Annotated in this window: 51 protein-coding genes, 1 tRNA gene and 2 other annotated features (1 of these 54 only partly in view); of the genes, 37 read left to right on the top strand and 15 right to left on the bottom strand. The window is 56.0% G+C overall.

Going from position 1 to position 57,144, the window contains the following annotated elements:
* Window positions 1-169: 169 nt before the first annotated feature.
* From ilvN (ACTUHY_RS07170) to ACTUHY_RS07190, 5 genes are all read right to left on the bottom strand, one after another.
* A complete protein-coding gene (gene ilvN / locus ACTUHY_RS07170) occupies window positions 170-673 on the bottom strand; it encodes an acetolactate synthase small subunit (protein ID WP_278675715.1) in 504 nt (167 codons plus the stop codon).
* Window positions 670-2,367, bottom strand: coding sequence for a biosynthetic-type acetolactate synthase large subunit (gene ilvB / locus ACTUHY_RS07175; protein ID WP_442827169.1), 1,698 nt, complete (start codon window positions 2,365-2,367; stop codon window positions 670-672). The genes ilvN (ACTUHY_RS07170) and ilvB (ACTUHY_RS07175) overlap by 4 nt, the downstream gene beginning before the upstream one ends.
* A gap of 38 nt (window positions 2,368-2,405) precedes the next feature.
* Window positions 2,406-3,416, bottom strand: coding sequence for a ketol-acid reductoisomerase (gene ilvC, locus ACTUHY_RS07180; RefSeq protein ID WP_297861912.1), 1,011 nt, complete (start codon window positions 3,414-3,416; stop codon window positions 2,406-2,408).
* A gap of 87 nt (window positions 3,417-3,503) precedes the next feature.
* Window positions 3,504-3,743: a binding site (T-box leader), on the bottom strand.
* A gap of 133 nt (window positions 3,744-3,876) precedes the next feature.
* Window positions 3,877-4,560 (bottom strand): response regulator transcription factor, encoded by a 684-nt coding sequence (locus tag ACTUHY_RS07185; protein WP_442827170.1) that lies wholly within the window; start codon window positions 4,558-4,560, stop codon window positions 3,877-3,879.
* Window positions 4,560-6,041, bottom strand: coding sequence for a HAMP domain-containing sensor histidine kinase (locus ACTUHY_RS07190; protein ID WP_442827171.1), 1,482 nt, complete (start codon window positions 6,039-6,041; stop codon window positions 4,560-4,562). Before ACTUHY_RS07190 ends, ACTUHY_RS07185 begins: the two co-directional genes overlap by 1 nt.
* Before the next feature lie 234 nt (window positions 6,042-6,275).
* Window positions 6,276-6,515, top strand: a binding site (T-box leader).
* 147 nt (window positions 6,516-6,662) lie between these two features.
* On the opposite strand from ACTUHY_RS07190, the gene ilvB (ACTUHY_RS07195) reads away from it, so the two are divergent.
* The 4 genes from ilvB (ACTUHY_RS07195) to ACTUHY_RS07210 all read left to right on the top strand — a co-directional run bounded on the left by ilvB (ACTUHY_RS07195) (window position 6,663) and on the right by ACTUHY_RS07210 (window position 10,879).
* Window positions 6,663-8,357: a biosynthetic-type acetolactate synthase large subunit gene (gene ilvB / locus ACTUHY_RS07195; protein ID WP_442827172.1), complete on the top strand. Its 1,695-nt coding sequence runs from the start codon at window positions 6,663-6,665 to the stop codon at window positions 8,355-8,357.
* Between the two features lie 45 nt (window positions 8,358-8,402).
* On the top strand, window positions 8,403-8,942 hold the full coding sequence (ilvN, locus tag ACTUHY_RS07200; RefSeq protein WP_442827173.1) for an acetolactate synthase small subunit: 540 nt from the start codon (window positions 8,403-8,405) through the stop codon (window positions 8,940-8,942).
* Entirely contained in the window at window positions 8,939-10,201 is a 1,263-nt protein-coding gene (locus tag ACTUHY_RS07205) for an ATP-binding protein (RefSeq protein ID WP_442827174.1), read from the top strand. The genes ilvN (ACTUHY_RS07200) and ACTUHY_RS07205 overlap by 4 nt, the downstream gene beginning before the upstream one ends.
* A gap of 120 nt (window positions 10,202-10,321) precedes the next feature.
* Window positions 10,322-10,879 carry a methylated-DNA--[protein]-cysteine S-methyltransferase gene (locus ACTUHY_RS07210; protein WP_442827175.1) on the top strand — a complete coding sequence of 186 codons (558 nt, stop codon included), beginning with the start codon at window positions 10,322-10,324 and terminating at the stop codon, window positions 10,877-10,879.
* 26 nt (window positions 10,880-10,905) lie between these two features.
* Here ACTUHY_RS07210 and ACTUHY_RS07215 read toward each other — a convergent pair whose 3' ends face one another.
* On the bottom strand, window positions 10,906-12,411 hold the full coding sequence (locus tag ACTUHY_RS07215) for an ArnT family glycosyltransferase (protein ID WP_442827176.1): 1,506 nt from the start codon (window positions 12,409-12,411) through the stop codon (window positions 10,906-10,908).
* 188 nt (window positions 12,412-12,599) lie between these two features.
* Between ACTUHY_RS07215 and ACTUHY_RS07220 the strand changes: the two genes are divergently transcribed.
* Together ACTUHY_RS07220 and ACTUHY_RS07225 are read left to right on the top strand one after the other, a co-directional pair.
* Complete coding sequence (locus tag ACTUHY_RS07220; protein WP_442827177.1) at window positions 12,600-13,511, top strand: NAD(P)-dependent oxidoreductase; 912 nt, start codon at window positions 12,600-12,602, stop codon at window positions 13,509-13,511.
* 227 nt (window positions 13,512-13,738) lie between these two features.
* Window positions 13,739-16,270, top strand: coding sequence for a YadA-like family protein (locus tag ACTUHY_RS07225; RefSeq protein ID WP_442827178.1), 2,532 nt, complete (start codon window positions 13,739-13,741; stop codon window positions 16,268-16,270).
* Window positions 16,271-16,319: 49 nt separating this feature from the next.
* On the opposite strand, the gene ACTUHY_RS07230 is transcribed toward ACTUHY_RS07225, so the two are convergent.
* Both ACTUHY_RS07230 and ACTUHY_RS07235 read right to left on the bottom strand, forming a co-directional pair.
* Entirely contained in the window at window positions 16,320-17,438 is a 1,119-nt protein-coding gene (locus ACTUHY_RS07230) for a 5-methyltetrahydropteroyltriglutamate--homocysteine S-methyltransferase (RefSeq protein WP_442827179.1), read from the bottom strand.
* A 147-nt stretch (window positions 17,439-17,585) separates the two neighbouring features.
* A complete protein-coding gene (locus ACTUHY_RS07235; protein ID WP_442827180.1) occupies window positions 17,586-21,872 on the bottom strand; it encodes an acyl-CoA dehydratase activase-related protein in 4,287 nt (1,428 codons plus the stop codon).
* A 137-nt stretch (window positions 21,873-22,009) separates the two neighbouring features.
* On the opposite strand from ACTUHY_RS07235, the gene ACTUHY_RS07240 reads away from it, so the two are divergent.
* Window positions 22,010-22,858: a C45 family autoproteolytic acyltransferase/hydrolase gene (locus ACTUHY_RS07240; RefSeq protein ID WP_442827181.1), complete on the top strand. Its 849-nt coding sequence runs from the start codon at window positions 22,010-22,012 to the stop codon at window positions 22,856-22,858.
* Window positions 22,859-22,985: 127 nt separating this feature from the next.
* Window positions 22,986-24,599, top strand: coding sequence for a putative polysaccharide biosynthesis protein (locus ACTUHY_RS07245; protein WP_442827182.1), 1,614 nt, complete (start codon window positions 22,986-22,988; stop codon window positions 24,597-24,599).
* A gap of 43 nt (window positions 24,600-24,642) precedes the next feature.
* On the opposite strand, the gene ACTUHY_RS07250 is transcribed toward ACTUHY_RS07245, so the two are convergent.
* Both ACTUHY_RS07250 and ACTUHY_RS07255 read right to left on the bottom strand, forming a co-directional pair.
* Window positions 24,643-25,590, bottom strand: a complete 948-nt coding sequence (locus tag ACTUHY_RS07250; protein WP_442827183.1) for a M23 family metallopeptidase — start codon at window positions 25,588-25,590, stop codon at window positions 24,643-24,645.
* 141 nt (window positions 25,591-25,731) lie between these two features.
* Window positions 25,732-26,271 (bottom strand): PadR family transcriptional regulator, encoded by a 540-nt coding sequence (locus tag ACTUHY_RS07255; RefSeq protein WP_442827184.1) that lies wholly within the window; start codon window positions 26,269-26,271, stop codon window positions 25,732-25,734.
* Between the two features lie 174 nt (window positions 26,272-26,445).
* Here ACTUHY_RS07255 and ACTUHY_RS07260 point away from each other — a divergent pair, with 174 nt between their 5' ends.
* The 3 genes from ACTUHY_RS07260 to ACTUHY_RS07270 all read left to right on the top strand — a co-directional run bounded on the left by ACTUHY_RS07260 (window position 26,446) and on the right by ACTUHY_RS07270 (window position 29,798).
* Complete coding sequence (locus ACTUHY_RS07260) at window positions 26,446-27,429, top strand: alpha/beta hydrolase fold domain-containing protein (protein WP_442827185.1); 984 nt, start codon at window positions 26,446-26,448, stop codon at window positions 27,427-27,429.
* Between the two features lie 13 nt (window positions 27,430-27,442).
* Window positions 27,443-28,234, top strand: a complete 792-nt coding sequence (gene ygiD / locus ACTUHY_RS07265) for a 4,5-DOPA-extradiol-dioxygenase (RefSeq protein WP_442827186.1) — start codon at window positions 27,443-27,445, stop codon at window positions 28,232-28,234.
* Between the two features lie 169 nt (window positions 28,235-28,403).
* Window positions 28,404-29,798, top strand: coding sequence for an NAD-dependent succinate-semialdehyde dehydrogenase (locus tag ACTUHY_RS07270; RefSeq protein WP_442827187.1), 1,395 nt, complete (start codon window positions 28,404-28,406; stop codon window positions 29,796-29,798).
* Between the two features lie 43 nt (window positions 29,799-29,841).
* On the opposite strand, the gene ACTUHY_RS07275 is transcribed toward ACTUHY_RS07270, so the two are convergent.
* Complete coding sequence (locus tag ACTUHY_RS07275) at window positions 29,842-31,083, bottom strand: aminopeptidase (protein ID WP_442827188.1); 1,242 nt, start codon at window positions 31,081-31,083, stop codon at window positions 29,842-29,844.
* A gap of 315 nt (window positions 31,084-31,398) precedes the next feature.
* Here ACTUHY_RS07275 and ACTUHY_RS07280 point away from each other — a divergent pair, with 315 nt between their 5' ends.
* The 20 genes from ACTUHY_RS07280 (at window position 31,399) to ACTUHY_RS07375 (ending at window position 48,654) form a co-directional block, all read left to right on the top strand.
* Entirely contained in the window at window positions 31,399-31,710 is a 312-nt protein-coding gene (locus tag ACTUHY_RS07280; protein WP_012937579.1) for a hypothetical protein, read from the top strand.
* A 5-nt stretch (window positions 31,711-31,715) separates the two neighbouring features.
* The gene (locus ACTUHY_RS07285) at window positions 31,716-33,560 is read left to right on the top strand and encodes a V-type ATP synthase subunit I (protein WP_442827189.1); all 1,845 of its coding nucleotides are present in this window, start codon (window positions 31,716-31,718) and stop codon (window positions 33,558-33,560) included.
* A 14-nt stretch (window positions 33,561-33,574) separates the two neighbouring features.
* Window positions 33,575-34,051 carry a V-type ATP synthase subunit K gene (locus ACTUHY_RS07290; RefSeq protein ID WP_012937581.1) on the top strand — a complete coding sequence of 159 codons (477 nt, stop codon included), beginning with the start codon at window positions 33,575-33,577 and terminating at the stop codon, window positions 34,049-34,051.
* A gap of 16 nt (window positions 34,052-34,067) precedes the next feature.
* Window positions 34,068-34,676, top strand: coding sequence for a V-type ATP synthase subunit E family protein (locus ACTUHY_RS07295; RefSeq protein WP_442827190.1), 609 nt, complete (start codon window positions 34,068-34,070; stop codon window positions 34,674-34,676).
* Window position 34,677: 1 nt separating this feature from the next.
* Complete coding sequence (locus ACTUHY_RS07300; RefSeq protein WP_442827191.1) at window positions 34,678-35,673, top strand: V-type ATPase subunit; 996 nt, start codon at window positions 34,678-34,680, stop codon at window positions 35,671-35,673.
* 26 nt (window positions 35,674-35,699) lie between these two features.
* The gene (locus ACTUHY_RS07305) at window positions 35,700-36,026 is read left to right on the top strand and encodes a V-type ATP synthase subunit F (RefSeq protein ID WP_278675236.1); all 327 of its coding nucleotides are present in this window, start codon (window positions 35,700-35,702) and stop codon (window positions 36,024-36,026) included.
* A gap of 6 nt (window positions 36,027-36,032) precedes the next feature.
* Window positions 36,033-37,808, top strand: a complete 1,776-nt coding sequence (locus tag ACTUHY_RS07310; protein WP_442827226.1) for a V-type ATP synthase subunit A — start codon at window positions 36,033-36,035, stop codon at window positions 37,806-37,808.
* Window positions 37,801-39,192: a V-type ATP synthase subunit B gene (locus ACTUHY_RS07315; protein ID WP_442827192.1), complete on the top strand. Its 1,392-nt coding sequence runs from the start codon at window positions 37,801-37,803 to the stop codon at window positions 39,190-39,192. The genes ACTUHY_RS07310 and ACTUHY_RS07315 overlap by 8 nt, the downstream gene beginning before the upstream one ends.
* 3 nt (window positions 39,193-39,195) lie before the next feature.
* Entirely contained in the window at window positions 39,196-39,831 is a 636-nt protein-coding gene (locus tag ACTUHY_RS07320; protein WP_442827193.1) for a V-type ATP synthase subunit D, read from the top strand.
* Between the two features lie 318 nt (window positions 39,832-40,149).
* On the top strand, window positions 40,150-41,535 hold the full coding sequence (pdxR, locus tag ACTUHY_RS07325) for a MocR-like pyridoxine biosynthesis transcription factor PdxR (protein WP_442827194.1): 1,386 nt from the start codon (window positions 40,150-40,152) through the stop codon (window positions 41,533-41,535).
* A gap of 59 nt (window positions 41,536-41,594) precedes the next feature.
* On the top strand, window positions 41,595-42,152 hold the full coding sequence (locus ACTUHY_RS07330; RefSeq protein WP_278674222.1) for a hypothetical protein: 558 nt from the start codon (window positions 41,595-41,597) through the stop codon (window positions 42,150-42,152).
* Window positions 42,153-42,172: 20 nt separating this feature from the next.
* Complete coding sequence (locus ACTUHY_RS07335) at window positions 42,173-42,751, top strand: nitroreductase family protein (RefSeq protein WP_442827195.1); 579 nt, start codon at window positions 42,173-42,175, stop codon at window positions 42,749-42,751.
* Window positions 42,752-42,777: 26 nt separating this feature from the next.
* Window positions 42,778-43,635 carry an NAD(P)/FAD-dependent oxidoreductase gene (locus ACTUHY_RS07340; RefSeq protein ID WP_442827196.1) on the top strand — a complete coding sequence of 286 codons (858 nt, stop codon included), beginning with the start codon at window positions 42,778-42,780 and terminating at the stop codon, window positions 43,633-43,635.
* Entirely contained in the window at window positions 43,632-44,633 is a 1,002-nt protein-coding gene (locus tag ACTUHY_RS07345) for a polysaccharide deacetylase family protein (protein WP_442827197.1), read from the top strand. The genes ACTUHY_RS07340 and ACTUHY_RS07345 overlap by 4 nt, the downstream gene beginning before the upstream one ends.
* A 31-nt stretch (window positions 44,634-44,664) precedes the next feature.
* Window positions 44,665-45,132 carry a peptidylprolyl isomerase gene (locus ACTUHY_RS07350; protein WP_442827198.1) on the top strand — a complete coding sequence of 156 codons (468 nt, stop codon included), beginning with the start codon at window positions 44,665-44,667 and terminating at the stop codon, window positions 45,130-45,132.
* Window positions 45,129-45,398, top strand: coding sequence for a GIY-YIG nuclease family protein (locus tag ACTUHY_RS07355; RefSeq protein WP_278674228.1), 270 nt, complete (start codon window positions 45,129-45,131; stop codon window positions 45,396-45,398). The genes ACTUHY_RS07350 and ACTUHY_RS07355 overlap by 4 nt, the downstream gene beginning before the upstream one ends.
* A gap of 156 nt (window positions 45,399-45,554) precedes the next feature.
* On the top strand, window positions 45,555-45,752 hold the full coding sequence (locus ACTUHY_RS07360; RefSeq protein WP_009015310.1) for a cold shock domain-containing protein: 198 nt from the start codon (window positions 45,555-45,557) through the stop codon (window positions 45,750-45,752).
* 121 nt (window positions 45,753-45,873) lie between these two features.
* The gene (locus ACTUHY_RS07365) at window positions 45,874-46,614 is read left to right on the top strand and encodes an SDR family NAD(P)-dependent oxidoreductase (protein WP_442827199.1); all 741 of its coding nucleotides are present in this window, start codon (window positions 45,874-45,876) and stop codon (window positions 46,612-46,614) included.
* A 10-nt stretch (window positions 46,615-46,624) separates the two neighbouring features.
* Complete coding sequence (gene brnQ / locus ACTUHY_RS07370) at window positions 46,625-47,968, top strand: branched-chain amino acid transport system II carrier protein (RefSeq protein ID WP_442827200.1); 1,344 nt, start codon at window positions 46,625-46,627, stop codon at window positions 47,966-47,968.
* A gap of 77 nt (window positions 47,969-48,045) precedes the next feature.
* Complete coding sequence (locus tag ACTUHY_RS07375; RefSeq protein ID WP_442827201.1) at window positions 48,046-48,654, top strand: porin family protein; 609 nt, start codon at window positions 48,046-48,048, stop codon at window positions 48,652-48,654.
* Here ACTUHY_RS07375 and ACTUHY_RS07380 read toward each other — a convergent pair.
* Window positions 48,651-48,788 (bottom strand): helix-turn-helix domain-containing protein, encoded by a 138-nt coding sequence (locus ACTUHY_RS07380; protein ID WP_442827202.1) that lies wholly within the window; start codon window positions 48,786-48,788, stop codon window positions 48,651-48,653. The two genes, ACTUHY_RS07375 and ACTUHY_RS07380, sit on opposite strands and share 4 nt — an antisense overlap.
* Window positions 48,789-48,797: 9 nt before the next feature.
* Entirely contained in the window at window positions 48,798-48,923 is a 126-nt protein-coding gene (locus ACTUHY_RS07385; protein WP_442827203.1) for a hypothetical protein, read from the bottom strand.
* Window positions 48,924-49,075: 152 nt separating this feature from the next.
* On the opposite strand from ACTUHY_RS07385, the gene ACTUHY_RS07390 reads away from it, so the two are divergent.
* Window positions 49,076-49,152, top strand: a tRNA-Arg gene (locus tag ACTUHY_RS07390).
* Between the two features lie 233 nt (window positions 49,153-49,385).
* Here ACTUHY_RS07390 and ACTUHY_RS07395 read toward each other — a convergent pair.
* Entirely contained in the window at window positions 49,386-50,789 is a 1,404-nt protein-coding gene (locus tag ACTUHY_RS07395; RefSeq protein ID WP_442827204.1) for an aspartate ammonia-lyase, read from the bottom strand.
* A gap of 285 nt (window positions 50,790-51,074) precedes the next feature.
* Here ACTUHY_RS07395 and ACTUHY_RS07400 point away from each other — a divergent pair, with 285 nt between their 5' ends.
* From ACTUHY_RS07400 to ACTUHY_RS07415, 4 genes are all read left to right on the top strand, one after another.
* Entirely contained in the window at window positions 51,075-51,443 is a 369-nt protein-coding gene (locus ACTUHY_RS07400) for a CidA/LrgA family protein (protein ID WP_442827205.1), read from the top strand.
* Window positions 51,436-52,119, top strand: coding sequence for an LrgB family protein (locus tag ACTUHY_RS07405; protein ID WP_278675594.1), 684 nt, complete (start codon window positions 51,436-51,438; stop codon window positions 52,117-52,119). Before ACTUHY_RS07400 ends, ACTUHY_RS07405 begins: the two co-directional genes overlap by 8 nt.
* Before the next feature lie 189 nt (window positions 52,120-52,308).
* A complete protein-coding gene (locus ACTUHY_RS07410; protein WP_442827206.1) occupies window positions 52,309-53,463 on the top strand; it encodes a M20 family metallopeptidase in 1,155 nt (384 codons plus the stop codon).
* A gap of 20 nt (window positions 53,464-53,483) precedes the next feature.
* Window positions 53,484-54,923 carry a YfcC family protein gene (locus ACTUHY_RS07415; RefSeq protein ID WP_442827207.1) on the top strand — a complete coding sequence of 480 codons (1,440 nt, stop codon included), beginning with the start codon at window positions 53,484-53,486 and terminating at the stop codon, window positions 54,921-54,923.
* Window positions 54,924-55,019: 96 nt separating this feature from the next.
* Here the strand turns inward: ACTUHY_RS07415 and ACTUHY_RS07420 are convergent, their stop codons facing one another.
* Entirely contained in the window at window positions 55,020-55,442 is a 423-nt protein-coding gene (locus ACTUHY_RS07420; RefSeq protein ID WP_442827208.1) for a Fur family transcriptional regulator, read from the bottom strand.
* Window positions 55,443-55,648: 206 nt separating this feature from the next.
* On the opposite strand from ACTUHY_RS07420, the gene ACTUHY_RS07425 reads away from it, so the two are divergent.
* A protein-coding gene (locus ACTUHY_RS07425) for a CYTH domain-containing protein (RefSeq protein WP_442827209.1) crosses the window boundary here: on the top strand, window positions 55,649-57,144 show its 5' portion. 22 nt of this gene lie beyond the right edge of the window; only the first 1,496 of its 1,518 coding nucleotides appear in the window; it begins with the start codon at window positions 55,649-55,651; the stop codon falls past the right edge of the window.

The raw sequence follows: 57,144 nt of genomic DNA on the forward strand, positions 1-57,144 counted from the left end.
TATTCTCCTTTCAGTTCTTCGTGGTGGTTGAGGTGAAATGTAGCTTAGATATGTCTTTATTTTATCGTAAGACAAGGGGTCTTGTGAACAGGAGTGTCCACAAGACCCCAACATTTATTATAGAACCGAAAAAAGCAGGTTCTGCCTTTGGCGAAACCTGCTTTTCCATTTACATCTTTTTCACCGGAACCAATCCTCGACTCAGGGAAATCTGTCCGGTCCGGGCGATTTCGATGATTTCATAGTCTTCCAAGACTTCCAGCAGGGCGTCGATGTGGTCTTCCCGGCCGGTGAGCCGGAGCACCAGGGATTGTTTCTGGACGTCCACCACCTTGGCATGGAAGAGTTCCGCCAGGCTGGCTACTTCTTCCCGCACCTGAGGGGTGGGGGCGCTGACCTTGATCATGGCCAGCTCATAGCTGACAAAGGGCGCGTCATCCAGGTTCACCACCTTGATCACGTCGATGAGCTTGGCCAGCTGTTTGATAGCCTGGTCCAGTTCATATCGGTCTTCCACCGATACCACGATATTGATCCGGGTCACGTCCCTCTCTTCCGTGTAGCCAGCATTGATGAACTCGATGTTGATGGCCCGGCGGCTGATGAGTCCGGCTACATGGGTCAGGACCCCGGGCTTGTTGTCGGCCAGGATGGCCAGATGCTGTCGGATCATACGTTGTCGCCTCCTGTTACCATTTCATCCAGTTTTTTTCCGCCAGGGACCATGGGATAGACATTTTCGTCCGGTGGGATGGTCACTTCCAAGAGCGCCGGCCCTTCCTGGGCAAAGAGCTTGTCCAGGGCCTCTGGCAGCTGGTCTTCTCTTTCCACTGTCCAGGCCGGTACTCCCATGGACTGGGCCACGCCGGCAATGGATGGGTTGGCCGTTAGGTCGGATTCGGCAAAATGGCCTTTGTAGAACATGCCCTGCCACTGATGGACCATGCCTAGGGTATTGTTCCGCAGGACCACGGTCTTGACGGCGATCCCGTATTTGTGGAGGGTGACGAATTCCTGGCAGTTCATCATGATGCTGCCATCCCCCGTGATCAGCACCACCGGTTTGTCCGGTTTACCCAGCTGGGCGCCCAGGGCGGCAGGGAGACCATATCCCATAGTACCCAGGCCGCCGGAGGTGATGAAATGGTGGGGGTGGGAGACCGGATAGAACTGGGCTGCCCACATCTGGTGCTGGCCCACATCAGTAGCCACCAGGGCGTCCGGACCCGCTTTTTTCGCCGTTTCTTCCAGCACTACCTGGGGCGACAGGCCTTTCTCGGAAGAAGGCCGGGTCCCCGCCGGGTGGCCGGCTTTCATTTCCTGGAGCTCCTGGCGCCAGGTAACGGTCTGGACGGCCGGAATGGGATTGGCTTCCAGCTTTTTCCAGAAGGCCGGCAGGGACCAGCGGAGATCTCCATTGACACTGAGGTCCGCATGGACGATCTTGTTGATCTCTACTTGGTCGATGTCGAAATGGACGATCCGGGCTTTAGGCGCAAAGTTGGCTACGGATCCCGTGACCCGGTCATCGAACCGGGCTCCCACGGTCAGCAGCAGATCACACTGGGTGATGGCCATATTGGCGGTCCAGGTGCCGTGCATCCCGGCCATGCCCAGGTTCTCTTCCCAGCTGTCAGGGATGGCGCCTTTGCCCATGAGGGTGTACACCACCGGCAGGCTGGCGGCCCGGACAATCTGCCGCAGCGGTTCTGCCGTATTGGACAGGACCACGCCACCACCTACCATTACTAGAGGCCGGTGGGCCTGCCGCAGGGCATCCAGGGCTTTCTCCACTTCTTCTTCCCGGCCTTCCTGGAGGGGCTGGTAGCCCCGGAGGGAGACCGTTTCCGGATATTCGTAGTCAAAGGGAGTATCGAATACATCCTTGGCCACGTCCACCAGCACCGGCCCGGGACGGCCGCTCCGGGCGATGTAAAAAGCTTCCTTCAATACCCGGGGCAGGTCCTGGACTTTCTTTACCAGGTAATTGTGCTTGGTGATAGGGGTGGTGATGCCGGAAATATCCGCTTCCTGGAAGGAATCCCGGCCGATCAGAGGGGTAGCCACCTGGCCGCTGATCACTACCATCGGGATGGAATCCATATTGGCGGTTGCGATGCCGGTGACCATGTTGCAGACCCCAGGACCGCTGGTGGCAAAGCAGACACCTACCTTGCCGGTGGCCCGGGCATAGCCGTCTGCTGCGTGGACGGCTCCCTGTTCATGGCCGGTGAGGATATGGGGGAATTCCATCCGGTACAGAGCATCATACAGGCTCAGTACGGCTCCTCCAGGGTATCCAAAGACAACCTGGACCTGTTCCTTTCGCAAACTTTCGATGACGGCTTCTGCACCGGTGATTTTCATAGTTTCCCCTGCCTCCTTTAAAACTGGATTCTTTCTGATTACTCGTTTTTGTCGTTTTCATGCAGCCAGGGCATCATGCTGCGCAGTTTTTCCCCGACTTTTTCGATAGGATGTTCGGCATGCTGACGGCGCATAGCCAGGAAGTGAGCCCGGCCTCCAGCACGGTTTTCCAGCAGCCAGTCTTTGGCGAAGGTGCCATCCTGGATGTCTTTCAGGACCTGCTTCATAGCAGCCTTGGAATCCTGGGTCACCACTTTCGGGCCGGCGGTGTAGTCTCCGTATTCAGCGGTGTCGGAGATGGATTTGCGCATCTTGGCCATGCCGCCTTCGTACATCAAGTCTACAATCAGTTTCATTTCATGGAAGGTTTCGAAATAAGCGATTTCAGGCTGGTAGCCGGCTTCGCACAGAGTTTCGAACCCGTTGGTGATTAGCTGGCAGATGCCGCCGCACAGGACAGCCTGTTCCCCGAACAGGTCGGTTTCTGTTTCTTCTTGGAAAGTGGTCTGGATGACTCCGGCACGGGTACCGCCGATCCCTCTGGCATAGGCCAGGGCCAGATCGAAGCATTTGCCGGTGGCATCTTGTTCTACGGCGAATACATCAGGTACGCCGCCGCCTTCAACGAAAGTCCGGCGGACCAGATGGCCCGGGCCTTTGGGAGCGACCATGAATACGTCCACATCTGCCGGAGGGACGATCTGTTTGAAATGGATGTTGAAGCCATGGGCAAAAGCCAGGGCGCTGCCGCTCTTCAGGTTGGGAGCGATTTCGGCTTTATATACATCGGCCTGTTTTTCATCCGGGATCAGGACCATGGTCACATCGGCTGCCGCAACGGCCTCAGGTACGGTCTTGACTTCCAGGCCGGCGGCCCGGGCTACATCGGCGGATTTGCTGCCTTTGTACAGGCCGACTACCACGTTGACGCCGCTTTCTTTCAGGTTCAAGGCATGGGCATGGCCCTGGCTGCCGTAGCCGATGATAGCCACCGTCTTGTCCTTGAGTACGCTCCAGTTAACGTCCTTGTCATAAAATACTTTTGCCATGGGAAACATCTCCTTTGAAAATAGAAATAAAATGGGGGATACGTGGCAGAGCCGGTTTCTCGTAAAAAAAAAATCCGTCCCTATAGAAATAGGGACGGAAACATTTCTGCGATACCACCCTGCTTCTCCGGCCATTGCTGGCGCGAAGCACTCTGCTACGTACTAACATACGTGTTCCGGCTAACGGGGGAAGACCGTCCATGCTTACTGGGCTTCAGCAGGCTCCTGGGGGAGGATTTTCGTTTGCCGGTTTCTGCTGGCTCGCACCATCGTCAGCTCTCTGGGAGAAACGGGAGGCAAAGTACTCGTTCCCTTCATGGGATTTGCCTTGTTCACTTGGTTTGAAAAGGATGGTGTCAGTATACATTGTGCGTGAACAGTTGTCAACAAGGTTTTTAAAAAAGTTTCAAAATAGCATATGCATAACAAAAAATGTAACGATTGAAATAGTCAGTATGACCTATTTTCTGAACCGATAGCCTACGCCCCACACCGTTTCGATGTATTCCGGTTTGGCCGTGGCCTCGATTTTTTCCCGGATCCGGTTCACATGGACGGATACCGTGGCCGTGTCTCCCAGAGAATCTTCTCCCCAGATCCGTTCGAACAAAGTTTCCTTGCTGAATACGACACCGGGATTTTCGGCCAGGAACAGCAGCAGAGAGAACTCCTTGTTGGGCATGGGGACTTCTTTTCCCTTGAGATAGACTCGGTGTCCCTCCCGATCGATGGACAGGTCTCCTCGCTGGAGCAGCTGCCGCCCTGTTTCTTGTCCGGTCAGCTGCTGATATCGGCTGAGATGGGATTTGACCCGGGCTACCAGCTCTCCGGGGCTGAAGGGCTTGACGATGTAGTCATCCGCCCCCAGGCCCAGACCCCGGATCTTGTCCACATCCTCCTGCCGGGCGGATACCAGCAGGATGGGGATATTGCGCTTTTCCCGGATCCTCCGGCAGACCTGGAATCCGTCCTGCCCTGGGAGCATGATGTCCAGGAGCAACAGATCCACTTTTTCATCCAGAGCGGCCTTTTCTCCTGTCAGGCCGTCTCCGGCGATTTCCACGGCAAAGCCGTTGGCTTCCAGATAATCCCGTTCCAGTTCTGCGATATCCCGGTCATCTTCCACTATCAAGATCTTTTGCATTAGATTGATTCCTCCAAAGAAAATTCCATGTGGATTTTAAGGCCCCGGGGCTTGTTGGCCTCGGCCCAAATCCTTCCTTTCATGGTTTCCACGATTTTTCGGACCACGGCCAGTCCCAGGCCGCTGCCGGCAGCTACATGGCTCCGGGCCCGGTCCGTCCGGTAGAAGCTTTCGAAGATCCGTTCCAGCTGCTCCGGAGCCACGCCGGGACCGTCGTCCGTTAGTTCCAGCCGGACCTGCTTCTTCCCTTGGGATTCCAGGACAATAGCCAGGGTACCGGCTTTTCCCGTTTTGTATTTCCAGCTGTTGCTCACCAGGTTGTCCAGCACCCGGGCAAACTGATCCCGGTCCATCCGGATAGGGGCAGCGGCCAGGGCGGTGGAAAAGGTCAGCTGGAGCCCGTTCTGTTCCCAGTGATCCCGCTGCCCTTCTACGTAATCCTTCATATAGGAACAAAGATCCACGGTTTCCCAGTGGAAGGGGATCTGGTCCAGGTCCAGCTTGGAAAAGAGAAAGAGGGTCTGGTTCAGCTGGGCCATGTTTTCCGTGGTTTCCAGGATCTTTTGGAGATAGCGCTGCCGTTTTTCCGGGGTATCTGCAATGCCGTCCTGGATTCCGGAGGCATAGCCCTGGATCTTGGTCAAGGGCGTGGCCAGGTCATGGGCGATCCCGGCCAGCATTTCCTTCCGGCTCCGTTCATCCTGCTCGCGTTTTTGCCGGGCCCGGAACAGTTCCCGGCGGCTCTTTTCAAAAGCCCGTAAGGTGTCCCCGATTTCATCCCGGCTGTCCGCCTGGATGGGAGTGTCCAGATCCCCCCGGCTGACCTGGGCAGCCACCCGGCGCAGTTTTCCCAGGGGTTTCAGCAGCTGCCGGGCCATGAGCCGGCTGAGAGTCAGACCTGCCAGAGCGGCAGCCAGCAGCACTAGGAGGAAAGCACCGATGAAGCTGCCTTTGAACAGTTCTTTGGAATGGAGAGTGAACAGGTCATCTCCTTCCACCAGCGGGGCCGGCCCCTTTACCCAGGCTTCCACCCCTGTCTGGAGGGAGCGGTAATGGAAAGCCAGGCCCTTTCTGCCCCAGCTGATGCCCCCTTGTCCTTCCGGCACCTGCTGGAGAGTGGCGGAGCGGATGGCTTCAGCTTCTCTGCCTGGAGTTACATGGAAAGGAACGCCATTTCGGACCAAAAGGACTTGGAGACCTTGGTCTTCCAGATGTTCGGTGACCCGCATCAGCGGGTGGGGATTGTCCGGCTTGAAATGGTCCGAGCGGACCCGGAGCCGGGTCAGTTCGAACTGGATGGTCAGAGTGGGGCCGCTTTCCGGCCAGATAAAGGAAATGATGCTGCTGCGGTTCAGGTTCTCCAGGCCAAAGATCCAGAAGATCCCCAGACTGAGCAAGGTGAAACAAAGGACGGGCGTCAGGATCATCAGGTAGTTGGCGGCCAGCAGTCGTTTCCGGATGGGCAGATCTTTCCAGCGCATAGAGTCCACATCCTGCCTTGCGAAGCAGGATACTCCTTTCTTTCATATCGTCTCTTATTATACCATTGTCTTACACTGGCCGTCCCGCACCAAATGGATCATCTTCCCGTGAAGGATCTGTATAATACATTACAATAAATCGTGAAAAACAGGAGAAATGCAACTTTCTTCGTGAAAACGGTTGACATACGTCCATGTGGAAGATAAAATAAATCCAATTCACAATTTTAAATCCCCAATCCCAGGATGGGAATGAGTACTTCTGAAGGGTTTTGCAGAGAGGCAGCGGACGGTGGAAGCTGCCAGACCGGGCAGGAGGAAACTGGTCCCGGAGGAGACAGGCTGAACCTTTTGGCAGTAGGTCTGGACGGCATTCCCCGTTATAGGAAGCGCGTATGATTGTACGTGGCAAAGTGTCCCGGCGCAGCAATGCCCGGGGAATCAGGGTGGTACCGCGGATTTTCCGTCCCTTTTCAGGGACGGATTTTTTATTTCTGCGGCACCGTCAAATCAACTTTCCAAAGACCGCGGGTCACGATACCAGGACCCATTTGAAAAGGATGAGGGCTTCGATACCAGAGCCCATTTGAAAAGGACAGGAATCGTTAAAGGAGGAACCGTATGGAAATGACCGGCGCAGAAGCCATCCTTGCAAGTTTAAAAGAAGAACAGGTCCCGGTGGTCTTTGGATACCCCGGCGGAGCCGTCTTGGGCCTGTATGATGCCATTTACAAAACCGGCTTCCCCCATATCCTCACCGGCCATGAACAGGGGGCCATTCATGCAGCGGACGGCTATGCTCGGGCTACGGGGAAAGTGGGGGTCTGTATTGCTACCAGCGGCCCCGGGGTCTGCAACATGGTGACGGGCATTGCCACCGCCAATATGGATTCCATCCCCCTGGTGATCATCAGCGGCCAGGTGGCCACCTCCCTGATCGGGCAGGATGCCTTCCAGGAAGCGGACACCGCCGGGATCACCACCCCCATCACCAAGTACAACTATTTGGTCCGGAAGGCAGAAAACTTGCCCCAGGTGCTGAAGGAGGCTTTTTACATTGCCCGGACCGGACGGCCGGGTCCGGTACTCATCGACATCGTGACCGATGTGTTCGATGCCAAACTGGACTTCCAGTATCCTAAAGAAGTCCATCTGCTGGGCTACCAGGGCAGCCAGCATCCCCGCCAGGCCGATGTGCAGCGGGCAGCAGAAGCTCTGCGCCGGGCCCGCCGGCCGGTGATCATGGCTGGAGGCGGGGTGATTCTCTCGGATACCGGACGGGTGCTGACCTATCTGGCAGAAAAGACCGGGATCCCGGTGGTCACCACCCTGATGGGGAAAGGGGCCGTGCCGGATACCTTGGACCAGCATCTGGGTATGCTGGGGATGCACGGCAGCTATGCGGCCAATATGGCTGTGTCCGGATGTGATCTGCTGCTGGCCTTCGGGGTCCGGTTCGACGAACGCTCCACAGCCAAAGCCAGTCTGTTTGCTCCAGCAGCCCGGATCGTCCATTTCAATGTGGAACCGGGGGAAATCAATAAGATTATCCCGGTCCAGGTGGCTGTGCCTGGAGATTTACGGGAATCCCTGCCTCTGTTCAGCCAGCTGGTGGATCCCTTGGCAGAAGATTTCCGGGAACAGGTAGCTCCCTGGCGGGAACAGGCGGAAGCTATGAAAGCGGAAGTCCCTTGTGTTGCTCATGCCTGCGCTGGCGGGATCTCTCCGGAAACCGCCTTGAAAAAAGCGGCAGCCCGGGCTCCCCGGGATACCATCGTGGTCACTGATGTGGGCCAGCACCAGATGTGGGCAGCCCAATTCTTCCCCACGTTGGAAGCCCGGCATTTCATCACTTCTGGAGGGCTGGGGACCATGGGCTTCGGTCTGCCGGCTGCCCTGGGGGCCAAAGTGGGAGAACCGGATAAAACGGTTCTGCTGATCACCGGGGACGGAAGCATCCTGATGAACTGTCAGGAATTCACGACCCTGCCTACCTATGGGATCCAGGTGAAGACCATCGTCCTGAAAAACGGCCAGCTGGGCATGGTGCGCCAGCTCCAGGGTTTGTTCCGGGGTGGGCGGTATTCCCAAACGAAACTGATCCGGAAACCTTCTATGGCAAAAATCGCGGAAGCCATGGGCATTCCATCCCGGAGCATTTCCTGTCCAGAAGAACTGGGAGAAGGGCTGGATTTCCTGTTCGGTACAGAGGATTCTGCCCTTTTGGAAATCACCATCCCGGAAGATGAACGGGTCTACCCGGTGGTGCCGGGGAGCAAGGGACTGGACCAGATGATCCTGGGACGAGAGGATTGAAGGCGAAGCAGCGGAAGTACAGACCAAGCATAAAGGAGAAAAATCATGAAATGGCAGCATATAGCACTCCTGGTCAATAACCGGCCGGGTGTCCTATCCCATGTGGCGGGGCTCATTGCCCGCCGGAACATCAATATCGAATGCCTGAACGTAGGCTATACGGAAATTCCGGAAATCAGCCGGATCAATCTGGTGGTGGGAGTGGAAAGCCGGTTCCAGCTGGATCAGGCCATCCATCAGCTGAGCCATCTGATCGATGTGATCAAGGTGGTGAACCTGGATGATGCACCTTTTGTCAGCTACGAGCTGACCATGATCAAGGTCAGTGCGCCCACGCCCCAGATCCGGGAAGAACTGACCAATATCGCCGGATTGTTCCATGCCAAGATCGTAGATGTGTACCCGGATTCCCTGATCCTCCGCCTGACCGGGCGGCAGGACCATATCCAGGCCCTGCGGCAGATGCTCCAGAACTATACCGTCTTGGAAATCGCAACCACCGGTCAAATCGCCTTGGGACGAGGTCCCCAGACCGTCAAGGACAGTCTGCTGGTGCCCCAGGGAACGGAAGGAGGACAGCCATGAAACAGACGATTTCGGAAACAGTTGCTGATTTCCGGCTTTTTTCTACGCTGACAGTGCTCCGGCCCCTGCACCGGGATCCGGTGATCATCAATCTGCGGAAGGCCCAGCAGCATCCGGAACGGGAGAAATATCTGGCCCGGGCCCGGGAAGCTCTGCTGGAACAGGCAGAAGAGCTGGGGCTTTCCGGGAACTTGTGGCAGGGGTATTTCTTCCATCTCCTGAGTGAAGGGAATAACCTGGCGGGTCAGATGGTAGAATCCAAGGGGGATACGGGGAGCGGACTGCTGGCGGCCCTGACGCGGGATATGGAAAGACTGCGCTCCTTCCTGACCCTTACTGGCAGCGATGTGCTGGGGGACGGGTTCTATGATCATTATGCCTCAATCTGTCCGGCCTCCCAGGAGAGCCTGGAAAACCAGCTGGCCCGTCAGCTGCTGGAGACCCCAGAAGCCGCCCAGCAGGCCGGGATCCTACTCCAGCATTATAAACGGTATGGGCGGGGAAAAATGGCCCGGTACGAAGCTTTCTGCCTGGATGCCAAGGGGCGCTTCCAGGGAATCACCGATTTCCCTCATTACGCATGGGAAGATATCTTGGGATATGCAGAACAGAAAGAAAAGCTCCTGGCCAATACCCGGCAGTTCATGGCCGGACGGGGATGCAACAATGTCCTTGCGACGGGCAGCCGGGGCACAGGGAAATCCACTTCTATCAAGGCACTGATCCCTCTGTTCAGCGCCCAGGGACTGCGGCTGGTCCAGATCAAACGGGATCAGCTCCATCTGTTGGCGGCTGCCATGGAACGGGCGGGAAAGATCCGCAGCCACCGGTTCTTATTTTTTTTCGATGATCTGTCCTTTGATGAAAATGAAAAAGAATACAAATACCTGAAATCTGCTATTGACGGTGGGGCTGCTCCTCAGCCGGACAATGTGATGCTGTGCGCCACCAGTAACCGGCGCCATCTGCTGAAGGAAACCTGGGCGGATCGGAGTGACGAGCTGGAAGCGGAAGTGTACCGGGAGGATGCTACCAATGAATCCATATCCCTGTCCGACCGATTCGGACTGATCCTCCATTTCGGAGCTCCCACCCAGCAGGAATATCTGGCCATCATCGACCACGAGCTCCAGAAAGAAGGTATCAAGCTGTCCCCGGAAGAACTGCGGATCCAGGGCGTGCGCTGGGAAATGGAACATTCCGGTCGGAACGGCCGGATCGCCAAACAGTTCGTCCAGTGGTATCTGGGGAATCATTGAGAGTGGGTGTTGCACGTTATGTGCAACACCCCGGTCTCGAGTCTCGAGACCTCCGAAAAGGGCTGTTACCTATGCAACAGCCCTTTTTGGTATAATATAGGCAGAAAAGGAGGGGAAAACATGGACGAAAAAGTATTGTACATGGATCGGGTGGCGACGCCTCTGGGAGACATGATCATGACCAGCTATGGAGAGGCTCTCTATGGGCTGTGGTTCCAGGGGGAAAGATATGAGCCTGGGGAGCAGGAACTGGATGGTGCCCGGAGAGAGCCGGATCTCCCTGTATTCCAGGAGACTCGCCACTGGCTGGATTTGTATTTCCAGGGGAAAGATCCTGGTTTCACCCCTCCTCTTGAACTGTCCGGCAGTGATTTCCGGCAGCAGGTGGGACGGATCATGCTGACCATCCCTTACGGAAAGACCCTGACCTATGGGGCCATCGCCCGGCAGATGGCTGGAAAGATGGGGAAGAAACAGATGTCGGCCCAAGCGGTAGGGGGAGCCGTGGGCCACAATCCCATCAGCCTGATCATTCCCTGCCACCGGGTGGTGGGATCCAGCGGAAGCCTGACTGGATACGGAGGCGGCATGCCCCGGAAGGTGTGGCTGCTGGAACATGAAGGCATCGATCTGGAAGCCTCCGGCTTCACTATACCAAAAAAAGGGACTGCCTTGTAAAAGAGGCAGTCCCTGCGGTAGCGGTTTTATTCTCTTGTCCAGATGACCCAACGGCCGCCTTCCCCATGCTTTTCCCAGTTGCCCGGGAGAGCCTGGAGAAAGTCCTTTTGGCTGCTCCGGTCCACCAGGACCACGAGAGGGCCTTTGTCCGGCAGGTCTTCCAGAGTTGCGAAAGGCATCATATTCTTGGCGTTCCAGCTGATCCCTTCCAGCCGCAGTTCTCGGAGCCGCTGCCGGGTCACCAGCCGGGGGGCCGGGATTCCGCTGTAATAGGTGAAGGATACGGGATACCGGCCTCCATAGACATATACCAGGACTTCCGGCATAGGGAGGGCCGTGACCACCTGAGCCGCCCCCCAAGCGGAAGACTGCTGGCACAGCTGGGGAGCTAGGACAAAAGAAAGGACTGTGAGCAGCAGGGCCATGGACAGGGCAGTCCGTTTGATCCAGTACTGTTGTTCCAGAGTCGGGAAAGCACAGGCCAGGCCTATGGCCAAAGGCGGCAGATTGGGGAAGGTGTACGTGGGGTATTTGGTGGCCATGCATTCAAAGAACAGCCAGGTGACGGATCCCCATAGGAACAGGAACCGCTGCTGATCATCCAGGCTTTTCCAGAAGATCCGGTATTTGATCCGGTCCGTCAGTCTCTTTCTATATTCCTTCCACAGCCAGGGCAGGCTCAGGCTCCAGGGGAAGCAGCCTATGAGGAAAACCAGGAAATAATACCACCAGGTGTTGTTCCGGGGATGCTCGGATACCGTGGCCCGGAGTACATTGTGGACCCCGATGAAGCCGGTGAGGAAATCGGTGCCGTGGAGAAGAATCATGGGACCGTACCACAGGGCGGCGATCCCCAGGGCCAGCAGGAGCCCCCGGACCAGTTTCATGTGGGTCAGGGTATGGAAATCCCGGTTCCCGGCCAGATAGGCCAGGATGATCAGCCCCGGCAGCACCAGGCCCAGAGGTCCCTTGGTGAGGATGGCCAGGCCGGCCAGGGCATAGGCTCCGTAAAAGAGACGGGGGCGGCTTTCTCTTTTGGCTACGTAAAACAGCATCAAAGCGCCGTCCAGGGTGACGAAAAGGGTCATATCAGTGATCACCGCTTTGGCCAGATAGAAATATTCCACACTGGTAGCCATGATCAGGCCACTGAGGAATCCGATATTCCGGTTGTACAGTTTCTGGGCGAACCAATAGGTCTGGAGGACCCCGATGGTACCAAAGACCGCAGAGAAGAAACGGGCTGCGAAGGAAGTCTCTCCGAAAAGCTGGAAGGCCAACAGCAGTTCGCCGTAAAACAGCCAGGGTTTGTCGTACCAATAGTTCCCGTAGATCCGGGGAGAGAGCCAGTCTCCGGAGGCCAGCATTTCCTTAGCAGTGAGGGTATAGTTGGATTCCACCGGGTCCGTGATCAGCAGCTGGCTGTTGGCTGCAAAGAACAGGATCAGGCAAAGGAGGAACAGCAAAAAAGCTGGCCAGTGCCTGTGGTAGACCCGCGGCAGAGGCGCCTTGTCATTTTCCCAGTATTCCATGGAATATCCCTCCTCCTGTTTGCTGTTTCCAGTATAGGAGGCGAACATAAAGGAATCTTAAACAAAGGAAAAGAAAAGGATAAAAATCTTGTAAAAGAAGGAAAAAAGAGCAATCATTGCAAAAACGTTCCTGTTGCAGGGCATCATGGATGGTGGTGTAGGCAGCAGACAGAAAGGGTGGAGAAACAATGAAGATCAGTTTTATCGGGGTAGGCGTCATGGGCGGCGGGATGTGCCGGAATCTGCTGAAAAAGGGACTGGAGGTCCGGGCCATTGCCAGGAAAAAAGAGCATCTGATCCCTTTCCAGCAGGCGGGGGCTGCCATCAGTACCTGGAACCGGGATGCGGCGGACAGTTCGGTCATTTTCTTCTGCCTGCCGGATGGAGCGGCGGTCAGACAGGTCCTTTTGGAAGAAGAGGGACTGCTGGAGTGCCTGGCTCCAGGTACGATCTTGGTGGACTGCAGTACCCTGAGTTATCTGGAAGCCCAGGAATTGGCAGAAAGCTGCCGTGAACGGGAGGTGGCTTATCTGGATGCTCCCATTTCCGGCCATCAGGCCAAGGCCGACGATGGCACACTGACCATTATGGTGGGCGGGGAGGAAGAAGCTTTTCTCCAAGTGAAGCCCCTTCTGGAAGCGGTAGGAAGCACCATCCTGTATATGGGGGAAAGCGGCAGCGGGCAGCTGACCAAGATGATCAACAATTGTTGCCTGAATATCTGCACAGCAGCTTTTTGTGAATTGATGCCTCTGGGAGCGAAACTGGGGCTGTCTCCGGAGAAACTGGGCAAAGTCCTAATGACAGCTTCCGGATCCAGTTATGCTTCCTGTCACCTGATTCCCAAGGTGCTGGAAGGGGATTTCGCCTACGGATTTTCCCTGGCACGGGCTTACAAAGACATGGCTCATATGGCAGAACTGACCACCCGGTTCCAGGTCCCACTGCCTACCTTGCAGGGAACCATGCAGACCTATCAGCTGGCCCTCCGCCATGGGGAAGGCGACCTGTACAAAGGGGCTATGATCCGGTTTTATGAAGATCTTTTGGGGGTGGAATGCCGTCGGGAACCCAAAGAACCGTTGCCTGTCAGACGCTGACAAAAGGGCTGCTGCATGTTTTGTGCGGCGGCCTCTTTTTTTTGCTGTCCGCTTAAGTCAAGACAGAAGAAATCTTCTGAAAACCTGTACTATAGTACAGTGTCAAGTACTGCTGATTTTTGTATAATAAAAGCACCTAAAGGAGAAAAGAGAAAAGAAAACGCAGGATAAAGACGGAAAATTCAATTTTTTACTCCAACTATAGTTTTGTCAGGAGGTGCCATGGTATGAACAGGATCTTTAAGGTAGTGTGGAACGAAACCCGGAACTGCTATATGGTGGGTTCTGAACTGATTTCACGCTGTTCCGGATGCCGCAGTGAAGCCCGGAACCGGCAGGGAGGCGGGTTGAAAAAGCTGCTGCTGGCGGCTTTCTGCGGACTGACGCTGCTGCATGGCGGACCTGTTCTGGCGGCAGAGGCGGGAGAAAGTGCAGAAAGTCCTCCTGCTGCTGTCCACTATTTCAGTGTGAACCCGGAAGATGGCAACCGGAATCGAAATTACCTGAACGATGGTGCGGTGGGAACGGATTCTCTGGCTGTTGGAGCCGGGGCTTATGCCGATGGGACCATGGGCGCTACGGCTCTGGGCAATGATGCCAAGGCGGATGGAGAACGGGCTCTGGCCATAGGGAACGGATCTCGGGCCACGGGGCTGGATGCCATTGCCATCGGAACCGGATCCCAGGGAGAAGCCAACGGAACCAATGCCATTGCCATCGGGGAACAAAGCCATGCGGTAGGCCTGTATACGACTGCGGTGGGCAGTTATTCCGAAGCCACTGCAGAAGGGGCCGTGGCCCTGGGCCAGCAGGCCAAGAGCAAAGGCGTATACAGCACCAGCATCGGCATCATGGCCAATGGCATGAATGAAGGCGGAACGGCTGGTGAACATTCCACTGCCGTAGGGGCCCATTCCGAATCCTCCGGACTGGCTTCCGTGGCCCTGGGCAGCTTCAGCAAAGCCACTGATAACTTCGCCTCTGCCCTGGGGTATAACAGCCAAGCCGTCCTTCAGGGCACGGCCGTAGGGGCTGCCAGCCAGGTTACCGGTAAAGGGGGTACGGCGATAGGTCTCTTGAGCAGCGCTTCCGTTACTGGGTCCGTGGCTCTGGGTATGAGCTCCGTGGCCGACCGGGAAGCCGGACGACAGGGGTACCATCCGGTGTACGGCTGGATGCAGGACGATTCTCCTGCCTGGCAGTCCAGCTGGGGTGCCGTGTCCGTAGGGGCCGGTCCTTCCCAGGATGAAGATGGCAGGCTGATTCCCCAGCGGACCCGGCAGATCATCAATCTGGCCGCCGGCACGGAAGACACCGACGCGGTGAACGTGGCCCAGCTGAAGGAAGCCATGAGCGATGCCCGGATTTCCATCCATGCCGGAGAGGGGATCATCGTGGAGAAACTGGGCTCGGAATACACTATCAAAGCCAATCTGAACGGATTGAGCAACGAACACGGAACGGTACACATCCTGTCCAATCCAGAAGAATTCCCGTACAATCTGGAGCAGCTGGATGCCGCTCCCGATCAGCCCTCTCCAGCTCCTCCCAGGCCTGCTCCCCGGCGGGTGATGGCAGAGCAGCCGGAAGTCGATGACGGCGGACCGGTTCATGTAGGCTATGTGTCCAATGAAGTGGATTTTGCCACGGACGATGGGAATACGGCCCGGCTCAACGACGGAGGAGTCGTCAATGTACTGGGCGGGGACAATATCCATACGGCATCCAGTTCTACGACTGACGCCAATGGCCGGACCGTGGACAATATCCATATCCACCTGGATAAGGATATTACCGTAGACAGTGTGACCATCGGGGAAAAGGGGCCGATCCTGAATGGAGAAGGCATGGATATGAAAGGGCTTTCCATTACCGGACTGGCGCCGGGCGAGGTGTCAGCCACTTCCATGGATGCGGTGAACGGCAGCCAGCTCCACGCCACCAACCAGATGGTCCAGGAGAACCGGCAGAACATCACCCAGCTGGGGAATTCCCTGAACAAGCTGGACGCCCGGGTGAACCGGGTGGGAGCCGGAGCAGCCGCCCTGGCTGCGCTCCAGCCCCTGGACTTTGATCCGGATGACAAATGGGACTTTGCCGCCGGCTATGGGAATTATGCCGGTGCCCATGCGGTAGCCATCGGAGCCTACTACCGGCCGACGGAAGATATGATGTTCAGTGTGGGCGGCTCCTTCGGAGGAGGAGAAAACATGGTGAACGCCGGAGTGACCTTCAAACTGGGGCAGGGGAACCATGTGACAAGGTCTAAAGTGGCCATGGCCAAGGAAATCATCGACCTGCGGGCCACCGTGGAAATGCTGAAGAACCAGAATGCCCAGATTCTCCAGACCCTGAAACTCCAGGGGACACCAGCAGCCAGCCCGCTGGTTGGGAAATTCAGCGATGTGCCGGAAACTCACTGGGCCTGCCGATATGTGGAAGAACTTCGGAAACGGGGCTATCTGGAAGGTTATCCGGATGGAGAATTCAAGGGAGACCGGACCATGACCCGGTACGAATATGCGGCCGTCATCTATCGGGCACTGCAGAATGGAGCACCGGTGGATGCTGACATGGCCAGATCCGTAGAAGAATTCAAACCAGAACTGACCCAGATCCAGGAAGCTGAACGGTTCCGGGTGGACCGGATCTCCGGGAAAGACAATGACCGGCATAAAGTGGAGCGGGTAAGGGTCAACAGTGAAAACAGCAAAGAGAAACAAGAATCTCGGGATGTCTACGGATCCCGGATCCAATAGGAAGAATGCATAAAACAAAGGTCTGCCGCCTGTGCGACAGACCTTTGTTTTATGCATCTTCCCAGACTTTTTCTGCGATGGACCGGATCAGCCGGAGCTTGGCCCACTGTTCTTTTTCCGTCAGCAGGTTCCCTTCTTCGGTGGAGGAGAACCCGCACTGGGGACTCAGGCACAGCTGGTCCAGGGGAACGTATTTTTCCGCCTCCCGGATCCGGGCGATGATGTCTTCTTCTTTTTCCAGTTCCGGGGTCTTGGAGGTCACCAGTCCCAGGACCACCTGCTGGCCTTTGATGAACCGGAGGGGTTCGAAGCCACCGGCCCGGTCACTGTCGTATTCCAGGAAGAATCCGTCCACACGGCAGCGGCCGAAGAGGGTTTCCGCCACCGGTTCGTAGCCGCCGCTGGAGAACCAGGTGGAACGGAAGTTCCCCCGGCAGATGTGCATGGTGATGGTCATGTCATCGGGTTTGGCTTCCAGGGCCCGGTTGATCATGTCTACATAGTGATCGGCCAGTTCATCCAAGTCGAAGCCCCGTTCGGCATACGCCTTCCGTTTGTCGGCGTCGCAGAATTCCCCCCAGCTGGTGTCATCCAGCTGCAGATACCGGCAGCCGGCGGCGTAGAAGGAACGGATGGCCTGCTGGTAGGCCAGGGCGATGTCCGTGAACAGCCGGTTCTGGTCCTGATAGCGGGGAATGGGTTCATAGTGTTTTTCCCGGACGCAGCAGATCAGGTGCAGCATGCTGGGGGAAGGGATGGTCATCTTGGCCAGGGTTTCTCCTGCGGTTTCTTTCAGGAACCGGAAATGGTCCAGGAAGGGATGCCTTCCAAAGCCGATGGGTCCGGTGATTTTGGCGGTCCGGGCTTTGGGCTGGGCCCCTTTGAAATGGACGGACCAGTTTTCCGCGGAAATCTCCGTAACTCCTTCCAGTTCTGTCAGGAAATCCAGGTGCCAGTATCGGCGGCGGAATTCTCCATCGGTGACGGCTTGGAGTCCCACTTCTTTTTCCTTGGCCACCAAGTCCCGGATGGCTTCGTCTTCAGCGGCCTTCAAGTCAGAGGCAGGGATGGTCCCGGCGGCAAAAGCTTCCCGCTTTTCTTTCAAAGCGGCAGGACGCAGGAAACTGCCCACGATATCATAGCGAAAAGGCGGTTTGTTTTTGGTCATGGTCTATATCCTCCCATACATTCAGGTTTTGTCCATGGGGAAAGTATACCACGGTCATGGGAATTTGGATAATACAGAAAAGAAACCAGTTGCTATAGCTTGAGGGAATAGCAAAAAGGCCTGCTGCCGGCGCAGCAGGCCTTTTCCTTAAATCATAATCTCCCGTCTTGCCAGGTTCTCGTCAAAGAAACTTTCTTCTTTCTTTTTCTTTTCAACCGGTACCGGAGCCGCGCTGGTGCGGATGTTTTCCACAAACAGCAGCAGCCGGTTGGTTACGTTCACGTCACTGACCCCGCTGTCGAAGTCCAGGCTCAGCAGGTTCATGTGAGGATACAGGGATTTGATCTTCTTTTCGATCCCTTTGGAGATGATGTGGTTGGCAATGCAGCCGAAAGGCTGGAGGCTGATCACATTCTCGATGCCGTGCTTGGCGAAGTTCACCACTTCTGCTGGCAGCAGCCAGCCTTCCCCGAACTGGGCGGCCATGTTGATGATGGTTTTCCCGTCATTGGCCAGGTCGAAGATGTCCTCGATGGGGGTGAAGTACCGGAACTCTTCCCCGATTTCATTGAATTTCTTCACCTGTTTGGTGACCCACATGTACAGGGCATCTACGATCAGGTTCGGCATGTGATGCCGTTCCAGGCCGAACTTCCGGTTGGTGATTCGGTTTACGAAAGCCTGCATGAAGAAAGGGGTCAGCAGAGGAGGCATCACTTCAATGGAGTGATCCATCAGCCAGCTGGTGATGTTCTTGTGGGCGAAGGCGTTGAACTTCAGGTAGATTTCCCCTACGATCCCCACCTGGGGCAGATGCACGTCCGGCTTGGCCAAAGCGTTGAATTCTGCCGCCGCTTCCTTCAGCAGTCTCTGGAGACCGCTGGGGCTGTTGGCTTCGATTTCCTTCTTGGCTAGTTCCAGGTATTTGTCCTTCAGTTCCGCAGCTTTGCCTTTGACGGTTTCCCGGACTACGGAGGCGTTGAAGAACTTGGCCAGGCAGTCGGAGAACAGCACGGTGGAAACGGTGATCCGGGAAATCTTCAACCAGTTGATGGCAAAGCCCGGCTGGTCATTCTGGATATTCTTGCTGGTGGCCAGGGACAGCACCGGAGTGTCTTTAAAGCCCGCAGCAATCAGGGCATGCTTGATCAGCCCGAAGTAGTTGGAGGCCCGGCACTGGCCACCAGTCTGGGTAATGGCCACGGCTGTATGGGCGGGATCATATTTCCCGGACTGGAGGGCACGGATAAAGTCCCCTACCACCAGGGTGGCCGGATAGCAGACTTCGTTGTTGGCGAATTTCAGCCCCAGGTCCGCGCTCTGGACCGTGCTTTCTGGCAGGGTTTCCACATGGAACCCGGCATTCTTCATCACCGAAGGGATGAGGGGAGAAATGAACGGGGTGAAATAAGGAGCCAGGATGGTGTAGTCCCGCATGTTCTTTTCAAAACGGGGCGGCTGTTCAAAGGGGGTAGCTTCGAATTTGGCATCCCGGTTGTACCGGATGCTTTCCACCACGGACCGGACCCGAAGTTTCAGGGAGCCGATGTTGGATACATCATCGATTTTCAGCAGGGTCAGGGCCTTGCCATGGCGCTGGAGGATGCCCCGGACTTCGTCCTGGAGGAAGGCATCCGGACCGCAGCCGAAGGAAGTCATTTCCATGAAGTGGACGCTGTTGTCCTGGCGGGCCACCCAGTCGGCCGCCTTGGAGATCCGGTTGATGTAGGCCCACTGCCGGACTAGATAGGAATCGTCGATGGTGATGGAACTGTCGTCCCGGACCAGGTCCTCGTTGATCACGTTGATGCCCATGGCTGCAATGGATTCGCTGAGTTTGTGCTGGATCAGAGGGTCCGTATGGTAGGGCCGGCCAGCCAGCAGGATGGTCAGTTGTTTGTTGGCCCGGCTCTTCTGGAGGATCTCCTCATTTTTGGCCTTGATGGCCCGGCCGTATTCCTCCTGGGCTTTCAGGGCTGCCTTCAGGGCTTTGTCCGCGGTGAAACGGTCGAAGCCGATGTAGCTCAGGTATTTCCGGATCTGTTTCTTCAGAAGGGATTCATCCTGGAAGTTGATGGGCGGGGAATCGATGGGAATCTCCGTATCCACCACGCTTTTGATCACGTCGGAATAGCCAGAGACCACCGGGCAGTTGTAGCTGTTCAGCTGCCGCTTGTCATCCTGCCGTTCGTAGATCACATAGGGCATGAAGATCCGGTTCACCCGCTTCCGGATCAGGTTGTTGACGTGGCCGTGGACCAGCTTGGCCGGAAAACAGATGTTGTCGCTCATTACATCGTGGATCCCTCCTTCATAATTCTTGAAGGTAGAGGGGTCGGACAGCTGGACTTTCAGCCCGCAGGTGGTGAACAGGGCATGCCAGAAGGGGTAGTCTTCGTAGATGTTCAGGCACCGGGGGATCCCGATGACCCGCTGGGCATCCTCTTTCACCGGACGGTCGAAGAGCAGTTTGTATTTGTAGTCGTAGATGTTTTCCCCAGGTTTATGGTCTTCCCCATTGTTGGTGAAGAATTTTTCACATTTGTTCCCGGAATAGTAGATGCTGCCGTTGCTGAAATTATATTTCTTGATCAGGCAGTTGTTTTCGCAGCCGTGGCATTGGAGCTGACTGTCGGTATAATTGGCCACGTGGATCATATCGTCCAGGGTGGCTTCTCCTTCTGCCCGGCTCCGGGCAAACAGGGCGCAGCCGTAGGCTCCCATGATTTCCGGGATGTTGCTCCGGTGGACGGTAGTGCCGGTCAGAAGTTCGAAGGCCCGGACCACGGCGTCGTTTTTCATGGTGCCCCCCTGGAGGACGATATCGTTCCCCAGGTCATGGGTGTTCTGGAGCTTCAGCACCTTGTACAGGCAGTTCTTGATGACGGAATAGGCCAGACCGGCAGAAATATCCCCGATGGTGACCCCTTCCCGGAGGCTCTGCTTCACTTTGGAGTTCATGAACACCGTGCACCGGGTACCTAGGTCACAGGGTTCCTTGGCTTCGCAGGCCAGTTTGGCAAAATCGCTGACGGAATAATTCAGCCCCTTGGCAAAGGTTTCCAGGAAAGTGCCGCAGCCGGAGGAACAGGATTCGTTCAGTTCCATCCGATTCAGGACACCGTGGTCCACGAAAATGGCCTTCATGTCCTGGCCTCCGATGTCCAGGATAAAGGAAACGTCCTGGTGGATCTTCCGGGCCGCCAGATAATGGGCGATGGTTTCGATGATGCCCGTCTTCAGGTCGAAGGCGGCTTTGATCAGGTCTTCCCCGTAGCCAGTAGAGCAGCTGCCCAGGATCCGGGGATTGGCTCCCACCTTCAGGCATTCCGCATAAAAGGCTTCAAAGGCGTCCTGGACGGCGCCGATGGGATTGCCACTGTTGGGTCCATAATGGGTGAAGAGGATCCGGTCCTGATCATCAGTGACCACTAGCTTGGTGGTGGTGGAGCCGGAGTCGATGCCCACATAGACCCCGTCCGTTTTCGCCGTAAGGGGCGTCAGCTGGATGGCATCCGCTTCCTTGGCCTTTTTCCAGGTGGCATAGTCTTCCGGAGACTGGAAGATGGGGGGCAGGATGTCATCGGAACGGACGGCCACTTTGGGAGCGCTTTCCAATTTTTCTACCAGCTGGTCAAAGGAGATGGACGGGGCATCTGCCGCACTGAGGGCAGTCCCGTAGGCCGGGATCAGATTGGCGTTTTCCGGCACAACGAAATTCACATAGGGAATCTGGAGGCAGTCCATCAGGGCTTTCCGCAGGGCGGGCATAAAGGTCAGAGGACCGCCGCAGAGCAGGATCTTGGGTTCGATGGTGCAGCCGTGGCTCAGGGTGGAGATCACCTGGACCGCCACTGCGTGGAAAATGGAAATGGCGATATCTTCCCGGCTCACGTTCTTGGCCAGCAGGTTCTGGATGTCTGTTTTGGCAAAAACGCCGCAGCGGGAGGCAATGTAATGGACATGCTGGGCCTTTTCTGCCAAGCCGTCCAGCTGTTCGATGGGAATCCCCAGGAGCACGGCCATCTGGTCCAGGAAGGCCCCAGTGCCGCCTGCGCAGTTGCCGTTCATCCGCAGGTCGCAGCTTCCATCGGCCTTGATGTACACGATTTTGGCGTCTTCTCCGCCAATGTCGATCAGGGTGGCCACGTCCGGATATTTGGCTTTGACGAATTTAGTGGCGGCGATCACTTCCTGTTCAAAGGGAATCTGGAATTTTTCCGCCACTCCCATGCCCACGGAACCGGTGATCTTCAGCTTCAGGCTGGCACCGCCGATCTGGGAACGCAAAGTCTTCAGTTCTTCCCGCAGGACCCCGGCTACATTGGCCTGGTGCCGCTTGTAGCGGGAAAACACCACATGGGAATGATTGTCCAGCACGACGATCTTGCACGTGGTGGACCCGATGTCTAAACCTACACGATACGTACTCATAATGCACCTCATCTTAAAGTGTATCCATTATAGCACATATGGGGTAAAAATCCAGAGTGGCCTGAGGGTTTCCGTAGGAATCAAGGGAAGGCTGTGATACAATTACGGAAGGGAAAAAGGAAGGAGATGTGGGGAACGTGGATTTTTCCGTAAAAAGGATCATCCTAATTTTTTTGAGCGTTTGGATCCCGGCGGCCACTGTCTGGGGGTGTACGCTGTTCGGAGCCCAGGGCAGCCGGGTCCAAGGAGGAGGCAGTTTGCTTGTGAAGAATCGGGACTGGCGTCCGGAGTATCAGGAAATGCGGCTGGTCCAGGGTCCCCGTTACCGGTATTACGGGATCTATGGGGGAACGGAAGGCCATATGGCTCTCAAGGGCGGGGTAAATGAGGCAGGATTGGCTGTATTTTCCGCTTCTGCCAGCAGTATCCCCCGGAAGGAACGATTGGCCATGGGCCCTTGGGGAAAAGGAGCGCTGAAACGGCTGCTGGGCAGTTGCGGTACGGTGGAGGAAGCCCTGGCCAGCGGGACAGATTTGGGCGGCCCAAAATTCCTGCTGCTGGCGGATGCTTCTGAATTGGCCTGGGTGGAAGTGGGGGATCAGGACCAAGTGGCGGTGCGCCGGGTCTGCAACGGGACTTTAGCCCATACCAATTTTTATCTGAGCCCAGAGTTCCAGCGGCTGAACTTGAAAGAGACCGTTTCGGCCCGACATCGGTATCAGCGGATCGAAGATCTCTTGGAAAGCCAACAGACCCCTTATATATTGGAAGATTTGATCCGCTACAGCCAGAATAGGACGGAAGGACCGGATAACAGCCTCTGGCGGCTGGGGAGCCGGCCGGACGGACCGCAGACACTGGCTTCTTTTGGTGTATGGCTGCATCCGGGAGTTCGGCCGGATATCTTCGTCAAGATCCGCTACAGCCCAGAAGATCAGGGCCGAGAAGATGTATACCAGTTGGATGGAGAACATTTATTTCCCTGAGCAATGGGAGAAATGCCCATTAGCTGCCAAAATATGATAAAATAATACAATTACAGTGAAACAACGCAGGCTGGAAGGAGCCGCATAGGGATTTTCCCTCCAGCTGGCGGTATAAAGGATGGATAGCATGGAGCAGCAAGGACAAACTCCCGCCAACAGCAAAACAAAAAAATTCCTGAAAGGGACTCTGATCCTGACCATTTCCAGTATCGTGGTGAAGGTCATCGGAGCCCTGAACTGGGTCATCCTCTCCCGAGTCATGGGAGGCGAAGGCATCGGCTTGTACCAGATGGGTTTCCCCATCTATTTGATGGCCATCACCGTTTCTTCCGCTGGGATCCCGGTGGCCATTTCCATCATCACCGCGGAAAAAGTGGCCAAAGAAGACTATACCGGGGCCCAGCGGGTGTTCCGGGTCTCCCTGCGGATGCTTTTCTGCACTGGGCTCTTCTTTTCCCTGTGTCTCCTGGGGATGGCTCACTGGCTGGTCACCTCCGGGATCATTCCCGATCCCCGAGCCTATTATTCCATCATCGCCCTGGCTCCGGCGGTGTTCTTCGTAACCTTCCTGTCCAGCTTCCGGGGGTACTTCCAGGGCTGGCAGATCATGACGCCTACGGCCTGCTCGGAAATCACGGAACAGCTGGTGCGGGTGGTCACCATGATCGCTTTTTCCTACCTGCTGATGCCCTACGGCCTGACCTATGCGGCAGCTGGAGCCAGCATGGGAGCCGGGGCCGGCGCTTTGTGCGGCCTGCTGCTCCTCCAGGTGTTCTATTTCCGGCTGAAGCATAAGTTCTTCCCTCAAGGAGAACAAAAAGTTCCTGAGGCGGAGCAGGAACCGGCCGGAAAGATCATCAAACGTCTGATTGCCTTGGCTCTGCCGGTTTCCATGTCCAGCCTGATGCTGCCCATCGTGTCTAATCTGGATATGATGATCGTGCCCCGGCGGCTGATGGTGGGGGGCTGGTCCATGTCCGAAGCCACCACCCTGTTCGGGTATCTGACCGGTATGGCGGTGCCTCTCATCAATATGTCCACCATCCTGACGGCGGCGCTGTCCATCAGTCTGGTGCCGGCCATCAGTGAATCCCGGGTACTGGAAGATACGGAAGGGATCCGGGAAAAAGTGGCTACGGCCTTTTCTGTGGCGGCAGTGATCACCATCCCCTGCAGCATCGGCCTCCATGTACTGGGCGGCCGGGTGGCGGCTCTGATCTACAACGCTCCCAAAGCTGGACCTTCCATCGCGACCATGAGCTGGGCCATTTTCCTCCTGGGACTCCATCAGGTGAGTACCGGGATCCTCCAGGGACTGGGCAAGACCAAGATCCCCGTGTTCAATATGATCTTGGCGGCAGTATCCAAAGTACTGCTGAACTGGAACCTGACTCCTTCTTTGGGAATCGTGGGGTCTTCCTGGGCTACGGTGGCCGATATCGGGATCGCTGCCGTCCTGAACCTTTTCTTCATTAAAAAGTACACCGGCTTCTCCCTGGAATTGAAGCAGCTGGGGAAAACTGCTCTGGCGGCAGCGTCCATGGGGGCGGCGGTGAAGGGATTCCTGGCCCTGGTCCCCAACTGGGGGGCTTGGAGCATCCTGGGAGGCATGGCTGTAGCCATCCCTGTCTATGGAATCCTACTCCTAGTGCTGAAGACCATGCCGGAAGAAGAGCTGTACCAGATCCCCTTCCTGGGAAGGAGAATGGTGGCGCTGGGGAAGAAACTGAAATTGTTATAAAAAAAGCTGTGAAAAAATAAGCAATCATTTTTTCACAGCTTTTTTATCCCACCGGTCTGGCAAAATTCAGCGGGTTCACAGGGTTCCCGTTCTGACGGATTTCGAAATGTACATGGGGGCCGGTACTGTAGCCGCTGCTGCCGGCATAGCCGATCACATCTCCCCGGCGGACGGTCTGTCCCGGCTGCACGGCAATGGCACTCATGTGGCCGTAGCAGGTGGTGAGTCCGTTGCCGTGGTCGATGCTGACGAACCGGCCGTAGCCCCCGTTCCACTGGGCCTCTTCTACGGTCCCGGTGGAGGACGCCTTGATGGGTGTCCCGTAATCTACGGCAATGTCGATGCCCGGATGGTAATCACTGCCACCGCCGAAAGGATCCGCCCGGAGACCGAAGAAGGAGCTGATCTCCCCTCCGCTGACGGGCCAGCCGTAGGTGCCGTCCCCGGTATTGGAAAGGGCCAGCAGCATGTTGGTGAGGTTCTCCTTCTTGTAGGCCAGCTTCTTCCAGTTGATTTCATCCTGGACTTCCAGCACCGTCAGCTGGTCCGCTGTGGTGGAGCCACCCTGGCCCCCTTTGTCCAGTTCCTTGGATTTTTTGTCCACGGCCTGTTCACCGATCTTGACTCCGTCCTTGGACAGCTTTTCCCGGACGGCGTTTTCCACCTGGACCACCTGGGCCAGTTCCCGCTGGAGTTTTTCATTGTCGTCCATGAGCTTGGCCAGCCGTTCCGTATAGACTCCATAGTCCGCCCGGTAGTTGGCCAGTTCCGTCTGTTCATCCCAGGCCTTGAACAGCAGTCCGGCACATACTGCCAGTCCCATGAGACTGGCCAGGAAGGCCCCGCAGAAGCCCATCAGCAGCTTGGGCCCCGCCTGGAATTCCTGGATCTGGCCGTCGGCATCCTTCCACTGGAAAGAGAAACCGGCTCCCACCAGATGGCCGGAAGGGAGGAATCCTTTCAATTTTTCCTTCAGTTCTTTCTTTTCCATACCTGCTCCTTACAAACAGGACGTGCCAGCGGCACGTCCTGTACAACTCTTCGATTGTTCTGCACACTTTGACTACCGAGTCAACATTTTAGCGCGAAAATCTGGAGCCTTCAACTGTTTACCCAAAAAATTTACAAATTGTTAAATCTCTGCCAACTGCTTCTTTTCCCATGCCAGCTTCTGGGTTTCCCGCTGGATGGCTTCCTGCAGGATCAAGGCGTGGCCCCAGTCTTTTTCCTGGGCTTTTTGGGTGGAAAACAGCAGCTGCCAGCGGAGTCGGAGGTGAGCCAAGTGCTCTTCGTGGCGGCGGATGTCTGCCTGGAACAGCTGACGAAGCTGGGGATCCTTCCGGCTGCGGATCAGATACAGCTTCATGGTGAATTCATCCCGGGTGGGCATCATATCTCCCAAAGGCTGAACCAGCCATTCCTGGAGCCGTTTTTCGCCGGTTGGGGCCAGGCGGTAGTATTTTTTCTGGAGCTTTGTGCCCACGGTGCCGGTATAGCTGGTAATCTGCCCGCTTTCTTCCAGTTTCCGGAGTTCCGGATACACCTGGCTGTGCCGGGCACACCAGAAATCCCCCACTTCCTGTTCAAAGAGTTTCTTGATGTCGTAACCGGTCAGGTCTTGTTTGGCCAAAAGGCCTAGCAGCACATACCGGAGTGTGTTTTCTTTTGCCATGGAACCGCTCCTTTCTCTGGATGTATTATATCATAGAATAAATTTGAACTGTAAATATTGACAGTATATCTGGTCCGTGCTACACTCATGGCAACAGACGAATATGTAAATATTTACATCTTTTTTGGATTCTGATGAACGGAAGGCTGTTTGATCAAGCAGGAGGTTATTGCCATGGAAATCAATGGAAAAATGAGCCGGCTGGTACTGTCCAGTTTGCTTTTGTTGGGCATGACGGGATTTTCCGGGGCAGAAGCGGCGGAACATTATCCTAGTAAGACTCTGGACGTGACTCCGGTGAAAACGGAAGTGAAGCAAATTTCCGGAGTGGTCTATGAACAGGTACCCAGCCGGGGCTATCCCAATGTGCCCATGGCCATGGATCTGCTCCAGCCTCAGAAAAAGACTCCCATGCCGGCCATTGTCTTTGTGACCGGGGGCGGGTTTATCAACGCCAATAAGGACAATGGGGTCCAGCTGCGGAATTACCTGGCGGAAAAAGGCTATGTGGTGGCCAGCATCACCTATCGGGTGGCTCCTACCGCCCGGTTCCCGGAACCCTTGGAAGACGTAAAGGCTTCCATCCGGTATCTTCGGGCTCATGCGGACCAATGGAACATCGACAAAAACCGGATTGGCATCGTGGGAGGCAGTGCCGGTGGCTATCTGTCCGCTTTTGCAGGGACTACCAGCGGTACCCGGACCTTTGACAAGGGAGAAAACCTCCAGGAATCCAGCCAGGTGAACTGTGCCGTGGATCTCTATGGTCTGTCGGACTTGAGCCGGGTGGGCATGGACTACAGCCCGGAAAACCAGAAACGGCACCAGTCCGCCGGGGCCACGGAAGCCCTGTGGGTCAACGGCAGCCCGGTGTTCGGCGGGAAGGACGGAGGGGTCCTGGCCGATCCCAAAGCTACGGAGGCCGCCAACCCCATTGCCTACATCGGGAAAAACAGTGCGCCCATGCTGCTGATGCACGGGACGGCGGACAAGGTGGTGTCCCCGGGCCAGACGGACCTGCTGTACCAGGCCCTGAAAGCCAAGGGGGTGCCGGCGGAACGGTACGAGGTTGCCGGGGCTGCCCATGGCGGCGTATACTGGGTCCAGGATAAGGTACTCCATGTCATTGGGGATTTCTTTGACCGGTATCTGAAATAACAGGAGGAAAAACATGGAAGAAAAGAAAATCTTGCCGGTGGTGTTTTCCGGCCACGGCAGTCCCATGATTGCCCTGGAACACAATGCAATCACAGAAGGGATGGACCGGATCGGCCGGGCGGTGGAAAGCCAGTTTGGCCGGCCCAAGGCCATCTTGATGGTATCCGCTCACTGGTATACCCACGGGACCTTTGTCCAGAGCGCCCCGGAACCCCGGCAGGTCTACGATATGTACGGGTTCCCCAAGGAATTGTATGAAGTGAAGTATCCCGCCAAAGGAGATGGAGAACTGACCCGAAAGGTGCAGGCTCTGCTAGGCTCTGCCGTGGCCGTCAATGACGACTGGGGCATTGACCACGGGGCCTGGACGGTGCTGGTCCACATGTTCCCCAAGGCCGACATTCCGGTGGTCCAGCTGTCTGTGGACGGGGACATTTCCCATGCGGAGGAATTTGCCCTGGGACAGAAACTGGCCGCTCTCCGGAAAGAAGGATATCTGATCCTGGGCAGCGGGAATGTGGTACACAATCTCCGGAAAGTGGAATGGGAGAATGCAGGAGGTTCCGCCGCCACCCTCCGGTTCAACGACTATATCACGGAAGCAGTGCTCCAGGGAGACACGGCTAAGGTAATCGGGTTCGAATCCCATCCGGATGCAGGGTACGCCGTACCCACCCCGGATCATTACCTGCCACTCCTGGTATGCCTGGGAGCCGCCGGCACGGACCGGGCCCAGGTGTTCAACAAAATCTGCAACCTGGGATACATGGCTATGACCGGATATGCCTGGGGGATGAAGGGATAAGAGTGAAGAGAGGGGTGTTGCGCGCAACGTGCAACACCCCTTCTTTTATCCCACATAATAATCGATAAAAATTATCTAAAAATGACTTGTATTATTTTTAAAAGTATCGTATAATATGGTTAACTGTAAACGATAAAAATACATTTAGACAATTAAAGGAGGATCGATGATGGCTTATCAGACTATTTATCCGTATACCAATGAAGTGCTCCGTACCTATGAGAGTCTGTCCGATGCCGGGGTGGAAGAAGCCCTGGAACGGGCCTATGGACAATATCAGGCCTGGCAGAAAGACAATGATGTGGAAGGCCGGAAAGCTATCCTGCGCCAGGTGGCTGCCCTGCTCCGGCGGGATCTGGACCGGTATGCAGAAATTATGACCAAAGACATGGGGAAACTGTTTGTGGAAGCCCAGGGAGAAGTGGCGCTCTGTGCTGCCATCGCTGAATATTATGCGGACCAGGCTGATGGATTCCTGGCCCGGGAACCGGTGGAAACCCCGGCTGGCAAAGCCTATATCCTGAAACAGGCACGGGGCGTGATCATGGCGGTGGAACCCTGGAATTTCCCCTTCTACCAGGTGATGCGGGTGTTCGCCCCCAACTTCATCATCGGGAACCCGCTGCTGCTGAAACATGCCTCCAACTGCCCTGGATCCGCACTGGCTTTTGAGGCATTGGTCCGGGAAGCCGGGGCTCCAAAAGGGGCTTTCCAGAACCTGTTTGCCAGCTATGATCAGGTTTCTCGGATTATCGAAGATCCTCGGGTGGCCGGAGCCTGCCTGACCGGGTCGGAACGGGGCGGTTCTTCCGTGGCGGAACATGCTGGAAAGGCATTGAAGCCTTCTTCCCTGGAACTGGGAGGCAATGATGCCTTCATCGTCCTGGATGATGCGGACATGGACGAAGTGAAATCCCAGCTGTTCGCCGCCCGGCTGTACAATGCGGGCCAGGTCTGCGTCTCTTCCAAACGGTTCATCGTGACGGAAAAGAACTATGACCGGTTCCTTCAGGATCTGACGGAAGTCTTTGCATCCGCTCAATGGGGGGATCCCATGGATCCGGCCACCACACTGGCACCCCTGTCCTCCGCCACGGCCAAGCGGGATGTGCTGGCGGCCATCAATCAGGCTGTCCAGGCCGGCGCCCGGGTGGTGTACGGGCACCAGCCCATCGAGAGCCCCGGTTACTTCGTGATGCCCACCATCCTGACCGATGTGACGAAGGACAATCCTCTGTACAACAAAGAAGTCTTTGGTCCGGTGGGTGTGGTGTACAAAGTCCGGGATGAAGAGGAAGCCATTGCCCTGGCCAACGATTCCAGCTATGGGTTGGGGAATACGGTGTTCAGCAGCGATATGGACCATGCCGGCCGGGTGGCGGCCCGGATCGAAACCGGGATGAGCTTCATCAACCATGGCTGGACCTCCCTGCCGGAACTGCCTTTCGGCGGTGTGAAGAATTCCGGTTACGGACACGAACTGTCTCGGAGCGGGTTCGACACCTTCGTGAACCAGCATCTGGTATTCATTCCCCAGGCCGTATGGGAACGGCACGGGAAGTAAAAGCCAAAAGGGGCTGCTGCGTGAGCAACAGCCCCTTCTTTTTTTATGCCCAATCCCCGTTGATGAACACGGGCACCTTTGTCCCGTCTTTCCGGATCCCGGTGATGGTGAGATCTGGGCTGCCCACCATGAAGTCTACGTGGATCATGGAATCGTTGAGTCCGGCTTTTTTCAGGCCTTCTTCGTCCATTTCCGCTCCTTTTTCCACACAGGTGGGGTAGGCGTCCCCCAGGGCCAGGTGGCAGGAGGCGTTTTCATCCAGGAGGGTTTCGTAGAAAACCGTATCCATCAGGGAAATGGGAGAATGGTAGGGGATGAGGGCCACTTCTCCCAGCCGGCAGGCACCGTCATCCATTTTCAGCAGGTCTTTCAGGACTTCTTCTCCCTTTTCCGCCGTGGCTTCTACAACTTTTCCGCTTTTAAAGGTGAGACGGAAATTTTCAATGAGGTTCCCGCTGTACACCAGGGGACGGGTGCTGTACACAACCCCGTCTACCCGGTCCGCCTGAGGCGCGGAATACACTTCTTCCGTAGGGATGTTGGCGTTGAACAGGAAGCCCCGGGCGGTGCTCTCAGCCCCACCCTGCCAGATGTGGCGGTCCGGCAGGCCCACAGTGAGATGGGTGCCCTGGCTGTTTTCATATTCCAGGGCAGTGAACTGCTGGGCCGTCAGCCATTCCCGGCGCTGCTTCAGTTCCGCCAGATGCTTGTCCCAGTCGGCCAAAGGATCTTCGCCCAGACACCGGGCCGCATCCAGCAGCCGGATCCACAGCCTGTCCATGCCTTCCTGTTCCGGCAGCGCCGGGTACAGCAGCTTGGCCCACACCGCACTGGGGACGGCGGCCACCAGCCAGTTGGTCTTGGAAGCCATCATCCCGTCGGAATATTCCTTCACCGCCTGGTGGAAAGCCTTCTGCCAGGCCATGATCTTTTTCCGGTCGATGCCCTTCATGGCGTAGGGATCGGCGGAGATCAGGCTCAGGAAAGCGGCACCCTTCCGGTAATAATCCAGATTGAATCCACTGCGCCAGTGGGGGACAACTTCGAACTTGTCCTGGGTTTCATACTCATACCGGAGCCGGGTGGTCCCGTTGCAGTACCAGTTGAACACCACCTGGGCAGCCCCGGCCTTATAGGCTTCTTCCGTCAGTAGGGTGGCGAACCGGCTGGCTTCCACCGGGGCATTGATCACCAGGATCTGGTCCTTCTGGAGGCAGATCCCTTTTTGCAGCAGGACCCGGGCGTACAGGGGCAGCTGTCGGGTCAGGGTTTCTTGTATATCCATGGAAATCACTCCTTTTTAGACTGTTTTTTATTATACAGGAAAACATGGGAAGGAAAAAGCAGGAAGAGGCTTTTTTGCGATTTCCCTGTATCATACGTTACAAAATTATCAAAGAATGGAACAAAGAAGATTGTAATAGACGAAAATAAGAAAAGTTTTTGTTACAAAATCGAATACAGTATAGTATAATGTTTTTATAGTGTTTCAGCAGGGATTTTTTTCTTTTTGTTGAAATACTATATAGGTTACTGCTCTTTATCCTTTTCTTACCAATCTGGAAGGCATCTGCCTTCCCTGCGCAAAGGTGGTGATACCATGTCCATGCTGGAAGACATCAAAAATGCCGAGCAGAAGGCGGATGACCTGAAGAAACAGGCCACTCTGGAAGCCCGGAATACGGTACGGGACGCCCAGGCGGAAGCCCACAAAGAGGCGGAAGCCCTGATTGCGGAAGCCCGGAAACAGGCTGCTGCAGCCATTGCCCAGGCGGAAGCCCAGGCTAAACAGGAAGCCGATGCCCTGGTGGCGGAAAACCGGAAACGGGATGAGGCCCAGGCGGCGGAAGCCCGGAAGAATCTGGATGCGGCGGTCCAGTATATTATGAAGAAGGTCGTGATCGAATGTTAGTCCCTATGCAAAAACTGACCCTCTACGCCCTGAAAGCCGATCGCGATGCCCTGCTCCTGGCACTCCAGAAGGACGGGAGTGTGATGCTGGAACCGGAAGCGGGAAGCAAGGCCCTTCCCGGATCAGAAAAAGTCAGTGCCCAGCTGGATAAAACCGGTCAGGTACTCCAGTTCCTGGTCCAGAATGGAGCCAAGAATCCCCTGTTCCCCCAGAAGGAAGCCATTTCCTATGGGAATTTCCTGAAAGAAAGCCAGGAAGGCCGGAAACTGACGGAGGAATTGGATACCACTGCCAGTAAGATCGCTTCCCTGGAAAGTGAAGCGGCGGCCCTCCGGACCCAGGCAGAAAGCCTGGATCCCTGGCTGAAGCTGGATATTCCCCTGGAACAGCTGAGCTTTACAGAAACCACTCGCTGCCATGTGGGGTTCCTGCCGGAAAAGGAACTGCCGGAATTCCAGAAGGCCATTGGCGGCCTCCTGGCGGATGTGAGCCTGTACGGGGTGACCCAGGACGGGCAGGCAATGGTGGTGCTGGCTTATGAAGCCGCTGAAAATGAGGTGAAGCACCTGCTGAAGGAACATGATTTCAGCGAGGCGGTGCTACCCAAGCGCAGCGGCCTGGCGGCGGATGTCCGGAAGGAACTGCTCCAAGAAGCGGAAGAAAAAGAAGGGCGGATCAATCGGCTGAGACAGGAAACCCGGGAAAGCCTCCCTCAGAAACAGCAGGTAGAGCTGTACTACGACCAGCTAAGTGCTGCCCATGACCGTCTACAGAACGGCGGAGTGGAAACCGTCAGTGCCTTCAAGGTACAGGGATGGGTGCGGAAAGACCGGAGCCAGCGGGTGGAAAAAGTGGTCCAAAGCGTCACCGACGCTTATCAGCTGGCTTTTGCAGATCCGGCAGAAGGGGAAATCCCCCCTACGGTCCTAAAAAACAGCAAGCTGGTGGAACCTTACGAGAGCGTAGTGGAACTGTATTCCCTGCCCAAAGCTGGTTCCATCGATCCGGATCTGGTCATGGCTCCGTTCCATTTCATCTTTTTCGGCATGATGCTGTCCGATGCAGGCTACGGCCTGGTGCTTACGGTGATGCTGTATTTTGCCCTGAAGAAATTCCGGCCCACTGGATTTGCCCGGCAACTGGCCATGGTGATATTCTTTGGCAGCATCTCTACCGTTATCTGGGGTGCCATGTTCGGCGGCTGGTTCGGCCTGGAATGGCAGCCTCTGCTGTTCGTCCCCATGAAGGAACCTCTAAAGATGCTGGCCCTGTGCTTCGGCCTGGGAGCCATCCATCTAGTGGCCGGCATGCTGGTAAAAATCTGGATGCTGCTCCGGGATGGGGATGTGATGGGAGCGGTCTGTGACCAGATCAGCTGGCTCATCATGTTCTTGGGATTCTTCCTGATGGCGCTGGTGCCGGGGCCTGTGGGCAAGTACCTGGCCTGGCTGGGTGCTGGGATCATCATTCTCTTCGGCGGACGGGAAAAGAAGGGCATCGTGAACCGTCTCCTGGGCGGTCTCCTGACCCTGTACAATATCAGTGGATATCTGAGCGATCTCTTGAGCTATTCCCGGATCTTTGCCCTGGGACTGGCTACCGGGGTCATCGCCATGGTCATCAACACGGTGGCCCAGATGCTCTGGAGCGCAGGCCCTGTGGGCATCGTGGCAGCCATTCTAGTGCTTTTGGCAGGCCATTACTTCAACATCATCATCAACGTGCTGGGTGCCTTCGTGCACAGCAGCCGTCTGCAGTACATCGAATTCTTCGGCAAGTTTTATGAAGCCGGCGGCCGGGCATTCCTGCCTTTGGCGCTCCGGACCAAGTATACCGACATTACGAAATAAGGGAGGATTTCATTATGATTACTTTAGGAACAGCGCTGGCATTTGGCGGGGCAGCAACGGCTGCCGCTCTGGCAGGGGTTGGCAGTGCCATCGGCGTCGGGATCGCCGGGCAGGCGGCTTCCGGTGTGGTCAGCGAAGACCCGGATAAGTTCGGTAACGTGCTGGTGCTCCAGGCCCTGCCTGGTACCCAGGGCATTTATGGGCTGCTGATCGCCTTCATCATCATCCTGAACCTGGGGGTCATCGACGGGAATGTAAAAGATTTGACTACCTTCCAGGGCCTGGCCTATCTGTTTGCCGCACTGCCCATGGGCATCGGCGGCCTGCTGTCCGCCATCTATCAAGGGAAAGTGGCTGCTTCCGGTATCTATCTGACTGCCAAACGGCCGGAAGAAACCGGTAAAGGCATCATCCTGACGGCTATGGTAGAAACCTACGCTGTACTGAGCCTGCTGATTTCCTTCATCATGGTGAACGGGATCAAATTATAAGAAAGGGTGACCCGTCGTGTCTGGTGACAAAATCATTCAGAAAATAGAAGAAGAAGCAAAGCAGGACGCGGCAGCCATCGGAGCAGCGGCTAAGGAAAAAGCCCGGAAGGAAAAGGAACAGATCCTGGCCAAAGCCCAGGAAGAGGTCCGGGGAATCCAGGCCAAATCCCAGGTGGATGCCAAAGAAGCGGCCGGCCGACTGCAGCTGATCGCGGAACTGCAGAGCCGGAAAGAAAACCTGGCCAGCAAGCGGAAGGTGCTCCAGGAAGCCTTTGACCGGGCTGCCGGACAGCTGGAAGCCCTGCCCCAGGAACAGTGGGAGAAACTGATCGGGCGGATCGTCCTGGGATCGGATCTTACCGGCCGTGAAACGCTGGTGGTACCGGCCAAGGACCGTCCTCGGTATGAAAATGGATTCCTGGCCCGGCTCAATGGAGAGCTGAAGGCCCAGGGCCGGGAAGGGGCGCTGGCCTTGTCGGACAAAGCAGCGGATTTCGCTGATGGGGTGCTGATCGAAGGGGAAACCTGTGATTATGATGGCTCCTTCGCTACCCTGCTGGAAGACGTACGGACCGGGGAGGAATACCGCGTGGCAGAGCTCCTGTTTGGCGCGGAGGTGAAGTAAGATGGCCCAGCCCAGTTATGAATATGCTCTGGGCCGGATCAGCGTCCTGTCCACCCATCTGCTCACTGCAGCCCAGCTGCGGCGGATCGCGGAGGCCGACAGCACAAAGGCGGCTATGAAGCTGCTGCTGGAAACCGGGTACGGGGAAAATGTGGCCACGGAACAGGAATTGGCCCAGGGCGAGATCGACCTGATCATCCGGGCCCAGATGCAGCTGACCCGGAAACGGATCCAGGAACTGACGCCGGATCCGGAACTTACTGGTTTATTCCTGCTGCCGGTGGATACCCACAACCTGAAGTGCTTGCTGAAGGCTCGGCTGCTGGGGACCCAGGCGGACGCCATCCTCCGGGAGGGAGGCAATTTCGACCTGAACCTCCTGAAGGATATGGTCCAGACCAAATATTATGAAGATTTGCCGCCCATCTACTGCCAGACCCTGAACGAAATCGAAGGGGACCTGGCCCGGGAAGCGGATCCTTTCCGGCTCAGCGCTCTGCTGGACGGAGCTATGTTCCGTCAGGTCAAGGCGGTGCTGGAACAGAAAAAGGAAGACGGCTTCATCCGGAAGTATTTTTCCCTGTGGGCGGATTACCTGAATACCATCAGCCTGGTCCGGGCCCAGAATCTCCATTGGGAACTGTCCCAGCTGCGGCTGGTCCTGGTGGACTGCGGGGAGATTCCCCGGACGGTGTTCGAAGAAAGTATGGATGTGCCTCCGGAACAGCTGGGGGCCCGTCTGAACCAGGGAAGCCATGGAGCGGATCTGGTCCAGGCCATCAATGAATTTGCACAGACCAATGAGCTGGGGGTCATTGCCCGCCGGATGGAAGAGGGCCTGAGCCTGATCCTCCGCCGGGCCAGATGGGATACCCATTCCCTGGGGCCCATCGTCGGGTATCTGGAAGCCCGGGAAACCGAGGCGGAAGCCCTACGGATGATCTTCGGAGCCATCCAGGGCGGCTTTGAACCCCAGCTGCCCAGTGTCTATGCCTGATCACAGGAAGCATGGGAGGCAGCAAGATGGATAAAAAGAAAATTGCAGTGATCGGTGATCCCAGCTCCGTGATGATCTTCAAAGCCGTAGGATTCGACGTGTTCTACGAGGAAGAACAGGAACAGATTGAGCGCAGGATCCACCGTCTGGCCGATGGAGGCTATGCCGTGATCTATATTACGGAAACCGCTGCCCAGAAGGCCCAGGCGGTGATCGCAGAATATGCTACCGCTACCTTTCCCGCTATCATCCCCATCCCTGCCGGGAACAGATCCCTGGGACTGGGCATGAAGCGTGTCCGGGAAAATGTGGAAAAAGCAGTAGGCGCCGATATTCTATTCAAGGAAGGGTAGGGAACAATCGTGAGTGGAAAGATCGTGAAAGTATCCGGCCCGCTGATTGTCGCCGAAGGCATGAAAGACGTGCAGCTCCATGATATGGTCCGCGTCAGTGACAAGCGCCTGATCGGTGAAGTCATCGAGCTTCGTGATGATAAGGCTTCTATCCAGGTCTACGAAGAAACGGCCGGCCTGGGGCCGGGGGAACCCGTGGAATCCACTGGTTCTCCCATGAGCGTGGAACTGGCTCCCGGACTGATCGAAAGCATCTTCGACGGCATCCAGCGTCCTCTGGAAAAAATCTATGAACTGGCGGGAGACCGGATCAGCCGGGGCATCGAAGTCCCCAAACTGAATCGGGAAAAGAAATGGCAGTTCGTACCTGTGGCCAAACCGGGAGACCAGGTCTCCGGCGGTGACGTGATCGGTACCGTTCAGGAGACTCCGGCCGTGCTCCACAAGATCATGGTGCCTCCTGGCAAAAGCGGCACCGTGGAATGGGTCTATGAAGGGGAAGCTACCATCCTGGACCCGGTGTACAAACTGAAAGACAGCAAGGGGAATGTGCAGGAATATCCCATGCTGCAGCAGTGGCCGGTCCGTGTGGCCCGTCCCTACAAGACCAAGCTGCCTCCGGAAGAACCCATGGTTACCGGACAGCGGGTCATCGATACCCTGTTCCCCATTGCCAAAGGCGGTGTGGCGGCTGTGCCCGGGCCTTTCGGCAGCGGCAAGACCGTTATCCAGCACCAGCTGGCCAAGTGGGCGGATGCGGATATCATCGTCTATGTGGGCTGCGGCGAACGTGGGAATGAAATGACCGACGTGCTGAATGAATTCCCCGCCCTGAACGACCCCCGCACCGGCCTGCCTCTGATGAAGCGGACGGTGCTGATCGCCAATACCTCCGACATGCCGGTGGCCGCCCGGGAAGCGTCCATCTATACCGGCATCACCATTGCCGAATATTACCGGGATATGGGCTACAAAGTGGCCATCATGGCTGACTCCACCTCCCGCTGGGCCGAAGCCCTCCGGGAAATGTCCTCCCGTCTGGAAGAAATGCCTGGTGAAGAAGGCTACCCAGCGTACCTGTCTTCCCGTCTGGCGGAATACTATGAACGGGCCGGGGAAGTGGAATGTCTGGGCCAGGAGGACCGGGTAGGTGCAGTTTCCGCCATCGGGGCCGTATCCCCTCCCGGCGGTGATATTTCCGAACCTGTATCCCAGGCCACTCTGCGGATCGTCAAGGTGTTCTGGTGCCTGTCTTCGGCTCTGGCCTATGCCCGGCATTTCCCGGCCATCGACTGGCTCCAGAGCTATTCCCTGTATTCCGACCGGCTGCGGGCTTATTATGATGCCAAAGTGGCTCCCGACTGGTCCAGACTGGTAGGGACGGCCATGGAAATCCTCCAGGAAGAATCCAACCTGAACGAAATCGTCCGTCTGGTGGGGATCGATGCCCTGGGTTTCAAGGACCGGATCACCATGGAATGTGCCCGGTCTATTCGGGAAGATTTCCTGCACCAGAACTCCTTCCACGAAGTGGATACCTATACTTCTCTGGAAAAACAGTATGATATGCTGAAGCTGATCATCACCTGGTATGAAAAAGCCCTGGATGCCATGACCAAGCATGTGAAGCTGGACAAACTGATCGACATGCCCATCCGGGAACAGATCGGCCGTTCCAAGTACATTCCTGAAAAGGAACGGAAGGAAAAATTCGGCCAGCTGAACCGGGATCTGGAGCAGGCCTTTGCAGAACTGACGGAAGAGGGTGAAGAAAATGCGTAAGGATTACAAGACCATCCGTGAAGTGGTGGGCCCTCTGATGCTGGTGGACCAGGTAAAAGGCGCAACCTATGACGAACTGGTGGAAATCCACCAGCAGAACGGGGAAGTCCGGAACGGCAAGGTGCTGACTGTGGACGGGGACAAAGCCCTGGTCCAGCTGTTCGAAGATTCCCAGGGGCTGCAGCCGGCTACGGCCAAGGCCCGGTTCCTGGGCCACGGGATCCAGCTGGGGGTGTCCCCTGCCATGCTGGGCCGTGTGTTCGACGGCATGGGCAACCCCATTGACGGGGGCTCGGCCATCATCCCGGAAGAATACAAGGACATCAATGGGGAACCCATGAACCCGGCGGCTCGGGAATATCCTTCCGAATTCATCCAGACCGGGGTCAGTGCTATCGACGGCCTGAACACCCTTGTCCGGGGACAGAAACTGCCGGTGTTCTCCGGTTCCGGTCTGCCCCATGCCCAGCTGGCTGCCCAGATTGCCCGGCAGGCCCGGGTGCGGGGTACTGATGAAAAGTTCGCCGTGGTGTTCGCCGCCGTGGGGATCACCTTTGAAGAAGCCAACTTCTTCATGCAGGACTTCAACCGGACCGGGGCCTTGAGCCGCGCGGTGATGTTCATCAACCTGGCCAATGACCCGGCGGTCGAACGGATCGCAACCCCTCGTATGGCCATTACCGCGGCGGAATACCTGGCCTTTGAGCTGGATATGCACGTGCTGGTCATCATCACCGATATCACCAACTATGCCGATGCCCTCCGGGAAGTGTCCGCTGCCCGGAAGGAAGTCCCGGGGCGCCGGGGCTACCCTGGCTATCTGTATACGGACCTGGCTACCATGTATGAACGGGCCGGCCGGATCCGGGGCAAGAAGGGATCTATCACCATGATCCCCATCCTGTCCATGCCGGAAGACGACAAGACCCATCCCATCCCCGACCTGACCGGGTATATCACGGAAGGGCAGATCATCCTGTCCCGGGAACTGTACCGGAAAGGGCTGACACCGCCCATCGACGTGCTGCCTTCCCTGTCCCGTCTGAAGGATAAAGGGGTGGGCAAAGGCAAGACCCGGGAAGACCATGCGGATACCATGAACCAGCTGTTCGCCGCCTATTCCCGGGGGAAACAGGCCAAGGAACTGGCCACCATCCTGGGGGATTCGGCCCTCAGCAAGGTGGATAAGCTGTATGCCCAATTCGCCGATGCCTTTGAAAAGGAATACGTCTCTCAGGGGTACCGGACCAACCGGTCTATCGAAGAGACCCTGGATCTGGGCTGGAAACTGTTGGGGATCCTGCCTCGCAGCGAGCTGAAACGGATCCGGGATGAATACCTGGATAAGTACTATAAACCGGCGGACGGCAGCAAGGGGGAATAACCCATGGCTACGAACGTGAACCCTACCCGGATGGAGCTGACCCGGCTGAAACGCCGGCTGGCCACCGCTGTCCGGGGGCATAAACTGCTGAAAGACAAACGGGACGAAATGGTCCGGCAGTTCATGATCTATATCCGCCGGAACCACGAACTGCGGCTGAAGATGGAAAAAGCCCTCCAGAATGTGTCCCACCATTTCGTGGTGGCCCGTGCCCATATGGGATTTTTGTCCATGAACGAAGCCCTGCTGTATCCGGCCCGGAGTGCCGAATTCGAAGTGGGGAGCAAGAATGTGATGAGCGTGGATGTGCCCACCTTGACCTATACGGGAGCTACGGCGGATGATGCGGCCCAGGTGCCTTATTCTTTCGCCTTTACCACCGGGGAACTGGACACGGCGGTGACGGAACTGACCACCTGCCTGCCGGATCTGCTGGAACTGGCAGAAGTGGAAAAGACCTGCAATATGCTGGCAGATGAAATCGAAAAGACCCGCCGGCGGGTAAACGCCCTGGAATACGTGATGATCCCGGAAATGAAGGAAAGCATCAAGTACATCACCATGAAGCTCAGCGAAAACGAAAGAGCCAGTACGGTGCGCTTGATGAAAGCCAAGGAAATCATGGCGAAGCAGGCATAAAAAACGGGGGTGTTGCACGTCCCGTGCAACACCCCTTAGCTGTAGAGCCGCATAGCGGCACAAGTCTGGAGTCTGAAGTTTGAAGCCGAATGTTAAATTTGCAGGCAAATTTTTTGAATGTGTAAAACCTTTGGACGAAATGCCCTATCAGGTTGATTTCGATTCTGGTTTTACAGAATCAAAAGGATGCGCCCAAACAGGCGGATCCTTTCCTGAGACTTCTGACTTCAGACTCCTGACTTCCGACTAGGGGCTGTTGCGCATGCGCAACAGCCCCGTTTTTTTACCGAAACCACTTGATGAAAGGAGCATCGTGTTTTGCTGACTACTTTTAATTTCCGGGCACAGCCGGGGAAGGAACCTCTCTATCGGCAGCTGGCCGATTACTTTCGGGAGGAAATCCGGCTGCAGCATCTGACAGCCCCAGATTTCCTTCCTTCCATCCGGAAACTGACCCGGGACTTGAAACTGAGCCGGACCACGGTGGAGGCTGCCTATCAGATCCTCATCGATCAGGGGTATGTGGACAATCTGCCCAACCGCGGCTATCAAGTCGCTGCCTACGTTCCCCGGGAATCCCGGGAGGTGCCGGCGGCTGTGACGGAAAAGGCCAAACTGGCAGTCCGTTATAATTTTTCTAACAATTACATCGATACTTCTACCTTTGATACTGTGCTCTGGCGGCGCTGCCTGAACCAGGTGCTCCGTGACCCGCCTTCTATCGCCGGGTACGGGGATCCCCAGGGAGAACCGGAATTGCGGCAGGTCCTGGCCCGGTACAGTTATGCTTCCCGGGGCGTAGTATGCCGTCCAGAACAGATCCTGGTGGGAGCCGGTCTCCAGACTTTGCTGCTGGTCCTGCTGCCCTTGCTGTCTCTCGAACAGAAAGCCGTGGGATTGGAAGCTCCCGGCTTTCCCCAGGCAGAACAGATTTTCCGATTGATGGGATGGACTATCCGCACCTTCGATCCGGCGGATCCCAAAGGGGACTGGCCGGGTCTTTTGATGATTTCTCCAGCCAATCCCTACAAGGGACGGGCCCTGACGGAAAAAGAACGGAACAATCTGATTGTAGCCACTCAGCTGGAACGAGTGTATCTGCTGGAAGATGATTACAATGGAGAATTCCGCTATCTCCACCGGCCCACGCCGTCCCTCCATAGTTTCGGGAACCGGGAGCAGATCATTTATCTGGGCTCCTTTTCCCGGACTATGCTGCCTTCCCTGCGGATCAGCTACCTAGTCTTGCCGGATAAGCTGCTGCCCGCCTATCGGGCTATGGCAGACCGGTACAACCAGACTTCTTCCACGGTGGAACAATTGGCCCTGGCGGCCTACATCGAAGAAGGCCATCTCACAAGGCATATCCGGAAGCTGCGGAGCCTGTACCGGACCAAGAGCCAAAAACTCCAGGAGGCACTCCTGGAAGTGTTTGGAAGCCAGGTACAGCTTTTGAGCTATGGGTCCGGGCTCCACCTCCATATTGCCCTGGATCTGCCGGGAACAGCGGATGAGTTGGCGAACCGGGCCCTGGCATATGGGGTGAAGATTATCCCGGTCCAGGGGACAGCTGCTGGCAGGGCCCCGGAATTCCTCTTGTCTTTTGCCGGGATTGCGGAAGAAAAGATCCAGCAAGGAGTGGAAGCCCTGCGGGATGCATTGGTGGGAAGAAGAAAAGACAATTGTATTCTCCCTTCTCAGTAGGGTATAATAAAAAGAATACAGAAAATGCCTGCAGAGCAGGGAAAACAGGGGGTGGATGTATGAAAAATGCCTGGGAGATCGTACTCCTGGCTATGTTCTTGGGAATCGGAGGACCCATGGGAGCGGAGGCAGCCCAGTATTTTGCTCCCCGGTACAGCCTCAGCGCCAACGGGCAGCTGCAGCCTCCCCTGACGGTGGAATTCCGCAAAGGACTGCCCCAGAAAATCGGTGCCAGCCTGACTGGCGCTGCCGGTTCGGAAAAGGTCCTGGTCCTGGGCTGGCAGGTGGGAGACGGAGTAGGGCTGTGCACCCTGCAGAAAGGGGTGGAATATGCCCTGTACCGACTGGATTTCCGTCCAGGGAAGCAAGACATCCTAGTACTCAGCTATGGCCGTCGGGGAACAGGGAAAACCCATTTGAATGAAGTGTCCGTGATCGGGGAAGATTCCCTGGGCGTCATCCGGCAGCTGCCTGTGGTGGGCTTTGCCCCTGTGGATGTGTTCAACAGCCCTCTCCAGATCCGGCAGCAGGAGGCCGTCCTTTTCCTGGCGGAGGCACCCCATGTACTGGTACTGCAGGCTGATGGGGAAAACGGCTATGCCGTTTCTGTGCAATGAACCGATAAGGAGTGATCATCATGGATTTACCTGTATTATATGATTCCTGCCGGACCTACCGGCGTTTCCTCCAAAAACCGCTGGAGCCCGGCCTGCTGCGGACGCTGGTGGATGTGGCCCGGAAACGGAGCTGCGGCCGGAACAGCCAGTGGCTGCGGTTTGTGGCGGTAGAGCAGCCGGAACATGTCAAAGCTATGCAGCCTCTGCTCCATTGGGCAGCGGCACTTCCGAAGGAAATCGGGACCCCGAAGGAGGGGGAACAGCCAGTGGCTTTTGTGGTAGTGGCCAAACCCAGGAATGCTTCCCCGATAATCAGCGACATCGATTTGGGAATCGCCTTGGATGCTATGGCCATCACCGCCTGGCAGAAGGGAGTGGGCAGCGCCATCCTGGCTGCGGTGGACCGGAAGAAAGTCGCTGCCCTGCTGGAGATCCCAGAAGACCTGGAGGTCAATATCGTCCTGGCACTGGGCTATCCGGCTCATCAAAGCACCCTGGTCACTGGAGAAACGGGAAAATCATTGGATTATTATGTGGATGGGAACCGTGATTATTATGTGCCTAAGCTGCCGTTGGAGAAAGTGGCGGAATTCAAGTAATCCAAACGAAAAAAAGGAGATCCGATATGCTGTATGATGTTGCCATTGTGGGAGGCGGACCGGCTGGCTGCAGTGCGGCAGTGACGGCTGCCAACCGGTCTCTTTCTGTGGTTCTGTTCGATACGGGGGATTTTGGTCTGGCTCTGCGGAAAAGCCCGCTGGTAAAGAACTACCTGGGGCTGCCAGATCAGTCCGGTACGGCGCTGATGGATGCCTTTACGGCCCATATGCGGGCTGCCGGTACCACCGTGATTCCCCATAAGGTCTTGAGCATCCTGCCGGGGAAGGGAAGCTTTATGCTGGCAACGCCGGGGGATGTGTACCAAGCCCGGAGCGTCCTCCTGTGTCCTGGAGCGGCCCATGGCAAGAGCCTGGAAGGAGAAGACGGGTATCTGGGACGGGGCGTGAGCTACTGCGCCACTTGTGACGGCTATCTGTATAAAGGCAAGACCATCGGAGTGGTGACCAATCTTCCTTCGGCCTGGGAAGAAGTGGAATTCTTAGCTGGTCTGGCCAAAGAAGTCAGGCTCTGGTCTGATTTTCCTCTGCCGGAAGAGAAACCGGCGAATCTCCGGGTCATGGAGGGCCGGCCCTTGAAAGTCCTGGGCGGGGAAAAGATGGATGCCTTGGAGACCACCGCTGGGACGATCCCTTTGGAGGGGCTCTTCCTGCTGCGGGAAACCGACCCGCTGGAGAAACTGCTGCCGGGATTGGTGCTACAAGACAGGTTCATCCAGGTGGATGGAAAACTGGCCACTTCGGTGCCCGGGGTCTTTGCGGCCGGCGATGCGACCGGCTATCCCTGGCAGATCAACAAGGCTGCGGGAGAAGGCCAAAAAGCGCTGCTGTCGGCGGCTTCCTGGCTGCGTGAGAATCCGGCATGATGGGCTGGAAAACCGGCTGTCTGGTCTTATCCTTGGCGGCTTCCCTGATATTGGCTGGCTGTCAGAAGCAAAAGCCGCAAGGGGATCCTGGAGCACTGTCCGCTCAGGAACCGGCAGCTGCACAGGAGACCAAAGCCATCGCTCCGGGAGAAGGAAAGCAAGGCGCCCGCGTAGAATTTGTGACCCGGGAGCATAAGATGGAACGGATTTTGTTCAGCGGCGGCTATCTGCGCAGCCTGCCGGAAGAAAAGCCAGAAACCATCCTGCGGTCAGCTCCAGAAGGCGCGTTGGGGATGATCTTCGGCAAACGGGAAATCAATGGACTGGAATGGGCTAAAGTGGCGACTCGGGACGGCGTCACCGGCTGGTATACCGTACCCGCTCGAAAAGGGGCTCCGCCTGGAGAGAAAAGAGCAGCCTTGAGGATTACCCATGAAGGATACCAGAGTACCTATCCCCAGGTGACTGGAGGGGTGTCTCCTGCAGTACAGGACCGGATCAACCAGGAACTGGGGAACTATATTTCCGTTTACCGGCATATCACCGGGCCCGTGGAAAGTGAACTTCGATGCCGGGTGACCTATAACCAGAATCATCTCCTGAGCCTGGTATTCCAGGGAAAATCGGTCCTGTATCGGAATTATCCAGTGGCTGAAGTGAACAATCTGGCCAGTTGGACCCGCTTGAAGAAATATGCCTACGTATCGCCTCTCTTGGGCGGTGCGGACAGTGGCCTGCTCTTGGCCCAGAAAACAGATTTCCAGTATGCTATGGTATTCGACTTGCACACGGGGAACCGGCTGACACTGGAATATTTCCTGGGCGGCGGAAAGGCGGAGGAACTCCAGGAGCGGGCAGCGGCCCTGGACCCTTGGGCGCGGATCCAGAACGACAATTTCTACATCGAGCCCCAGGGAAAGCTGATGGCTATGGCCTCCGTACCGAGGAAAGGAAGGGTGGAATTGGATCTGTCCGACCTGGTGATCAGGGATTTCTGAGGCTGCAAACTATGGATATGAGGTGAAAAAAATGAACAAAAAAGTGCATTTCCATACCAACTTGGGAGATTTTACGGCTGAAGTGTTTGAGGACAAAGCCCCCAAAACTGCAGGGAATTTCTTGGAACTGGTGGAGAAGGGATTCTATGACGGGGTCATCTTCCATCGGGTCATCGATGATTTCATGATCCAGGGGGGAGATCCCACCGGTACCGGCATGGGCGGCCCCGGCTACACCATTGACGATGAATTCGGGGCCGGCCTGGCTCACAGCGGGGAAGGGATCCTGTCCATGGCCAATGCCGGTCCTAACACCGGAGGCAGCCAATTCTTCATCACCCTGGTGCCTACTCCTTGGCTGGATGGCCACCATGCCATCTTCGGGAAGATCGTGGAAGGGATGGATGTGGTCCACAAAATCGGTTCCACGCCTACTGATTTCGCGGACCGGCCGTTGGAAGATGTGGTGATGGAAAAGGTGGAAGTCGTAAAAGGATGACCGCCTATGTCTATATGGTGCGCTGTGCCAACGGTGCCCTGTATACCGGCTGGACCAACGATCTGGCCCACCGGTTGGCTATGCATCGCAGCGGGTCCGGGGCGAAATACACCCGGGCCTTCAAGGCGGTGGATCTGGTCTATTATGAGGAACTGCCTGACAGGAAGACTGCCCTTCAGCGGGAATATGCCCTGAAACAGTTGGCAAAAAAACAAAAAGAAGAGCTGGTCTGTCAATTTTCTCGAAAATCTTTGAAAATACCCTAAGTTATCTGTACTGTGGCAATTCTTTTGCTTGTAAAAGTCCAGGGGTTATGCTAGAATGGAACACAGAAACAACGGACTTACTGAATGTTGAACTCACGCAGGTATCACATATAGTTGGATCGTTTTTCGCAATAATTTTTAGGAGGCCAAGTAAAGATGACTGGCAAAGTTAAATGGTTTAATGCTGAAAAGGGTTATGGTTTCATTGAACGGGAAGATGGCGGCGATGTATTCGTTCATTTCTCCGCAATCCAGGGTGAAGGCTTCAAGACTCTGGAAGAAGGCCAGGCTGTAGAATTCGACGTTGTCGAAGGCAACCGTGGTGAACAAGCTGCCAACGTTGTGAAACTGTAAGATATCGATATCTGCAAGGAACAACCAGCTTAACAAGAGGGGATATCGTAGAAACGGTATCTCCTTTTTTGTTGCGCTGTCCTGCAGGAAAAAGGAGATGGGGACGATGATCGGATATGGCATGGAAAATAAGAGGGGTGTAATCAGCGGAGGGACGTCCGGTATCGGCCTGGCAGCTGCCCGGCTGCTGGTCCAGGATGGGGCTGCGGTCTATTTGGTGGGCCGGGACCCGGAACGGGGCAGGAAGGCGGTGGAAAGCTTGGCAGGACTGCCGGGAGAAGCCCGGTATATCCAGGGCGATGTAAGCACGGCGGAGGGCTGCCGGAAAATCGCAGCTTCCCTCCAGGAACAGCATCTGGAACTGGATTTCCTGGTGAACAGTGCCGGAATCTACCTGGAAAAGCCTTTCCAGGATGTGACGGAAGAAGAGTACCGGCAGCTGATGGATGTAAATGTGAAAGGTACCATTTTCCTGACCCAGGCTTTGCTGGACCTCTTTGCCCAGGACGGCCCTTCCATCGTGAATATCGCATCTGATGCAGCCCTGGAAGGGAATTACGGCTGCTGCCTCTATGCTGCTTCCAAAGGAGCCGTGGTGGCTTTTACGAAATCCCTGGCCCTGGACCTGGCGCCCTGGATCCGGGTGAACTGCCTGTGCCCAGGCGACGTGGATACGCCTCTGGTGGAAAAACAGCTGGCGGAAGGGGGATATTCCCGGGAATCCATGGCGTCCGTCTATCCTATGGGGCGGATCGGGAAACCGGAAGAAGCGGCCCACATGATCTGTGCTGTCCTGTCTCCTATGAACGGTTTCATGACTGGAGCCATCGTTTCCGTGGACGGCGGCCTGACAGCCAAATAAGGAGGGGACCATGGATCATAAACTGACTTCTGCAGAATATCTTTTTGTAGGTTCCATGCTGTTCGGGATGCTCTTTGGAGCCGGGAACCTGATCTTTCCTGTACATATGGGCCAATTGGCCGGCTCTCATTTCTGGAGTGCCAATATCGGTTTCATTTCCACCGGGGTGCTGATGCCCTTCCTGGCCCTGATTGCTTTCGGCCTTTCTGGCAGCGGCAGCCTGGAAGAACTGGCCGGGAATGTGCATCCGATCTTTGCCCGGATCTTTACGGTGCTGCTGTATCTCACCATCGGGCCGGCCTTTGCTCTGCCCCGGACGGCCACTGTTTCCTATCAGATCGGGATCGTACCCTTTGTCAACGGGAACCAGACACTTTTCTTGGCAGGGTTCACTTTCCTGTTCATGGCGGCAGCTCTGCTGTTCTCTCTGAAGCCGTCTAAATTGATCGTCTACATCGGGAAGTTCCTGAACCCGGTATTCCTGGCGTTCCTGGCCATCCTGGTGGCAGTAGCCCTGGCCCATCCCATGGGATCCATTGCCGGCGGAGTACCCCAGGGACCCTATGTGGACCATGCGTTCCTCACCGGGTTCAAGGAAGGGTACAATACCATGGATGTGCTGGCTATGCTGGCTTTTTCTGTGGTGGTGATCAATACCCTGAAGGAACTGGGGGTATCGGATGCCAAGACCATTTCCGTGGACCTGCTGAAGGTGGGGGTCATCGTGGTGTTCCTGATGGCCCTGATCTATACCCTGATCACCTGGCTGGGTACCTCCAGCTTGGGGCAGCTCACGGTATCCGCCAATGGAGGCATGGCACTGGCTCAGATCGCCCACAGCTATTTCGGACCGGTGGGAGGCATGCTGCTGGCAGCCATTGTGACCTTCGCCTGTCTGAAGACTGCCATCGGACTCATCACGTCCTGTGCCAATACCTTCTGTGACTTGTTCCCAGGGAGCCTGAGCTACAAGGCCTATTGTGTGCTCTTTGCAGGGATTTCCTTCCTGATCGGGAATGTGGGCCTCACCCAGATCATCGTGCTGGCCGTGCCCATCCTGATGTTCCTGTATCCCATGGCCATTACTCTGATCCTGGCTTCCTTTGCTTCCGCCCTGCTGGGGAAGGACCGGCGGCTGTACAGGTGGCCCATGCTGCTGGCGGGACTGGCGGCCTTTGGGGATGCTCTCAGCGTCCTGCCCAAAGGGCTCCAGGCAACTGGGGCTGTCCAGGCTCTGCTGGGCTGCTACCACCAGCTGCCCCTGTTTTCCCTGGGGATGAGCTGGCTGCTGCCTACCCTGGCGGCTTTAGCTGCCGCCGTGGCCGTAGTGAAGTTCACTAGAACAAATCGGTGAAATTTTGCGAAAAGGAAAGAAAAAGTGTATAATGAAAAAATGATGAGTGTTTGAATCCATTGAAGGAGGGATTTCCCATGAAAAAAATGATGATGGCCACTGCAGTGCTGAGCCTGCTGCCTTTGACCGTGGCCTGTGCTTCTCCCCTGGCCAAGATTGCTCCTGGCGCTGCAAAGATCGATGCCAACGTCACGGTGGGCAATACTCTCAAATGGAAACAGGACGGGAAGACTACGGACTTCGGCGGTGATTCCCGGTATCGGGTAGGCGGCACCGTAGGGATCGCTGACAACCTGGGCCTGGACTACCGGTATGCGGCCCATGAGGGGGATCATGATGCCTCCGCCCAGTCCCATCAGGTCAGCTTGGTCTACCAGTTCAATCCCTATCTCTATGGGTTTGGGGGCTATGTACGGAATCGGCTGAAACAGCATGGCTACCATGATAACAACAGCGGATATCAGGTGGGGGCCATCGGTCGGCTGCCCATTACGGACAAGACCACCGGCTGGGCCAAATTTGGCACCGGCGACAACATCACCCAGTACGAACTGGGCGTAGGCTATGCCTTTACCGACAACTGGGAAGCCAACGTATCCTACAACGACAGCAAGTACAAAGATTTCAAGGGCGACATCGATGCCAAGACCCATGAAGTGAATGTGGGGGTTTCGTATAAGTTTTAATAGAGGGGGGTGTGAAAAATCACACCCCCCTTTTTTGACATTTTCTCCACCGCATGGAGCAGCTGGGTCCTGTTTTTTACCTGGAACCGCTGGTAGAGCAGGCTCAGCTGTTTTTTGACGGTGATTTCCGCCACGTTCAGCTCCTAGGCGATTTCCGTGTTGGTCCGGCCTTCTTTCACCCGCCGGATCACCAGCTTTTCCCGGGCCGTGAAAGAGGCTTCCTTTAACGGGCGGCCTTTGGACGGGGTGAGGGAATAGGAATGGACCACCTGCAGGAAATCGGCGAAATTCCGGCTGCTGGGTGGCTTTCACCAGCAGGGGGCTCAGCAGGGACTGGTGCTCCACTTTGTCCAGATTTCCTGATGAAAGCAAGAGTGTATCTTGCGTCCGGGGGCAGCAATTGTTATAATAATCTTGTTGTGCGGTTGTAGCTCAGTTGGATAGAGCATCTGCCTCCTAAGCAGAGGGTCGCGCGTTCGACTCGCGCCAATCGCACCAGATGATAAAAAAAGGGGCTGTTGCACGTTCTGTGCAACAGCCCCTTTGGTCGCGGGTCGCGAGTCGTAAGTCGCGGGCTTGTTGGTGGAGCCCCAAAATCCGGTTTTCTGGACTTCTGTCGATTTTACCTTATCATTCTATAGAAAAAGAAGAACTGATTTAAACGTCCAGGCTCGCGCCCCGTGACTCTCAGCCCGTGACAGGGGGTGTGAATTTTCACACCCCCTTTTCTTTTATCTTGCCACCGGCGTAGTCATTTTATAAGGATCCAGGACTTGTTCCAGCTGCTTATCAGAAAGATAATGCTGCTGCCGGGCCAGTTCCACCACAGGGATGTTCTTGGCCAGGGATTCCTTGGCCAGTTTGGTGGCTTTTACATACCCGATATAAGGACTCAGAGCTGTGACGATCCCGGCGCTCATCTTCAGCAGATGCTGGCAGTGTTCCTTGTTGGCTGTGATGCCCTCTACACAGTTGATCCGCAGGGTATCTGCTGCTTCCCGGAGGATATCGATGCTCTGGAACAGAGAGTAGAAGATCACCGGCTCGAAGGCGTTCAATTCCAGCTGTCCGGCTTCTACGGCCATGGCGATACAGGTATCGTTGCCCACGATCCGGAAGGCTACCTGGCTGACCACTTCCGGGATCACCGGATTCACTTTGCCGGGCATGATGGAAGATCCGTTCTGCTTGGCCGGGAGGGTGATTTCTTCCAGGCCGGTCCGAGGTCCAGAAGACATGAGCCGCAGATCATTGGAAATCTTGGAAAGAGCGATGGCGCAGTCCTTCAGGCTGCCGGAAACCGAAGCGAAGCTGTCGATATTCTGGGTGGCATCGATCAGATCCGCTGCCTGGGTAAAAGAAAAGCCGGTCAGCTGAGAAAGATCTGCTGCAATATGGTGGGAATAGGAGGGATCTGCATTGACTCCAGTGCCGATGGCTGTACCGCCCATATTGATTTCTGTCATCTCTCTGGCTGCCGACTGGATCCGTCGGAGGCCCCGGTCCATGGCCGTAGCATACGCCTTGAATTCTTGGCCTAAACGGATGGGGACAGCGTCCTGGAGCTGGGTCCGGCCCATTTTCAAGATAGAGTCGAATTCTACCCCTTTCTGGGCAAAGGCTTCTTTCAGGGCTTTCAGGCTCTTGTAAAGATCTTCCAGCAGGAAGAGGACGGTCAGTTTTCCGGCTGTGGGGATCACATCGTTGGTGGACTGGCCCCGGTTCACATCATCGTTGGGATGGATCAAGGTGTAATCGCCTTTTTTGCCCCCTAAAAGTTCGATGGCGATGTTGGCGATCACTTCATTGGCATTCATATTGAGAGAGGTGCCGGCTCCGCCCTGGATAGGATCCAGGATGAACTGATCCTGATATTTTCCTTCCAGGAGCTGGTCGCAGGCTGCCATGATGGCGTCGGCTGCAGCAGGCTGCAATGTGCCAGCCCGCCGATTGGCCATCGCACAGGCTTTTTTGATGTAAGCCAGGCTTCGGATCATGGTCGGATGAGTGGATTGCCCGGTAATATGGAAATTTTCATGGGCACGGAGAGACTGCACCCCATAATAGGCGTCTCCGGGGACGTATTTCTTACCGATGGAATCACTTTCCAAACGTTCGAATTTTTGCTGACTCATTGCCTATTTCCTCCTTGAAAATTATTTCATGACCTTATTATAAATTTTTTACCGAACAATCAAGCGCTAAACTTAAATAGCGTTCAAAAATATTGGACAGAGATCGCTGCCTGGATGACAGATGTCCGTAAAAATCGATACACCGTCTTTGGAGGCAGCCGGGTATCCGTTCGAAAAGTGTCAGATTTACCTGTTTTTCTCTTCCCTTCTCTGCTGGTATACTATATACTTATCTTATTGTATTTTCTAAAAAGACGTTCGGGATAAGTTGTTTTAGGGGGAGTCATGAATATCGTTATGGAATTGGCGCTGATTTTCGGCGTCTGTCTGATCGGCATCGGGATTGCGTCCCTGCTGCCCTTTATGGTGCCTTATAGTGTCATCAGCCTGCTGGTACTGACCTTTCTGCTGTATCGGAAGATCCTGCGGCCGGAACAGATCAAAGATGCCGGAAACTTTTTCATCAAGAATATGGGGATCTTCTTTGTTCCTGCTGTGGTGGGGACCATGGAATATGTGGAGACCCTGGCAAACTATCTGATCCCTTTCCTGGTGATCACGCTGGTGACTACACCTTTGGTGTATTGTATTGCTGGCTGGAGTGTCCAGCTCTGCCTGAAATTCCGTCGGAAGAAAGGAGCTTCCCATGCCTGAGGCTTTTACCCGTACTCCGTTTTTTGCTTTGACCCTGATCTTCATCTGCTGGGTGCTGGGAGTGAAATTCCAGAAAAAGACAGGCTGGCTGCTTTGCAATCCTGTGCTGACTTCCTCCTTGATGATCGTGGTGATTTTGACCGTTACAGGCATCCCGCTGAAACACTTCAATGTAGGCGGGTCCATGATCACCATGCTCCTGGGACCGGCTACCGCTGTACTGGCTCTCAATATCTACCAGCAGCGGAAAGTGCTCCAGGAAAATTTCCTGCCCATCCTAGTGGGCTGTACGGTGGGAAGTTTGGGAAGCATCATAGCGGCCTTGGCACTCTGTCACTTGTTCCAGACCAATTCCGTCTTCTCTGCCTCTATGCTGCCTAAAAGCGTCACTACGGCCATCGCTCTGGGGATCTCGGAAAACGGGGGCGGCATTCCTGGTATCACTGCCGGAGCCGTGGTGCTCACCGGCATCGAAGGGGCGGTGCTGGCTCCCTTTTTGAGCCGCTTGTTCCATATTACGGATCCGGTGGCGGAAGGGGTGGCCATCGGGGCATGCAGCCACGCTGTCGGGACCAGCAAAGCACTGGAAATCGGGAAGATCCAAGGGGCCATGAGTTCCATTTCCCTCTGCGTCTGCGGCATTATTACCACAGCATTGGCACTGTTCTTTATGTGAAAGAGGCGCTGCTGCATGCGAAACAGCCCCTTTTTTGGAGGTCTCGAGACCAAGGTGTTGCACAGAATGTGCAACACCTCTTTTTTCTATTGCCAAGACCGAAGAATTTCGATAAAATAAATAATAATATACACTATATATGTATAAATTATCGCCAATCATTACCTGTACCAAGCAAAGGAGAAGCCCATGGAGCAGCAGAATGAAAAAATCCGGGAAGCGGTGGAATGCTTCCGGCAGGAGATGCTGGATTTCTGGAAGGAACTGATCGATTTCCAGGCCGGCAGCAAGGAAAGAGAACGGATGCAGATCCTCATGGAAAAAGTGTCTTCCTATCTGGAACAGCAGGGGATGGAAAGCGAACTGGTGGATTCCGGCGCCGTACCTCTGATCCGGGCCTGGTCCGGCAAAGAACGGGAAGGCCAGCCCATCCTGCTCAGCGGCCATCTGGATACGGTGTTCCCCAACGGCAGTTATCCGGAAAATCCCTTCACCATCCGGGAAGGAAAAGCCTATGGCCCTGGAGTCTGCGATATGAAGGGAGGTATCGTGATGGCGGTCTATCTGGCCAAGGTGCTGGAAAAGATCGGCTATGACCGTCATCCCATCAAGCTGCTCTTCGTCCCGGACGAAGAAATCACCCACCAGGGATCCCGGGCTGCACAGATGCTGGCGGAAGAAGCCCAAGGCTGTCTATGTGCGTTCAATCTGGAAACTGGCCGGATGGATGACTGTCTCACGGTGGGTCGGAAAGGCTGCATGGATGTGTGGATCACTGTCCATGGAAAGGCTGGCCATGTGGGCAATGCTTATGCTTCTTCCGCCAACGCCATTGAAGAGATGGCCCATAAGGTCATCGCTCTCCGGGCTTTGACGGATCTGGAAAAAGGACGGATCGTCAGTACGGATATCATCTCTGGAGGGACAGTGTCCAATGCGGTGGCAGATACCTGCCGGATCGAAGTGGACTGCCGGTATGACTACAACGAAGACAAGGATGCACTCCAGGAAGCCATCCGGGCTGTCTGTGCCGAGACTCATGTGCCCGGGACCCGGACAGAAGTGGAATTCCCGGCTTTTATGCCTGTCTTTGAACGGACGGAGGGCAATGACCGGCTGCTGGCACTGGTGAACCAGGCTGCGGCCGAGTTCGGCCTCCCGGCTTTCGGTGCGGCCCATCCCGGTGGCTGTTCCGATGCCTCCTTCATGGCCCAGGCAGGGATCCCTATCCTGGATTCCGTGGGAGTCCAGGGGGATGGAGCCCATACCCTCCAGGAATATGCCATTGTGGAAACCATGTTTGAACGGACCATGCTGCTGGCAGCTGCCATCTGCCGCCTGTAACTGTTGTAAAGGGAGTCATCATGACAGAAACCAAGCAAGACACCGTCCAGAAACCGGTGAACAAAAAAGTATCGGTGCCCAGCCCGATCATCATTATTTTTTTCATCCTGATCCTGACTGCCATTGCCACGTATTTGATCCCAGCTGGTACTTTTGAACGGGTCAAAGATGCGGCCAGCGGCCGGATGGTAGTGGACCCTCATACCTTCCACTTCATCGCCCGGCATCCGGCCGGCTTCTTCGACGTATTCAAAGCGGTTCCCCGGGGCGTCAAAGGAGCCAGCAGCATTGTAGGCTTCTTGATGATCATCGGGGGTTCTCTGAATGTGATGGCAGAAACCGGAGCCATCAACGGAGCCTTGGGCCATGTTGTCACCAAAGTGAAAGGCCGGGAAATGCTGCTGATCCCGGTGCTGCTGACTATCATGACATGCCTGAGTACCTTTGCGGGCTGCAGCGAAGAATACATCGCCTTCGTGCCCCTCATCATGGCCGTATGCTATGCCCTGGGATTCGACTCCATTGTGGCAGTGGCTATGCCTCTGGCGGCAGTCAGTGGGGGGTACGGTGCTGGAGTGACCAACGCCTTTACCGTAGGGGTGGCCCAGAGCATTTCCGGCCTGCCCATGTTTTCCGGCATCCAGGTCCGGGTGGCCATGCTGGTGGCATTGATCGTCATCAATGTAAGCTACACCATGTGGTATGCCCGGAAGATCAAGAAGAATCCGGAAAGCAGCTACATGTATGACTATGACCAGATCTACCGCCCGCAGATGGACTTGAGCGCTTACGAAGGGGAGAATGTGCTGATGACCGGCCGGCAGAAGGTGATCATGGGCGGGTTTGTGGTCACTGTGGCTGCCATCCTGGTAGGGGTCATTAAATTCGGCTTCTACATGGATGAACTGGCAGCCCTGTTCCTGATGATGGCGGTCTTTGCCGGAATCATAGGCCGGCTCAGCATCAACACCTTTGCCAATGCCTTCATCGGCGGGGTGAAGAATATGGCTATGCCCTGTATGATGGTTTCCCTGTGCAAAGGGGTCACCCTGCTCATGGGGGACAGCAAGATCCTGGATACCATCATCTATTACCTGGCAGCTGGACTGAATGCATTCCCTCATTCTCTGCTGGGCTTTGGTATGTTCATCGTCCAGGATGTATTCAACCTGGTGGTGCCTTCCGGTTCCGGTCAGGCTGCCATTACCATGCCCATCATGGCGCCCTTGGCAGATCTGGTGGGGCTCACCCGGCAGACTGCCGTCCTGGCCTTCCAGATGGGGGATGCCTTTACCAACATGATTACGCCGGCCAGCGGAACGACCATGACGGTGCTCACGGTAGCCGGAGTGCCTCTCCGGCGCTGGTGGAAATTCGCTTTCCCCCTTTTAGGGCTGGAATGGATCTTCGCCTTTGTGGTCATGTGGTATGCATCAGCTGTCCATCTGGGACCTTTCTGATCCGTTGAAAGGATTCCTGCTGGGTGACAGGAAAAAGAAAAAAATCTGCTGCAGACGGGAAATCCGTGGATGCAGCAGATTTTTTTGTCAGTGTATTTATTTTTCCTGGCAATCTTTGCAGATCCCCAGAAAATAGGTACGATGGCTGTGGATGACGAATCCGGTCCGGGCAGCCGCGTCCTGGTCTACGTCCTGATGGTAATCCAGCTCCAGATTGAACACTTTTCCGCATGCTTCACAACGGAAGTGAGGATGCGGATGGGGGTCCACATCGTAGCGCATGATCCCATCCCCTACATCCACCGTCTGGATCAATTCCATCCGGCAGAAGAAACCCAGCGCCTGATAAATGGTGGCGAAGCTTAGGGTAGGCATTTGTTCCTTGACCCGTTCGTAGATATCCGTTGCAGTAGGATGCTCCTCCGGTCCAGTAAAAGCGCGGTAGACTTCCAGGCGCTGGGGGGTGATCTTCATGCCATTTGTTTTCAGGATTTCTGTCAATTCCCTGGGACTCAGCATGGCAGCCTCCTTTAAAGATACCGTGAGAAAAGATTAAAACGAAAGTTTCTTTAATAATAACTTTTAATACATAAAAAGTCAAATAAAATATAGTTCTGAAAAGAAAAAGCAGGACTTAGGCCAGCCGGGAGATGCCTATATAACCAAACAACGCATCCAAAGCCAGTGTGCCATGTGTTACAATAAAAGAAAGAATCTATCAGGGAGTGTGGAAGAAGATGGCTTATGGACAGGAAAAGGAAATCAAATTGCTGTCGACCAAAGCAGGCCGCAGGAAATTTTTTCAGCTGCCGCTGGTCAAGGAACGGATCATCCCCGGCAGTCATCATACCCTGAAGCTCTGGAACCAGTATCTGGATACCCGGGACTGGAAACTGACCCGGACCGGTCTGGCCTACAGGATCCGGAGGACCGATGGCAAAGCTTTTGAGGCTACGGTGAAAAGCCGGGGGCAGACGGTGAACGGCTTCTCCAGCCGGGAGGAGTATACGGTGCCCCTGGAAAAACCGGAAGCGGTGATCCAGGGTTTTGCCTCCCAGCTGGACCAGAAGCTCCAGACACTTCTCCAGGAGGATGAGCTGCTGCCGTTGTGCACGGTGGAATTTACCCGGAAGACGGCGCTCCTCCAGCTGTCGGCGGTGACGGTGGTGGAAGCGGCCCTGGACCAGGGAACCCTTACCGCCGGGGACAAAACGGAACCCATCGAGGAACTGGAACTGGAACTCAAACGGGGCCAGGAACGGGACCTGCTGCGGCTTACGGCAGCTCTGGCCCGGGAAATCCCCCTGTGGCCGGAAGAGCGGAGCAAGTTCAAACGGGGACTGGATCTGCTGGGTTGGAAGGGCACTCCGTCCAAAGCGGCCAAAGGGCCGGAATGGAACCGGGAAACGGAACCGTCGGAAGTGTGGCAGGCTCTGGTCCGGCAGATCTTCAGCCAGGGCCTGGACCTGTTGGTGCCGGACGCTGACCGGGAATTCCAGGACCGGCCTTTCCTGGAGGTGCTCCAGCAATGCGCCGGCCTGTGGAACCTGGGGGAGGGATTCCTGTCCCAAACCTCCTGGAAAAAAGGACGGGATCTGCTGGACGGGCTGCTCCAGGGGCTGGAACCGGTGGACTATCTGGCGGTGTCTGACCGGCAGAAGGGAAAACCTTTTCCGGAAGAGCTGCTGTCCCTGGAACCGGCCTGGCAATGGCTGGAAGACCGGTGGGTGGCGGCGGCCCAGGAATGGGCGTCCTGGTGCGGCCGGGAAGCGGCTGCGGTTCTGTGGCAGCTGCTGTATCTGGTTTCCCTGGCTCGGAAGGACGGAGCGCATCCCACCTTGGACAGCTTCCTTCAGGGGCACTGGAACCGCTGGCAGCAGGACTGGCAGCTGCTGGAAGATGCCGGGAATCCGGATCCCTGGGAACGGAAGGAGCAGATGGAGGAACTGGCCGGCCTCTTGGCCCTGGAACAGGGCCTAGGAGAAAAACGCCTGGTGAAGCGGGGGCAGGCCTATGGGGAACAGTGGTGGAAGTACTGCTGCAGCTATGCCCGGACCGGTGCCCTGGCAGAAGGTGCGGAAGGCAGCCGGGACCGGACACTGACCCTGGCTCTGGCGGCTCTCTGCGGCCAGGAAGGGATCCGGACGGAAAAACGGGGAGCCAAGGCGGAAGAAGCCGGCAAGGCTTTTCTCCGGGAAGTGGCCCGTCATCCGGAATGGTC

It is taken from the genome of Acidaminococcus nyctereutis, from assembly GCF_052216985.1.
Taxonomy (GTDB): Bacteria; Bacillota; Negativicutes; order Acidaminococcales; family Acidaminococcaceae; genus Acidaminococcus; species Acidaminococcus fermentans_A.

Excerpts from the sequence above, each read along its gene's own strand:
- ilvN (WP_278675715.1), bottom strand. The coding sequence starts at position 673 with ATGATCCGACAGCATCTGGCCATCCTGGCCGACAACAAGCCCGGGGTC.
- ilvB (WP_442827169.1), bottom strand. The coding sequence starts at position 2,367 with ATGAAAATCACCGGTGCAGAAGCCGTCATCGAAAGTTTGCGAAAGGAA.
- ilvC (WP_297861912.1), bottom strand. The coding sequence starts at position 3,416 with ATGGCAAAAGTATTTTATGACAAGGACGTTAACTGGAGCGTACTCAAG.
- ACTUHY_RS07185 (WP_442827170.1), bottom strand. The coding sequence starts at position 4,560 with ATGCAAAAGATCTTGATAGTGGAAGATGACCGGGATATCGCAGAACTG.
- ACTUHY_RS07190 (WP_442827171.1), bottom strand. The coding sequence starts at position 6,041 with ATGCGCTGGAAAGATCTGCCCATCCGGAAACGACTGCTGGCCGCCAAC.
- ilvB (WP_442827172.1), top strand. The coding sequence starts at position 6,663 with ATGGAAATGACCGGCGCAGAAGCCATCCTTGCAAGTTTAAAAGAAGAA.
- ilvN (WP_442827173.1), top strand. The coding sequence starts at position 8,403 with ATGAAATGGCAGCATATAGCACTCCTGGTCAATAACCGGCCGGGTGTC.
- ACTUHY_RS07205 (WP_442827174.1), top strand. The coding sequence starts at position 8,939 with ATGAAACAGACGATTTCGGAAACAGTTGCTGATTTCCGGCTTTTTTCT.
- ACTUHY_RS07210 (WP_442827175.1), top strand. The coding sequence starts at position 10,322 with ATGGACGAAAAAGTATTGTACATGGATCGGGTGGCGACGCCTCTGGGA.
- ACTUHY_RS07215 (WP_442827176.1), bottom strand. The coding sequence starts at position 12,411 with ATGGAATACTGGGAAAATGACAAGGCGCCTCTGCCGCGGGTCTACCAC.
- ACTUHY_RS07220 (WP_442827177.1), top strand. The coding sequence starts at position 12,600 with ATGAAGATCAGTTTTATCGGGGTAGGCGTCATGGGCGGCGGGATGTGC.
- ACTUHY_RS07225 (WP_442827178.1), top strand. The coding sequence starts at position 13,739 with ATGAACAGGATCTTTAAGGTAGTGTGGAACGAAACCCGGAACTGCTAT.
- ACTUHY_RS07230 (WP_442827179.1), bottom strand. The coding sequence starts at position 17,438 with ATGACCAAAAACAAACCGCCTTTTCGCTATGATATCGTGGGCAGTTTC.
- ACTUHY_RS07235 (WP_442827180.1), bottom strand. The coding sequence starts at position 21,872 with ATGAGTACGTATCGTGTAGGTTTAGACATCGGGTCCACCACGTGCAAG.
- ACTUHY_RS07245 (WP_442827182.1), top strand. The coding sequence starts at position 22,986 with ATGGAGCAGCAAGGACAAACTCCCGCCAACAGCAAAACAAAAAAATTC.
- ACTUHY_RS07250 (WP_442827183.1), bottom strand. The coding sequence starts at position 25,590 with ATGGAAAAGAAAGAACTGAAGGAAAAATTGAAAGGATTCCTCCCTTCC.
- ACTUHY_RS07255 (WP_442827184.1), bottom strand. The coding sequence starts at position 26,271 with ATGGCAAAAGAAAACACACTCCGGTATGTGCTGCTAGGCCTTTTGGCC.
- ACTUHY_RS07260 (WP_442827185.1), top strand. The coding sequence starts at position 26,446 with ATGGAAATCAATGGAAAAATGAGCCGGCTGGTACTGTCCAGTTTGCTT.
- ygiD (WP_442827186.1), top strand. The coding sequence starts at position 27,443 with ATGGAAGAAAAGAAAATCTTGCCGGTGGTGTTTTCCGGCCACGGCAGT.
- ACTUHY_RS07270 (WP_442827187.1), top strand. The coding sequence starts at position 28,404 with ATGGCTTATCAGACTATTTATCCGTATACCAATGAAGTGCTCCGTACC.
- ACTUHY_RS07275 (WP_442827188.1), bottom strand. The coding sequence starts at position 31,083 with ATGGATATACAAGAAACCCTGACCCGACAGCTGCCCCTGTACGCCCGG.
- ACTUHY_RS07280 (WP_012937579.1), top strand. The coding sequence starts at position 31,399 with ATGTCCATGCTGGAAGACATCAAAAATGCCGAGCAGAAGGCGGATGAC.
- ACTUHY_RS07285 (WP_442827189.1), top strand. The coding sequence starts at position 31,716 with ATGCAAAAACTGACCCTCTACGCCCTGAAAGCCGATCGCGATGCCCTG.
- ACTUHY_RS07290 (WP_012937581.1), top strand. The coding sequence starts at position 33,575 with ATGATTACTTTAGGAACAGCGCTGGCATTTGGCGGGGCAGCAACGGCT.
- ACTUHY_RS07300 (WP_442827191.1), top strand. The coding sequence starts at position 34,678 with ATGGCCCAGCCCAGTTATGAATATGCTCTGGGCCGGATCAGCGTCCTG.
- ACTUHY_RS07305 (WP_278675236.1), top strand. The coding sequence starts at position 35,700 with ATGGATAAAAAGAAAATTGCAGTGATCGGTGATCCCAGCTCCGTGATG.
- ACTUHY_RS07315 (WP_442827192.1), top strand. The coding sequence starts at position 37,801 with ATGCGTAAGGATTACAAGACCATCCGTGAAGTGGTGGGCCCTCTGATG.
- ACTUHY_RS07320 (WP_442827193.1), top strand. The coding sequence starts at position 39,196 with ATGGCTACGAACGTGAACCCTACCCGGATGGAGCTGACCCGGCTGAAA.
- ACTUHY_RS07330 (WP_278674222.1), top strand. The coding sequence starts at position 41,595 with ATGAAAAATGCCTGGGAGATCGTACTCCTGGCTATGTTCTTGGGAATC.
- ACTUHY_RS07335 (WP_442827195.1), top strand. The coding sequence starts at position 42,173 with ATGGATTTACCTGTATTATATGATTCCTGCCGGACCTACCGGCGTTTC.
- ACTUHY_RS07340 (WP_442827196.1), top strand. The coding sequence starts at position 42,778 with ATGCTGTATGATGTTGCCATTGTGGGAGGCGGACCGGCTGGCTGCAGT.
- ACTUHY_RS07345 (WP_442827197.1), top strand. The coding sequence starts at position 43,632 with ATGATGGGCTGGAAAACCGGCTGTCTGGTCTTATCCTTGGCGGCTTCC.
- ACTUHY_RS07350 (WP_442827198.1), top strand. The coding sequence starts at position 44,665 with ATGAACAAAAAAGTGCATTTCCATACCAACTTGGGAGATTTTACGGCT.
- ACTUHY_RS07355 (WP_278674228.1), top strand. The coding sequence starts at position 45,129 with ATGACCGCCTATGTCTATATGGTGCGCTGTGCCAACGGTGCCCTGTAT.
- ACTUHY_RS07360 (WP_009015310.1), top strand. The coding sequence starts at position 45,555 with ATGACTGGCAAAGTTAAATGGTTTAATGCTGAAAAGGGTTATGGTTTC.
- ACTUHY_RS07365 (WP_442827199.1), top strand. The coding sequence starts at position 45,874 with ATGGAAAATAAGAGGGGTGTAATCAGCGGAGGGACGTCCGGTATCGGC.
- brnQ (WP_442827200.1), top strand. The coding sequence starts at position 46,625 with ATGGATCATAAACTGACTTCTGCAGAATATCTTTTTGTAGGTTCCATG.
- ACTUHY_RS07375 (WP_442827201.1), top strand. The coding sequence starts at position 48,046 with ATGAAAAAAATGATGATGGCCACTGCAGTGCTGAGCCTGCTGCCTTTG.
- ACTUHY_RS07395 (WP_442827204.1), bottom strand. The coding sequence starts at position 50,789 with ATGAGTCAGCAAAAATTCGAACGTTTGGAAAGTGATTCCATCGGTAAG.
- ACTUHY_RS07400 (WP_442827205.1), top strand. The coding sequence starts at position 51,075 with ATGAATATCGTTATGGAATTGGCGCTGATTTTCGGCGTCTGTCTGATC.
- ACTUHY_RS07405 (WP_278675594.1), top strand. The coding sequence starts at position 51,436 with ATGCCTGAGGCTTTTACCCGTACTCCGTTTTTTGCTTTGACCCTGATC.
- ACTUHY_RS07410 (WP_442827206.1), top strand. The coding sequence starts at position 52,309 with ATGGAGCAGCAGAATGAAAAAATCCGGGAAGCGGTGGAATGCTTCCGG.
- ACTUHY_RS07415 (WP_442827207.1), top strand. The coding sequence starts at position 53,484 with ATGACAGAAACCAAGCAAGACACCGTCCAGAAACCGGTGAACAAAAAA.
- ACTUHY_RS07420 (WP_442827208.1), bottom strand. The coding sequence starts at position 55,442 with ATGCTGAGTCCCAGGGAATTGACAGAAATCCTGAAAACAAATGGCATG.